Raw genomic sequence first — 57671 nt, 5'->3', positions numbered from 1 at the left:
AGCGAGGAGTAGCCGGAGCCGACGTCGTCGATGGCCAGGCGCATCCCGCGGGCGCGCAGCGGCGCCAGCACGGCGTGCAGGGCGTCGTAGTCCTCGACCGGGTCGTGCTCGGAGAGCTCGAGCACGACGCGGCTCAGCGGCATCGCGCTCAGGGCGTCTTGACATTCCCCGGTCATCAGCGTGGCCGGCGAGACGTTCATCGCGACATAGCCGGAGACCCGGTCCAGGTGGGCCGCGGCCGAGCGCAGGGCCTGGATCTCGAGCCGGTCCCGCTCGCCGATCAGCCCGGCGTCGGCGAAGCTTTCGTCCGGCGGCTCGTTCCAGTGCTGCGGGAAGCGGCTCAGCGCCTCCGCGCCCACCCGGCGGCCGGTGGCCAGGTCGATGATCGGCTGGAGCAGGACGGCCGGGCCGCCGGCCTCGATCAGGGGCCGGTAGCGCTCTTCGAGCTCGGCGTTGCGGCGGCGCTTGTGCACGTCGGGCTCGATGATGACCGCGGCGGCGTGGGCGAGCACCGACATCAGCGCCTCGTCGCGGTCGGAGAGCTTGGCGTCGGCGGTGAACCCGCCGGCGCAGAACGTGCCGTAGACGCTGCCGTCGCTGAGCACCACCGGCACCGAGATGAAGCTGCGGATCCGCGGCATGCGGGCCGCGGGCAGCTTCATCGCCTCGGGGAAGTCCTTGACGTTCGGCATGACCGCGGGCAGGCGCCCGTCCCGGATCGCCTGGCAGAACGACGTGTCCTGGGCGCGCTCGAGGCCGTCGAGGACGAATGAGGGAAGCGGGGTGTCCACCACCTCGAGGTGCTGGGTGGTGCCGTCCATGCGGCTCAGGAAGGCGAAGTTGAGCCCCAGCGACCGCCGCGCGGTGCGCAGGAGGTCGGCCACCTGCTCTGCCGCCAGGTCACGCTGTCTCATCACGCGCTGTCTCATCGGCTCCGGGCCGGGCGACCTGAGCGGACGTGTCGTCCCGCACAACGAATCGATCGTCTTCATGTTGTCGGCTGCGCCAAAGACAAGGGGGCCGGGTGATCGGCAGTCTTTCGGCACACGCAGCACGTGGAGGCACTATGAAGGCTTTGCGATGCGCGGCCGCGGCCGGGGCTGTGGTGCTCCTGGCCGCCTGCGGTGATGACGGCGGCGGGGCGAGCGGGGGCCGGCCGGTCGACGGCAAGACGTTCACGATGGCGGTGCCGGGTGACCCCGGCAACCTCGATCCGCATTTCACTTCCCTGTCGGTCACCGGGCAGGTCGACCGGTTCCTCTACGACTCGCTGCTCGGCTTCGAACCGGACGGCAAGACCCGCCCGGGGCTGGCCGCGACGTGGGAGTCGACCGGCACGACCGCCAAGTTCACCCTTCGCAAGGACATCACCTGCGCCGACGGGACGCCGCTGACCGCGACCACGGTGGCCGCGAACATCGCGTTCGTGGGCGACCCCAAGAACTCGTCGACCCGGATCGGCCTCTACGTGCCGGCCGGGGTCAAGGCCACCGCCGACGACGCGGCCGGCACGGTCAGCGTCACCTCGCCCACCGCGGACGCCTTCCTCGATCGCAACCTCGGCGCCCTGCCGATCGTCTGCGCCAAGGGGATGGCCGACCGCGCGAAGCTCAAGCAGTCCTCCGACGGCACCGGGCTCTACACGGTGAGCGAGGCCGTTCCCGACGACCACTACACGCTGGCCCGGCGCAAGGACGTGACCGGTCCCGTGGGCCTGCCGGAGAAGGTGGTCATCCGGGTCATCACCAACGAGACCACCACGGCCAACCTGGTGCTGTCGGGCGAGGTGAACGCGGCCCGCTTCACCGGCCCCGACAGCCAGCGGCTGCAGGGGGACGGATTCCTCAAGCGCGACGTGCTGGCGCCGACCGGTGAGCTCTGGTTCAACCAGAAGAAGGGCCTGCCCACGGCCGATCCGGCCGTCCGCACGGCGCTCGTGCAATCGCTCGACCTGAAGCAGATGCAGCAGGTCTTCACCAGCGGCCGCGGCGCCGCACCGACCGGCCTGGTCGCGCCGGCCAACACCCCGTGCAAGGGCGACAACGTGACCGGCAACGTGCCGGGCCTCGACGCGGCGGCGGGTAAGGCGGTGCTGTCTGCGAAGAGCCCGAAGCTCACCGTGGTGTGGGGCGCCACCGGCGGCGCGGGCGCGCAGGCCGCCGCCGAGCTGCTGCAGCAGCAGTGGCAGGCCGCGGGGGTGCGGGTCGAGCTGAAGTCGGTCACCACCACGCAGGTCGGCCAGATCGCGGCCGGGCAGCTCGCCTGGGACGTGGCGATGTTCCCGATCGGTGTGACGCTGCCGAGCCAGCTGGTGCCGTTCCTGTCCGGGCCGACCCCGCCGGACGGCGCCAACTTCGCGGCGTTCGACAACAAGGCGTACGCCGAAGCCGTGGCCGCCGCTCAGAAACTGACCGGGGACAGCGGCTGCCCGCAGTGGGACGCGGCCGAGAAGGCCGTCATCAAGAACCTGGATCTGGTGCCGTTCGCCAACTCCAACCTGCCGGTCGTCGCCCGCGGGGCCGAGCTGGAGCTGACCGAGGGCGACATCGACCCGGCGTCGATCCGCATGCTGGGCTGAGCCCGTGGACGCCACGTGGGTGCGATTCGGCGTACGCCGGACGGGGCGGCTGGTCCTGTCGGTCTGGGTGCTGGTGACCGCGGCCTTCCTGATGATCCACGTGCTGCCGGGCGATCCGGTGCGCGCCTCGCTCGGCCCCACCGCCCCGCTCTCGCTGATCGAGCAGCGGCGCGCGGCGATGGGGCTCGACGACCCGCTGTGGCTGCAGTACGTGCACTATCTGGGCCACCTGGTCACCGGCGACCTGGGCGTGTCGATGACGTCCGGTCTGCCGGTGGACGAGGTGATCTCGTCGCGGCTCGGCTCCACGGTCGAGATGGCTCTGCTGGCCTTCGCGGTGGCCGTGTTGATCTCGGTGCCGCTCGGCACGATCATGGCCGTTCTGGCCCGGAGCAACAAAAACCGCGACTGGGCCCTCACCTCGGCCGGCGTCGTGGTCGCGACCATCCCCGAGTTCCTGATGGCGGTCGGGCTGGTCTTCGTCTTCAGCGTCCAACTCGGATGGACGCCGGTCGCCGGGCGGTCGGGCCCGTCGTCGTACATCCTGCCGGTCCTGGCCCTGGCCATCGGCCCCGCCTTCATGCTGGCCCGCATCATCCGGGTGGAACTGCTTTCGGTGCTTCAAGCCGATTACATCCGTACGGCGAGAGCCAAGCGCCTGCGGCCGGCGGCCGTCTACCTGCGGCACGCGCTGCCGAACGCTCTGACGGCCACCCTGACCGTCGGCGGCCTCCTGCTCGGCGCGCTGGTCGCCGGCACCGTGCTGATCGAGAACATCTTCGCCTGGCCCGGACTGGGCGGCACGATCGTCCAGTCGATCCTGGCCAAGGACTATCCGACGGTCCAGGGCGTGGTGCTGGTGTACGGGGCCGGCGTGCTCCTGATCAACCTGGTGGTGGACGTGGCTCTGGCCGTGCTCGATCCGCGCTCGGCGATCCGGGAGAGCTGATGGCGTATCTGAAGAGGCCCCTGGGCATCAGCGCCGCGGTGCTGCTGGTCCTGGTGCTGGGGCTGGCCCTGGTGGCGCCGTTGCTGTGGCAGGAGCGGGCTGACGCCGTACACCCGAATGAGATCTTGCTTGGTCCCTCTTCCGCGCACCCGGTCGGCACCGATCTGCTGGGGCGCGACATCCTGGCCCGGGTGCTGGTCGCGACGCGGCTGTCGGTGGGGCTGGCGCTGCTGGCGACCGCGATCGGGGTGGGCGTGGGGCTGCTGCTCGGGACCGCGCCGACGCTGCTCGGGCGTCGGGTGGGGCGGTGGATCACGGCGGTCATCAACATCGCGGTGGCCTTTCCGACGCTGCTGCTGGCGCTCTTCTTCGCGGTGATCTTCGGGGTGGGCGCGAAGGGGGCGGTGCTGGCGATCGGCTTCGCGACGGCGCCGGCGTTCGCCCGGCTGACGCAGACGCTGGCCGCGACCATCTCGGGACGGGACTTCATCGCGGCGGCCCGGGTGGCCGGAGTCGGTCGCATGCGCATTCTGCTGCGGCACGTGCTGCCCAACATCGCCGAGCCGCTCGTGGTGTCGGCGACGATGGCGGCCGGGAGCGCCCTGCTGGCCTTTGCGAGCCTGTCGTTCCTCGGCCTCGGTGTTCAGGCGCCCGGTTACGACTGGGGGCGGTTGCTCGGCGAGGGCTTGGCGCAGATCTACATTCATCCGGCGGGGGCGCTGGCCGCTGGGGTGGCCGTCATCGTCGCGGCCATGGCGTTCAACCTGACCGGCGAGGCAGTGGCGCGCGGTCTTGTCATGATAAATCCTGACAAACCACGCAGCGCGCTTGTCGGTAAGGCGGAGCCGCTGCCCGGCGGGGGCCTGCTCCACGTGGAGAACCTGCGGGTGAGCTACGGCGACGTGACGCCGGTCCGCGGGGTGAGCTTGACCGTGGGCGCGGGCGAGGCGGTCGGTATCGTCGGCGAATCCGGCTCGGGCAAGAGCCTGACCGCCCTGGCCATCGCCCAACTGATCGAATCGCCGGGCCGGGTCGACGCCGACCGGATCGAGTTCCTCGGCGAGGACCTGCGCCACGGCGACCACCGCAAGCTGCTCGGCACGTCGCTGGCCATGGTCTTCCAGGATCCGATGACCTCGCTCAACCCCACCCACAAAGTGGGCCGCCAGCTGGCCGAGGTGGCCCGCGAACACCAGGGGGCCACCCGGCGCGCCGCCTGGCGCCGGGCCGTCGATCGGCTGGCGGCCGTACGGATCCCGGACGCCGAGCGCCGCGCCCGTCAGCTGCCGCACGAGTTCTCCGGCGGCATGCGGCAGCGGGCCATGATCGGCATGGGCGTGATGGCCAGTCCGCGACTGATCATCGCCGACGAGCCGACCACCGCCCTCGACGTGACCGTGCAGCGCCGGGTGCTGGAGCTGCTGGCCGACGTCCGCGCCGCCGAGGGGGCCGCGCTGCTGTTCATCAGCCACGACGTGACCGTGGTGGGCCAGGTCTGCGACCGGGTGCTCGTCATGTACGCCGGGCGGGTGGTCGAGGACCTGCCCACGGCCTCGCTCGCCGGGGGCGCGCTCCATCCGTACACCCAAGCCCTGGTCTCTGCCGTTCCCTCCATGACCACCGACCGGGACCGTCCGCTCGCGGTGATCCCCGGGCGCCCGCCGGATCCGCACGCGTTGCCGGCCGGATGCGCCTACGCCCCGCGCTGCCCCCTCGCGACCGAGCGGTGTCTCGACGAGGACCCCACCTTGACCGTTCATGACGACGGCCGCCGCGTCGCCTGCTGGCACGCCGAAGCCCATCTGGAAGGAGCAGCATCGTGACACAGTGGACCGAGCGTCTGGCCGAGCTCGCCTCGCGCCACGACGTGCCGGGCGCGACCCTCGGCATTTCTCAGGGCGACGAGCAGATCGAGGCCGCGTACGGGGTTCTCAACCTCCGCACCGGCGTGGAGGTGACCACCGAGTCGCTGTTCCAGATCGGCTCGATCACCAAGGTCTGGACGGCCACCCTGGTCATGCAGCTGGTCGAGGAAGGCAAGATCCAGCTGGACGCCCCGCTCGTCGAGGTGATGCCCGAGCTGCGCCTGCGCGATCCCAAGGTGACCATGCGCCACCTGCTGACCCACACCAGCGGCATCGACGGCGACGTCTTCACCGACACCGGGCGCGGCGACGACTGCCTGGAGAAGTACGCGGCCGGGCTCTCCGAGGCGGCGCAGAACCACCCGCTGGACGCGACGTGGTCGTACTGCAACTCGGGTTTCTCCCTGGCCGGCCGGGTCGTCGAGAAGCTGACCGGCGGCACCTGGGACGCGGCCCTGCGCGAGCGGATCATCACGCCGCTCGGGCTCGAGCACACCGTGACCCTGCCCGAGGAGGCGCTGATGCACCGCGCCGCCGTCGGCCACGTCACCGACGACGGGAAGCAGGTGCTGGCGCCGGTCTGGGGCATTCCGCGCTCGGCCGGACCGGCCGGCGCGATCGTCTCCACCGTGGGTGACGTGCTGCGGTTCGCGCTGTCCGGGATGCACCCCGAGATGGCCGAGCATCAGGTCGACCTGCCGGACACGCACCTGCTGGGCGACTCGTGGGGCCTCGGGTGGGAGCGCCTGAACTGGGGCGGCCACCGCCTGATCGGGCACGACGGCAACACCATCGGGCAGGCGTCGTTCCTGCGCGTCCTGCCCTCACAGGGCCTCGCGGTCACGTTGCTGACCAACGGCGGCAACGGGGCCAAACTGTACGAGGAGCTGTTCCGGGAGATCTTCGACGAGTTGGCCGGGGTGCCGGTGCCGCATCCGCTCGGACCGCCCGCGACGCCCGTCGAGGTGGACATCGCGCCCTATGTGGGGGTCTACGAGCGGGCCAGCATCCGCCAGGAGGTGCTGCCCGAAGGCGTACTGCGGGTGAGTGTGACCGGGCCGATGGCCGAAGTGCTCCAGGAAAAGCCGGTCGACTACCGGATGGTCGCCGTGGAGCCGGACCTGTTCGTCTGCCAGGACCCGGAGACCGGCAACTGGATCCCGGCCACCTTCTACGAGCTGCCCACCGGCGAGCCGTACATGCACTTCGGCGCCCGGGCCACCCCGCGATGCGTTCGCTGACCTTCGAGGAGGTGACCGTCCGTTTCGGCTCCCGCCGGCACGGCACGGTCGCCGTCGACCGCGTCGACCTGGCGGTGCCGGCCGGCCAGGTCGTCGGCCTGGTCGGCGAATCCGGCTCGGGCAAGTCGACGCTGGCCCGGGCCGCGGTCGGGCTCGTCCCGCTCACCAGCGGGCGGATCCATCCGCACCCGCGCGGAGGCGGGCCGGTGCAGATGGTCTTCCAGGACCCGTACTCGGCGCTCGACCCCCGCATGACCATCGGGGCCTCGATCGCCGAGGTCGCCCGGGGCCGTACGGACGTCGCTCAGTTCCTCGAAATGGTCGGCCTCCCGGCGGAACGGGCCGGCGTCCGGCCCGGCGCGCTCTCCGGCGGTCAACGGCAGCGGGTGGCGCTGGCCCGCGCCCTGGCCGGCCGCCCCGAGGTGATCGTGGCCGACGAGATCACGTCGGCCCTCGACGTCTCCATTCAGGGCGCCGTCCTCAACATGGTCCGCGACCTGCAACGGCGGATGGGCCTCACGATGCTGTTCATCTCGCACAACCTGGCCGTGGTCCGCTACGTCAGCGACATCGTCGCCGTCATGCGCCAGGGCAAAATCGTCGAGTACGGCCCGGTCTCGCTGCTGGACGAGCCTCAGCACGAATACACGCGAGAGCTGCTGGATGCTGTCCCCCGCCCCTAGGCTGGCCGGCATGAGCCAGCTGCCGCGCGCCAGCCTGGGCCGGGTCCTCGACGACCTCGGCGCCACGCTGCTCGACCTGGTGCACGGCGACGTGAGCTCACCCGAGCCGATCGCCGGCATCGCCATCCACGACCCGTTCGACGAGCCGCATCTGCCCACGCCGGCGCTGGTGCTGGGGGTGGGCCTGCACTCCTCCGAACAGATCGCGGCTCTCCTGCGCTCCCTGGGTGGTCACGCCGCTTTGGTCGTACGGGCCCCGGTCGCGGCCACCGACGAGGTCCGCGCCGCCGCCGACGAGTCCGGGGTGGCACTGCTGGCCCTGACCCGCGGCGCTTCCTGGGCGCAGTTGGCGGCTCTGCTGCGCTCGATGCTCAGCCAGGGCGACGTGGGCGGCCCGGAAACCCTCGGCGGCCTGCCCTCGGGTGATCTGTTCGCCCTGGCCAACGCGGTGGCCGCCCTGGTCGACGCCCCGGTGACGATCGAAGACCCCGACTCGCGGGTGCTGGCCTTCTCGGGCCGCCAGGAGGAAGCCGACGAGTCCCGGGTGGAGACCATCCTGGGCCGCCAGGTCCCGGAACGTTTCGCCCGCCTGCTCACCGTCGCCGGCGTACACCGGGATCTGCACCGAAGCTCAGAACCGGTTTACGTGACCCCGCCGTCCAGCGGCGCCGATGACTTCTCGGTGCCCCGGGCCGCCGTGGCCGTCCGAGCGGGCGACGAGTTCCTGGGCTCGATCTGGGCGGCGGTGCGCGAGCCGCTGACCCCCGACCGCGCGCGGGCGTTCAGCGACGCCGCCAAACTGGTCGCCCTGCACCTGCTGCGCCTGCGGGCGGGCGCGGACGTCGAGCGCCGCCTGCGCACAGAACTGGTGGGCACGGCGCTGGAAGGCGGATCCGGCGCCCGGGAATCCCTGGCCCGCCTGGGCCTGGCCGACCAGCCGTTGGTGGTGCTGGCGCTGGCCCCGGCCGCGGTGGAGTCGGCCGCCGACCGTTCCGGCCTGGCCGCCGACCGCCAGCGCCTGACCGACGCGCTGGCCATGCACTTGAGCGCGGTCCACGCGGGAAGCGCGGTGGCCCTGCTCGGCGACGTGGCGTACGGCCTGCTGCCGGCGGTGACGGAGGAGCGCGCGGTCCGGGTGGCCACCGAGTTCCTGGACCGGGTCGGCGACCGGGTGCCGGCCCTGGTCGGCGTGAGCCCATCGGCCGCAACCGTGGCTACGCTTTCCGCGGCTCGGGCCAGTGCTGACCGCGCTCTGCGGGTGCTGCACTCCGGTTGCGGCCGCCGGGTGGCCCGCCTGAGCGACGTCTACACGGCAGCGATAGTCCTGGAGATGCGCGACTCGGTAGCCGCCCGAGGCGACACCCCGAGCGGCCCCCTGGCCAAGCTGATGGCGTACGACGCCGAACACAACGCCGACCTGGTAGAAACGCTGGCCGCCTGGCTGAACGCCTTCGGCGACGCGGTGGCCGCCGCAGCCGCCCTGCACGTACACCCGAACACGTTCCGCTACCGCTTGCGCCGCCTCTCCGAGGTAGGCGACCTGGACTTGACCGACCCGGAGTCCCGCTTCGGCGCCATGCTCCAGCTACGCCTGTTCCCCAGCTGAGGGCGGTCGAGCTTGATCAGGGTCGATAGCATCCCCGCATGTCCGACTACCGGGACGCGCGAGTCGCCTATACCTCGGAACGCGATGCCCTGAACGGTTTTCTCGATTCTCAGCGCAAGATGCTGATCGAGACGCTCGACGGTCTCGACGATGCCGCGGCCCGGACGGCGCCGAGCGCCAGCTCGTTGTCGCTGCTGGGGCTGATCAAGCACGCGGCCACCTGGGAGCGCCGCTGGTTTCAGGTCGTCATGGCCGGGCGCGACCTCCCCGAGAATTGGCCGGCCGTCATGCCCGACCCCTACGACGCCGACATGCAGGTCGACGAGAGCGACACCGTGGACCACTGGGTCGCGTACTACCGCGAGCAGATCGAGGAGTCCCGGGCCATCGTCGCGTCGATGGACCTCGACAGCCCGTGCGCGCGGAAAGACATCATCGACTGCAACGTGCGCTACGTCCTCTTTCACATGATCGAGGAGACCGCCCGCCACGGCGGCCACGCCGACATCATCCGCGAATCCCTCGACGGCACCCGCCAAGGCTGAGCAGCCGATTCTTTGCTCAGCCCCGCTGACCGGGGGAGCCGACCTCCTGCTCAGTCCATTCCAGATGCCCGGCCGCGTCCACCGTCGCCCGACATGTCGAGGCGTCCACCGTGTGACCGGCGAAGTGCTGTAAGCGACGTTCGGCGTAGGCCACGAGGGCCGGCCGGCCATGAACGAGCGCGTCGCGGACGTCGGTGAGCATGTCGGTGAGGCTCTCCCAGTAGACGCCGTCGTCCCACGCCGATTCGTGGTCATCCCGTCCGCCAGCTGCCACCATCGCCGCAGATCGGCCGGAAGGGGCCTTCCCAACGCGGCGGCGAGCGACGACAGCGACTCGTCGGTGGCCGGTGGGCGGAGGTGAGCCGCGGTTGCCGGCGCATGGCCGCGAAGCCAATCGACGATGGTGTGCCAAAGGTCCTCAACCTCGTCAACCATGATTCCATCCTGCCTTCGCGACCAGCCTGACGTCCGGTGAAGCGCGCGGAGTGCCGGCGGTGACGCGGGGGTGACGCTCGGGCCGCGCCGGTGCGACGGTGATGGTGGGATTGTGGGCTTCGGATGCCTGCTCCTGTGAAGGTTCGCGCGCCACGGCCGGCGGTTGCCCCGGCCGTGCAGTCGGCGCTGGACAACGGCCGGGCGCCGAGTGGGCGGGAAGGGACCACCGCGGATGTCGTCCAGGCCCGGGCGCTCGCCGGTAACGCGGCCGTGTCGGTGGCGATGGGCGGTGGGGCGCCGGTTCCGGGGAGCTGGCCGGGGCAGATGCTGCTGGCCGCCCAGAACCTGATCGGTAACCAGGCCGTGGCAACGCACGGCGGCACACTGCCCGCGACAAACGCGCCCGCGGCAGGCACTCCTGCGACGGGCGGTCAGGCGGCGGGCATTCCTGGGACGGGAAAGGTGGCGCCGCGGCCTGTGGTCAAGGCGGTTCCGCCGGCCGCGGCCAAGCCGGAGCAGAAGGACCAAGGAGCGGTCTCGGCCGAAGGGCCGGACAAGGGTGCGGCGAAGAAAGAGGCGGCCGGTCCGCGTACGCCCGGGAGCGATCCGAAATTCCAGGTGCTGCGCAAAGACGTACGGGCGAAGAAGCGCCGTATCGCCTCCAGCCATCCGCCGCCGAAGGCCGAGGCGGGGGCGGCTCAGGCCGCCTCGGTGCCGCCCAGTGACGATCGGGAGGCCCGCGGCAAAGCGGCGCACGCCGAGGACATGGACGCCGCTCAACCCAAAGAGTTCAACAAAGCCGATTTTGTACGGGCGGTGGAGGACGCCGTCGCGAAACGGGCCCCCAAGAACCTCGACGAGGCGGACAGCTTCGGCGAGTCCGGCAAGGCCGACGAGGTGAAGAAGGAGGTGCAGGGCAAGGTCGGCGAAGGTAAGGAGGCCTCGGCCAAGGAGATCGCCGACACGACCCACGCGACGCCCGCGCCGGCGCCGGACGAGAAGACGGTCGTGCCGCTGGCCGCGGACAAGGTGCCGGGGCGGCCGGGTACGCCCGATCCGGGCCTGGCCGCGCCGGATCCGCTGCCGGCCTCGGCGACCGACATGTCGGCCGGGCCGGCCCGGGTCGACCGGCAGATGGCCGACGCCAAGGTCACCGAGGAGCAGTTGTCGTTCGACAACGCCCGCGAACCCGGGTTCGACAAGGCGGTCCAGGACAAGAAGACGATGGAAGCCCATTCGGAGACGGCGCCGGGCCAACTCCGTACGGGAGAAGCCCAGGAAATCAAAGACGTCAAGAAGGTGGCGGCCAACCGCGGGGCCGCCGCGATGACCGCCATGCACGGCAGCCGGGTGACGACCGGGAAGAACGTCGGCGCGGGCAAGGTCGCCACCAAAGGCAGCGACGAGGAGAAGCGGATCCAGGTCACCGCGATCCTCCAGGACGTCTTCGACAAGACCAAGGACGACGTCGAGAAGATCCTCAAAGACCTGGACAAGACGGTGGACGACCAGTTCACGCGGGACGAGAAACGGGCCCGGGAACGGTTCACCGCCGAGCACGAGCGGGGGATGGAGGAGTACAAGGACCGGCGTTACTCGGGCGTGCGCGGCAAGGCCCGGTGGGTGAAGGACCTGTTCGCCGACCTGCCCGAAGAGGCGAACCGGATCTACGAGACGGCCAAGGCGCACTACCTGACCGCGATGCGCCAGGTGATCACCGACATCGCCGAGACGATCGAGCGGGAGCTGCGGCGGGCCAAGACCCGCATCGCCACCGGCCGCAAGGAGCTCAAGGCCGCGGTGGACAAGCTTCCGGCGGACCTCAAAGCGATCGGCCGTACGGCGGCGGCGGACTTCGAGGGCAAGTTCGACGAGCTGCGGGACACGGTCGACGACAAGGGCACCGAGCTGGTCGACACGCTGGCCACCAAGTACGCGGACGCGGTGAAGGCGGTCGACGACGAGATCGCGGCCGAGAAGGAGAAGAACAAGGGGCTCGTCTCGAAGGCGGCGGCCGCGATCGGCGGGGTCATCCGTACGATCAAAGAACTGGGAAGTCTGCTCCTCGGCGTCCTGCGCAAGGCGGCGTCCGCGGTGAGCGGGATCCTGAAGGACCCGATCGGTTTCCTGGGCAAGCTGGTCAGCGCGGTCGGCGGCGGTCTGAAGCTGTTCGCCAAGAACGCCGGCCGGCACCTGGAGCAGGGCGTGCTGGCGTGGCTGCTGGGCGTCGGCGGCACGGCCGGCCTGGTCCTGCCGCCGAGCTTCGACATCCTCGGCATCCTCATGATCATCGCGGCCCTGCTGGGCCTGTCCTGGATGAACATCAGGTCGCGGCTGGTCCGCAAGGTTCCCGAGCAGGCGGTGAGCGCGGCCGAGACGGCGGTGCCGCTGGTGGCGGACACGAAGAAGCACGGCGTAAAGGGAATGTGGTCCGACCTGAAGACCAGGGTCGGCGACCTCAAGAAGGACCTGATCAAAAACCTGGTCGGCTACTTGCTGCCGACGATCCTCATAGCGGGCGTCACGTGGATCGTGTCCCTGTTCAACCCGGCCTCGGCCTTCATCCGCGCCTGCAAGATGATCATCGACATCATCCGCTTCGTGGTGACTCAGGGCCGCCAGATCATCGAGTTCGTCAACGCGGTCCTGGACGCGGTCATAGCCATAGCAAAGGGCGGCGCGGGCGGCGTGGCGGCGCTGGTGGAGAACGCTTTGGCCCGCTCGATCCCGGTGCTGATAGGCGCGCTGGCCGCGATCCTGGGCATCGGCGGCATAGCCGGCAAGGTGCGAGAGGCCTTCCAGAAACTGGCCCGCCCGGTGAACCGAGCCATCGACTGGGTGATCGACAAGATCGTCGGCCTGGTGAAGAAGCTGTGGTCCAAGCTCAAGGCGGCGATGGACAAGCGCAAGCGGATGCCGAAGGACCGGGACCCGAAGGACCGGGACCCGAAGACCGGCCGGCCGTCGGAGAAGCGTGCCGAAGACGGAGCGGAGAAGATCAACTGGAAGCTCAGAACATTCCGGCCCAAGGTGATCAAGAAGGCGTTCGCCATGACCTCCGGCGAGACGCACACCCTCAGCGGTGACGCCGGCCGATCCGGCTTGGATTTCAAGCTCGCGAGCCGGTTCGCCGGAGAGGTCAGATCCGTCTATGCGAATCTTCAGCGTGAGGTCAATGAAATCGCCAACCCTGACGACAAGAACGCGGCTCGGACCGAGTTGGCGAAGTTGAAGGGAACTCTCGACGATCTGGAAGCGGCCGAGAAGCGCTGGAAGAGGGAAAAGGCGACGACCCTCAGCCGGGTCAAGGCCAGGGTGGAGAACCGCAAGAAGACGAAGAACGTGCGAAAGCGAGTCAAGACTCAGGCCGAGGCTGATCAGCTGAAGGAAATGTGGATGGCCGAAGCGGAACACCGTCTCTACCGAGACCTCGAGGAGACGCTTGCCACCCAGATCAAGGCATTGAGCAGGATGAAGGGCCTGGAGCAATTCTTCAAGAAGTCAGGTGTCCGTAGGATCCCGCGCGGCTTCGATGTGCGCGAAAGGCTGTACAACTACCGGAGCGGGTGGAAAGCCATGTCGACGAACTGGCGCGCGAAGGAGAAGAAGAGCCTGGTGGACAAGGTCCGTGCCATCCTCCTCAAGGGGTACACCCCGCAGGCCAAGAAAGAGATGGTGCCGCTCGACAAGGCCCGTCAGTTGCCGGAAAGCTGGGGTACGGAATTCGACCAGGGCACGCTGAAGGTCGATCATGTAGCGAAGATCAAGCATGTCGTCGATCATGAGGAGCCACTGGCCACCCATTGGCTCCGTGAAGGACGCGGCTCCGGAGACGACGCCCGCCGGGGCCATAATGTCGACATATCGGGCTGGCGTCTGGTCACGGAGAAGTTCAACACGAGCCGGAAGGCCGACGGCGATCAGTTCAGCGACAATCTCGAACTGAAAGACACGTTCAGCAGCGACATCGCGGACGGCGGCATCCCAAACGCCAAGCGTATCGACGGCAGGCCCCTCCTGGACGAGAACGGAAAGCCGATCATCTGATGAGACTGGGTGAAGATCCATTCGAGGTTCCGCTCACGAATCCCCGACATGTGCGACGTTTGTCGATCAGCCCTGGTGGGAGCGAGGTGGTGGTCGGGCAGAAAGCGTCCGGGCGGCATCGTGCGCTGAGCCGGTGGCAATTGCCTGCCTTCACGCGTCTTCCCGATCCCGATCCGTGCCCTCTGTCGGCCGACCAGGATGTCTGCAACCTGCTTGTACACGGCGACGATGACACCGTGGCGGTGGCCGGGCTGGCCGAGAAGCGCCTCAGCCTGATCGACCTCGGCGCGGGATCGGCTACCACCCCGATCGATGGAGAGGTGGAGTCGGTGGCCATGGCCGGCCGTCTGCTCGCCGTGACCGGGACCGAGGTCAAGATCGTAGATTGGCTGACGGGTGAGTCTGTCTGGCACCCGGACCAGCCAGATCGTCATGAGCCCGACTCACCCACGCCCCTCATCACCCTCCATCCCTCCGGAAAGTCGTTTGCCATCGGTGGATGGGGCAATGCCGTCGTCGAACTGTATTCCCTGAGCGCCGGTGAGGTCACGGCCAGCCTGGCCGGTTCCTCTCCGCGGCTTCGATGGCTAGGCTTCAGCCCTGATGGCCGATATCTACTGGCGATCACTCCCAAGACGGGCGCGGTGACGGTCTGGCGCACCGGTGAAACCGATCCCCACCTGCCCGAGGTCTTCGGATCGATGGACTACACCGCGGCGGCGTTCCACCCAGACGGAGAGCACTGCGCGATGGGAATGTGGTCGGGATACCTCGGCCTACACCGTCTGTCCGATGGCGTAGAGGTCGAGACCAAAGAAGCGCACAGTAGCGGACTGAACGCGCTGGGATTCACGCCCGACGGCAAGACTCTTTTCACCGGTGGTGACGACGGCAAGCTCCTGGCCTGGCAGGTCCTGGACTGAACTCGCGATCAGCGGTCTTGCTTGGGGACCGCAATGGGGATCGCGCGCATCGCGGCGCCGGCGATGGCGGCGTTGCCGACGCGGTCCTGGCCGGCGGTGAAGGTTGAGGCCAGATGTGATGGCAATGTTTTGGAGCTTGCGTCCATTGCTGTCTTGGCGGCCTGGGCGTTGCCGATCACGGCCGGGACCAGGACGAGGGACTTCTTGCCGTGGTCGGCGGCCGCGGCGGTGCGGAGTTCCTGGGCGGTGACCGGGACTGCGGGCCGCTGGCGTGGCGGTGTCAGCTCAAGCATCGGTCGTCCCGTTGTCGGTGAGGAGTGCGGCGTGGCGGCCCAGCTCTGACGGGCGGAACAGGCGTGCCTCTCGCTGGAACTGGCGTGAGACGCCGCGTACGACGTGATGCATGGTGATTGTCGGACTGTCCCTGTCGGCGGCCGTAAGCGCGGCTGTGCGGGCGGCCGCCGTTATGCCGGCACCGGTCATGTCAAGACGGCATAGAGCATCTACGTCCACGTCGGCGGCCAATGGAGCCTCCGGAGGGAATGCCTGTTGCCAGAGGCGGCGGCGCTCGGCGACGCCGGGACGGGGGAAATGGACAACGAAGTGGAAGCGGCGGGTGAACGCGTGGTCGATATTCTCCTTCAAGTTGCTGGTCAGGATGATGAGGCCCTCGCTGGCCTCCAGCCGCTGCAACAGGTAGCCCACCTCCAGGTTGGCGTAGCGGTCGGTTCCCTGCTTCACCTCGCCCCGCTTGCCGAACAGGGCGTCGGCCTCGTCGAACAGCAGGACCGCGTGGCTGTCCTCGGCCTGCTGGAAGACGACCTCCATGTTCTTCTCCGTCTCGCCCACCCACTTCGAGACGACCTGGGCCAGATCGACCTTCAGCAGTTCGAGGCCCAGCATGCCGGTGACGACCTCCGCCGACAGCGTCTTGCCCGTGCCAGGCTCGCCGGTGAACAGCGCCTTCACCCCGCCTGAGGTCGCACGGCGAGCGAAGCCCCAGGATTCGGCTATCCGGGGCCACGCGCGGAACGCGGAGACGATCTCGGTGATCTGATTCAGCTGCGCGTCCGGCAGCACCAGGTCGTCCATGGTTCGGCGCGGGGTGATCGACTGCACGGCGCCGCCGGTGCGGCCCCGGGTCACGATGGCTATCGCGGGCTCGACGTGTCTCCCGATGGGATGCCCGTTCCCGGACAGCCTCGCGTCCGCGCCGGCCACCGCCGCTACCGCGCGCAGCTCGCCGCCGCTCATGCGGTAGCGGACGGCCAGGTCCTCCAGCAGGCCGTGGTCGAGGGCGGGGAACGCGGCCGACCACATCGCCCGCCGTTCGGGGAAGCCGGGTGTGGGCACCGTCAGCTCGGCGTAGGCGCGGGCGGCGAGCAGTGCGGGTGGACGCCACGGTGACACGCCGGTCAGGCACACGGGCACCCGGGACCTCAGGAGGGCCGCGTCGACGGGCGGCACGTCGTCGGTCTCCAGCCACAGCATCGCGTTCAGGGCGGCCGCCGTGCGCAGGTCGGCTTCCACATCCGCCGTCCCGCGGCGCAACGGCAGACCGGCCGCGTGGGCGAGCGCCAGGGCGGCGTCCCTCTGGCTGTCCGGCGGGCAACCCCACACCCCGACCACGTCCACGGCACCCGCTCCAAGGGCATGGCCGAGCCTGGTGAGCCGCTCCGGCGGCGGATATCCCGGCTCTTTCGCCGGCCCGACCACCTCGCCGGGATCGTGGCCGAGCAGGCCCATGTCGCCGCCCCAGCCCAGCAGGAACTCGAACAGGCCGGGGGACAGGGTCAGCTCGACGGGGGCGTCGCCGTGTGGGCGCAGCAGGCCGTATCGGCGCAGGCGGCCGGCCGGTGCCAGGTCCTTCAGGAGGGCCAGCCGGGCCGGTGGTGTCTCCGCGAGCACCGCGACCAGCAGTTCCACGCTGGGCAGGCGGCGGTTCAGGTTGTCGACGATGTACGCGTAGACGCGCTCGTAGCCGGCGTCCAGTGCCGGTGCGGCCACGAGCAGCAGCGCGTCCTGTTCGGGCCGGGACAGGGTGAACCGTCTCGCCAGCATGTCCAAGGGGAGGGTCGCGCCCTCGGCGGCGGCCCGGCGGCGCAGGGCCAGTTCGGGCTCCGGGGCCGGGTGGGGTGGTGGGGGAGGCTCGGTCATCGCGCAGGTGAAGGCGTCGACGCGCTCGAGCAGGGTGGCCACCTGGTCGTCGGTGACGCAGAACGGGGTCAGGTCGGGGCGGGTCAGCGCGGCCGCGGCCTCGGCCTGTCGCCGCACGGCGGCGCGCAAGGCGTGGTGGAGCTCTGCCATGCGCAGGCGGAGGTGTTCCAGCGCGAGATCGGTCATCTCACCCTCCGGAGAAGGTCAAGGAACGACCACCAAGCCAGACCACATGGGGTACGTCGGTCAGCAATCCGTTGCGCCACAGGTCGGCGTGGCGGGGGCCGAGCGGAAGCCGGACCCGAACCACGCGGGGCTCGTAGCGGACTGTGGCCTCCAGGTCGGCGAACCTGGTGAGGGCCAGCACCGGATGTGGGGTCTCCCGGTCGCGCCACAGGGTCCACGCGATCAGGCCCAGGGCCAGCGACGCGGCCAGGGCGGTCGAGCGTTCCAGAGGACCGGCCCGCGCCCGGGGGACCGCGAGCCGGTCCACGAAGAGGGACCGCACCAGTTCGGCGGCGCGCTCGGCGTGGCCGGGGAACGCGGCGGCCAGGGCCGGTGCGGGTGTGCCGTGTGTCCACAGCGGGCTGCGCCACGGCAGGCGGGACAGCGGGTCGCCGCGCAGGGGGCGGGCGTCGGTCAGGACGTCGGCGCCGGCCGTGGCGAGGTCGCGCAGGCATGAGGCGGGGAGCGGGCCGTCGCACACCAGGACCGGCGGGCGGCCGCAGGCGGTCCAGTGGGGGAGCAGACCGGCCACGTCCGGCGCCCACCCGATCGGGAACATGCCCTGCGCGTCGACCAGCAGCAGGCCGCCGTCGACGCCGGTGACCAGTAGCGGGTCGGCCGGGTCGTGGCCCCGGCACAGCGACAGGGCGAGGACGCCGTCCAGGACCGGCAGCGCGGGCTCCACGCGGCCGGCGAATTCGGTCAGGTCCGGGGCTTCGGGCAGGCCGGCGAAGGCGGCGGCCGCGGCATGGTCCTGCGGGGGCCGGCGCCAGCCGCGTTCGGGGGCGCTGAGCACCTTGTAGGCCAGCGCCGCCGCGAACAGCGGTGTCTCGGCGGCCAGCGCGGGGCCGATCGCGTCGAGGTAGCCGGTGCGGGCCAGCGGGCCGGCCAGGAGGAACGGGAGCGCTGGGCCGGCACGGGTCTCGCCGGCGACGAGGGCGGCCACCGGGGCGGCGGCGCCAGGTGCCGCCGCCGGCGTGGCTCGGACGGGATCGGGCGGTGCCGGGGGAGTGCCGGGGACTGCGCTGAGCGCCGCCGTCAGCCCGGCCATGTCGCCGGCGGGCGGCGGTGTCAGGGACCATCGCCGGGTCCCCTCGGTGACCAGAGCGGTGACCACTGTGAGTGATGGTTCTTCACGCAGCGCCGTAAGGAAAGTCCGGAAGGTCTCGTCCGGGAGCAGGGCCAGCAGCGGTGCCAGCTCGTCGCGTACGGCCAATTCTTCGAAAAGCGTGGCCGGACCGGGCGGCAGTGGATCGTCCGTCCCGGACGTTGGTTCGGGCGCTGCCGGGGAAGAGACGGGCCGGGGGGCGGGGAGCGAGCCGGTCGCGGGCTCGATGACCAGGCCGGGCGACGATCCGAGCCGGGCCGTGAGGCGGACCGGCTCGGTGATCTCCAGGTCGGGGCCGTCGCCGGTGAGCGCCTCGCCGAAGTGCTCGGTCAGCAGGTCGGGCAGCGAGTCCAGCACCTGGCGGACCAGGCCCTGCGGGTCGGGGCCCCAGCTCCACCCGCCGCGCCGGACCACCCGCACCTCGCACCGCTGCACGGTGATCATTACTTGGTCACCGCTTCCAGGCGGCCCGCCCAGCCGGACACCAGGACCAGGACGCCGTGAGCGCCGTTCTCGACGGCGATCGGCAGCACCACGGTCGTCTCGCCGGCTTTGATGTCCCCGGAGGTCATTCGGGTGTCGGGCCCCTCCGTCACGAAGGCGACGACGTGGGTGGCGTTGACCTGGTCGAACGTCGGAATCGTGACGGACAGGCCCGCGTCGGTGAAGGACAGCGCGTTCGTCCAGGTGCGCAGGCGCACCAGAGCGGGCTTCGGGGGCTGCTCGACGCCGAACGCCAGCGGGTCGGTCAGGACGAGCGGTTCGTCGTCCGGGAGGTGGGCGGCCAGCTCTCGTACGGGTACCGACACCATCGCCGGCTCGCCGGCGCCGACGGCGACCCGCAACGGGAGCGCGGGGCCGACCAGCGGACCCGCGTCCGCCGCCACGGGCGCGCCGAGCGAGGAGAGCGCGCCCACGACGTGGCCGGTCTCCAGCGCGTACACCACGGAGAGGGTCATCGTCAGGCACCACCATTCGTCGCCAGCACCAGGTAGTCGACCGCGCCCGGCCGCTCGACGACTTCGGCCGGCGTCTCGATCGGGTCGTAGTACCGGATTCGGCACCGGACCCGGCGCTCACCGTCCACAGTGGCCTCGGCTGCGACCGCCAGCATCGTGGCGCTCCCGGCCGGCGCCGTCCTCGGGGTGACGTGCACGTGCAGCGACACCCGGCCGTCGGCCACCTCCTCCGGGCTGACGCCGGACGGCAGGGGCAGCAGCATGCCGTCGGTGGCCGTCCCGGACGTGACGAGCACGCTGCCGGCCGAGATCTGGCCGGAGAAGCTGCCGGCGACGGTCAGGTTGCCGTTGGCCGCCACCGTCATCAGTGGGCTGACCGTGCCGCTGCCCTGGTAGAGCCCGAAGACCAGGCTCGGCGGGTCGTCGCCGGACAGCACGAGCGCCGGCTTCCCCTCCTGGACCGTGCTCTGCGTCCGCAGCGCCAGGGTGCCCGAGCGGGCGGCGACGGTGTCGGCCCGCACACCGGCGTACCGCGGGCGAATGGTGCCCGACCTGGCGGTCACCGCGGCGAAGTGCCCGTCGGTCCAGCGGACGAAGCCCAGCAGCACCAGCCACCGGGCCGGCGGCTCGGCCGGAGCGGCGCCGACCGCGGGTGGCTGCTGCTCGGCGACCAGGCGCTCGTCGCCGAGCCGGCCGAACAGGATCTGGTAGCCCTCCTCGACCCGTGTGGAACCGGGCTGGTCGGCCGCGGTCAGGAAGACCGGGTACGGGTCGGCGGTCGGCTGGTCGGCCCCGTTGACCTCCTGGAACTCGGCCTCGGAGAGCACCACGGGCGCGGCCACGACGATCTCCCGGCCGGTGCCGTCGACGGCCAGGCCGGGTTGCACGCTGACCTCGACGAAGCGGGCGTTGCTGGCCGGGTCGGTCCGGTTCTCCGTGGTCAGGGTGAGCCCGTCGGCGATGCCCCACTCGTGCAGGTAGCGCTCGTGCCGGGCGGCGGCGCCCCGGGCGTACCCGACCGTCGCCGACAGGTCGGCGGCGGCCAGCACCTGGCCCTCGGTGAAGACGGGGCGCAGCGGGCCGGTCACGACGACTCACCCGGCTCGGTCTTGCGGGCCCGGCTGGACCGGCGTGCGGGCGCCGGCTTCTCCAACTCCGACAGCCGCTCGCCGAGACGATCAGGGAGTTCCTCCCGTACGTGCGAGACCTGTTCCCGCGCGGTGTCGAGCTGCGCCCGGAGGGCCTGCATCGCCTTGGTCAGCTCGCTGACCTGCGCCCGCAGCGCGCCCACCTCGTGCATGCTGTCGGTGACCTCGCTCGGCACGACGTACGTCTGCTCGTGCAGCGGCTTCGGGACGGTCTCGCCCGGCGCCGGCGTCAGCAGCAGGTTCCACATCTCCCAGAGCGGGCCGGTGCGCGGCCATTCGGCCAGGAGTCCGGCCACGTACGCCGCCGGCACGGGGCCGGTCTCCGGCACATCCGGCTTGTGCGGCAAGGGCACCGGCCGGCAGCAGATCTGCTGGGCGAGGTGCCGCAGCGGGGCAAGCTTGGAGAGCCATTCCCCGTACGCCGAACCGCCCGGCAGTACCTGCTCCCGGGTGGCCGAGCACACGCGTACGACGTCGCAGCCGTCCATCTCCAGATGCGCCAGCAGGACGTCGGTGTCGGTGCAGTCGGTGCCGGGCGGGTTCAGCGTCGCGCAGGCGGCGTCGGTGACGAACCGGCGCACGGCCGTCGTGAGCTCGGCCGCCGCCGACGAGATCCGGTCGAGGTCGGCGATCGACAGCCGCTGCGCGGGATCAGGCTCGGGCATGGGCAGCGGTTGCGGGATGTCCACCCGCCGGACGTCGCCGCGCAGCGTGCAGTCGGCGACGCCGGGCCCCCGGTCGAGGCGGCCCAGCAGCCACTCCCGGATCAGCGCGAGGTCGTTGCGGAACTCGGCCTGCAGCACGTTGCTGATCGGTGTGCCCTGGGCCAGCAGGCGCACCTCGAGCGGCGCGCCGGCGTCGGGGGTGACCACGCGGGCCCGGGTCTCGGCGACCACGGCGACGCCGATCGAGCGGTGCGCCTCGTCCGGCCACACCTGGGCCGGATCGGTCTCGGCCAGCCGGTCGCAGGCCGAGCCGAGCACCTGACGGGCCTGGCCGACGTCGCCGAGGTTGTGCTCCCGGCCGATCTGCGCCTGCCCGGTCTTGTCGTGGGTGTCGTAGCGGGCGATCGCGCTCGCCAGCGCCCGCACGTGCTCGGTCATCTGCCGGGCCAGCGGCGGGGACGGTACGCCCTCGCTGTTGTCGCGCAGCCAGGCCAGGCTCTCGGTGTAGCGGCCGGCGTCGGACGCGTCGAACCGGATCGGCCGGGCCGAGGCGGCCGAGGCGAGCAGCATCGGGTCCAGGTGGAGGCCGAGCCGCTCGGAGCGGGTCAGGACCGGATCGAACCGGCCGAGCGGGCCGATGCTCTCCAGCAGCCGCGTGCCGGGGTTGTACCGGTGGTCGTCGGCCGTGTCACAGGTGACGACGAACCGGAAGCTCTCCTCGACGCGGGAGGGTACGCCACCCGGCGCCGGGCAGGGCTCCTCGGTGGCGAACGGCGTGACCGGGTCGGCCGGGTTCTCCTCGTACCGCACGTACAGGGAGAAGTGCCGTTGACCGTCGTCGCACGGATCGCCGCACTCCACGCCGAGAGAGGAGACCCGGAGCTCCCGGACGAGGGCGGCCACGTCGACCCGTTCGGTGCACGACACCACGATGTCGTTGCCGCGGCAGTCCAGCGCGTGGCCGGGCCGCACGGCGACCGTTCCGCCGCCGCACGGGTCGCAGGTCACGGTGAGCCCGCAGACCACACCGGGGCCGGAGAACGAGCGGTTGTGCAGCCGGTTCTTCCCGGTGACATAGTCGACCAGCAGGGACAGGTCGTCCTCGGTGAGCAGCTGGCCCGCGAAGAATCTGGGCCGGGCGAACGTGGCCGGTGTGGCGGGCCCCCCGCCGCACCCACACCCGCAGCCCGGCTTCGTCATGGTCGTCGTCATCGATCGTCCTCCGCGATGAAGAACCAGCTCTCGAAGACGCCCGCCCCGCCGCCGGTGCCCGACGTCCACGGGCCGATGCCGGAGGGCGGAAGGACGCAGCCGGCGGCGGGCGTCTCCGTGCCGGTCGCTTCCGTCTCGGTTGCTTCCGTCTCGGTCGTCTCGTACGGGTCCGGCCAGTCGTCGGCGTCGCGCCCTCGGCGCAGGAACGGCACCTTGCCGCCGACGTGAGTGCCGTCGACCGGGCGGCAGCAGCGGTCGAGCAGGAACGGCGTGCGGACCGTGATCCGCAGCAGGTCGCCGCCCTGCAACGTCTCCCCGGTCTTCTGCCGGATCCGGAACTGCCGGGTGAACTCGCCGCCGGCCGGCTCCTTCAACTCCATGCCCATGAACCAGGTGCCGGCGTTGCGGCCGGCGCCGCCCTCGATCACCTGGACGTCGACCACGCCCGGATCGAGGCTGTCCACCCGGATGTCGCCGGAGAAGCGCACGACCAGGCCGCCGGACTCGTGGCGGGTGCCGAGCAGCCGCTTGGCCTCGTCGACGGTGTACGTGTGGCCGTGTATCCAGTTGACGCCGGTGATCGTGGTGGTCTCGTGCAGGCTGAACGGGCGGCGGACCTCCATGTGGATCTGGCCGTCGTGGACCGGGTGGTTCCAGTCCACGTCGTCGATCCGGGCCAGCCACAGCACCTTGTGCTCGCAGGGCGAGCAGCAGGTCTCGCAGCGCTCGTCGGCGGGCGGCGTCCGGGTGGTCACCCGGACCACGTAGCTCTCCTCGATGTAGCCGTGCTCGCAGTCCGAGGTGTCGGCACAGCTGGAGTTGAAGACGGTCCGGGTCGGCTCCACCGGCCGCTCGGCGTACTCGATGCCGATCCACACCGTGGTGTGGCCGCCGGTGCGCTCGTCGTCGGCGACCGCCTCGCGCAGGTCGATCTCGCAGCTGCCGTGCACGAGGAGCTCGTTGCCGTCGCAGTCCACGCCGAGCCCGGAGGTGAGATGCACCCGCGCCGAGCCGTGGGCCTCCTTGGAATCGGATGCCGGCTCCACATGAAGCCCGCACACGACTCCGTAGCCGAGCAGGCATCTCATCCGCAGCTTCAGCTTCTCGCGGTGGTACTCCTGCTCGCGCTGGAAGTCCCGGGCGGTGAGCATCTGGCCGTGGAAGTAGCGCAACCGGCGGAAGGGCTGCGTCGAAACTTCGGTCATTTTCCTTCCTGTCCTTTCAAGACACCTGCGTGTGGATTCCGACCGCGGAGACCTCGCCGATCCGCAGACCGTGGCGTGCTCCCCGTGGGCCGGGACGAAGGACTCCGTCGTGATTGAGGCGAAGCGGGTGGGCGCCGCCGAGCACGGGTGGCGGCAAGGGGACGAAGGCGGTGTCGACGCCGACCGTGGACCGGCTGCCGACCACGAATCCGGTCTCGCCGAGGCGGACCGATCCGCGCGTGTGCGCGGGCGCCTGCTGGTCGACCAGCCGCCGTACGGCGCCGAGCTCGGCCGTGCCGTTCGGCAGCAGCACGCGGAACCGGTGGGCGTGCTCGGTGAGGGGATCGGTCTCCGGGTCGCCGAACGATCGCAGCGGCGCCGCACCCAGCGCCGACCCGTCGAGCCGGAACCGGGACGAGGACCGGCTGAAAAGCCGGACCGCGCCGAGGCCGCGAGCGCCCGCGCCGACCTGGGCCCAGTGACGGTCGTCGGCCAGCTCGTCGATCACCGGGGTGACCCCGAAGACGAGCCGGATCGCCTCGGCCAAGGCCCACGGCGTGCCGCGGCGGCGGTAGAGCTCCGGCGCGGCGGCGATCAGGGCCCGCCTCAGGTCCGAGTCCCAGCCGGCCTCGAACGACAGGCCCAGCAGCCCGGCGAGCCAGGGCAGCGCCTGATCAGGAACCCCGGCCGGGTCGAGCAGGGCGGTGTACCGCTCGATGACCCGGTCGATCTCGCCGAGGCTCGCGTCGAACAGCGACAGGAAACGCTCGGTGAAGTCGTCCGCGGCCGGGTCCTGCCGGAAGGCCGCGGGCAGCAGGTCAGCGCTGGTCGCGCGGGGGAAGTCGAGGCGGATCCGGTGCAGTACCGGGGTGGCCGACGTGTCGCCGGACAGCCGCACCCGCACGGTGAGGTACCGCCCGGGCGGCTGGTCGACGAGGAAATCGGTGACGCCCGGCGGGGCGGTCTGCCAGTCGGTGTCGGCGAACCGGCCGTCCTCGGAGACCACTATCGACACCGACACGGCCGTGTCCGCCGGCAGTGTCACGTCGATCCGGACGCGATGCCAGCGGCAGCGGGAGATGCCGGAGTCGATGAGCGTGGTGGTGAACGTGCCCTCGGCGGCGTAGCGGCCGGTGGCCGGCGGTGGCTCCGGCCGTGGCTCGCCGGCCCAGGTCCAGCAGGTGGTCATGTCGCCGTCGGGGCCCGGCTCGAGCAGGCAGAAACCGGTGTCGTCGGCGCTGACGAGTGAGCTCGGCGGCAGCGCGGCGGCCAGCTCGGCCAGGTCGGCCGGCCGGAAACGGCGGCGGCCGCGGTAGATCCGGCACCGGCCCTGGTCCTCGGTGAGCAGCCAGATCAGAGCGCCGGGGCCCGTGCGTATGCCGATGATGGTGCCCTCGACGCCGGGCGAGATGGTCTCTTGAAGGCACCCGTCCGGGCCGTACCGCCGCAGTACGTCTCCGTCAGCCACGAGCACCTGGTCGTCGGCCGCGAGTGCGATGGCGACGCCCGGATCCGGGATCACCGCGATCAGCCGGTCGCCCTCGTTGCGCCAGACCAGGACCCGGCCGGAGTCAGCTACGGCGAGGCGGTGACCGCGCGCGGCTACCGCGGCCGGCGCCCGCAGCACTCGCGGGTCGCAGTGCTCCGGCCACACGGGCTGCCAGCCGCCGGCGCTCGCGTCACGAGGCAAAGGCCGGCCGCCGCTGCTCGTGTCGCGGCGCAGTAGGCGGTCGCCGGAGATGAGGTACCACGCGCAGGGCCGGCAGCCGGGGGCCAGGCGCGGGTCGGGGAACCACGGCAGCAGCTCGGCCCGGGTCGGCCCGTCCGGTGTGGTGCCGGTGTGGGCGAGCCGGACGCCCGCCGCGCCGGTGAAGCCGACCAGATCGGCCACCACGTCCTCGTCCCAGCCGACCAGGTCGTCGAGCAGGCGGAACGTCGGCACGGTGGTCACGCACGTCATGGCCGGGCTCCTTCCCCGGCCGGGATCAGCAGCGGGCGTTCCGGCCAGACCAGGTCGTCGCGCGGGATCGCGTGGTCGGTGCAGGCCGGCAGCCGGCGCCCGTCGACGGTCAGCGACAGGCCGGACACCGCGCGGACCCCGTCGACCGACAGGAGCCGGCGGACCAGCGGGGCGTGCCGCACCGCGCCGCCGAACGGCCAGCCGGCGCCGTTCTCGCCGCCCACGATCGGGTCCAGATAGGTGGTGACCGCGTCCGCGGCCCGGGCGAGCACCCCGGCCCGGTCCTGGCCCGGGTCGAGGGTGAGCCGGGCCTCCACCGCTATCCGCTGGAACCGGACCGGGCCGGTGACCACGGTGATCCCGGCCGGCGCGACCTCGCCGGTGAGGTGGTCGGCCACCGCCCGCAGGGTCTCGGAGGTGGGCACCGGCGGCTGTCCGGAGTCGTCGGCCGGTGGCACCACCAGCACTCCCACCACGCCGGGCAGGGGCCGGCCGCGCAGCTCGGGATGCAGGCCGGGAACGCCGTGGGCGCGGGCCACCGAGGCGCCCGGAGCGCGGAGCGCCAGCAGGCCGTAATCGGCCGGCGCCACCGCCCGGCCCCGCGAGCGCAGCTCGGCCACGCCCCGGCGCATCACGTCGCCGTCGGGTTCGGCGTCCGAGCCGCCGGTCGCCGGGAAGGGGTTGCTGACGCCGGTGACCGACGGCAGCGCGGTCACCACGGTCGTGATCGCGCCGGCCGGCACGGCGCCGGCGGTCCCGCCACCGACCCGGTACCGCTCGGCCCGCACGGTGCGGAAGCCCGGCGGCACGGCCACGCCGTTGACGCCGTCGCCGAACGTCAGCACACCGGTCGCGTGGTCCACCACGAACACCCGGTCGTCCGGGCCGTACCCGGCGAGGCTCTCCACTTCCCGCCACGGCTGGTCCGAGCCGGCGGCGGTGCCGAACAGGTCGGCCGCCGGGTCGTCGACGTCGATGACGAGGCTGCCGGCGAGGATCGGCACCTGGCTGAGCCGGAACCGGCGTCCGGTCGCCGGGTCGGCCGGGTCGTGCAGGGGTTCGGGCGGTTCGTCGAGGACGGTGCGGGCCGCCGTCGCGGACACCATGTTCAGCCGCAGTCCGGACACCAGCGGCGGCGCCGTGGCGAAGGTGCCCTGCACGACCAGCACCCGCAGCCAGCGCAGCGGCGGCCCGGACCGGGCGGCCGGCGCCCACGCCGGCGGCAGCCGCAGTTGCACGGTGCCGGTGCGGCGCAGCCCGCCGGTGTCGTCGCGCATCACCTCGGCCGGGACGAACCGGCCGCCGTCGAGCACGTCCCAGCGCAGCAGAGGCGCGGGCGGGAGCGGCAACGTGGTGGTGCCGCCCGAGGTGACCGGTGCCGGCGCCGGCGCGTCGATCACGAAGCCCAGGGACAGACAGGGGTACGGATTCGCGGTGCCGGCCAGGCCGAGCCACAGCGCGCTGCCCGGTTGCGGGTCGCGGCCGAAGGGCGGGAACGGGCGGCCGGGCGGGACTGTCTCCAGCGTTCCGGCCCGGGCCGTGGCGATCGTCCGCAGGGTGGCCGGTGTCGCGTACAGGTCGTGGTCGGTCTCGTAGATCACCTGGCCGTCGGGGGTGGACGCGGAGGTCTGTACGCCGGCCGCGAGGAGCACCGACGCGCCGTCGGCCCGGTTCACGGTGAACTCCAGCAGCGCGGTGGCCACGGTGGCCGGCCGCCGCCGCACACCCGCGGTGCTCAGGTGCTCGGCCAGGATCTTCTCCGGCAGCCGGTTGACCCGGGCGAGCACCGGCTCGGTCTGCGTGCCGAACAGGCGGACGAGCGCCACGCCGGCGTCCTGGCGGTCCGGATCGGTCCAGTCCGGGGTGTATCCGGGTACGCGATCGCGGACGGCGGCGCGGACCGCCTCCTGGGTCGCGTCGACCAGTTCGGGCTGCTCCCCGGTCGGCCCGGGGCCCGGAACCATCCGCCCCCGCTCGGGGGAGCCGGGCGCCCACCACACATCGCCGATGCGCTCGCTCATGTCAGTCCCTCTCCCGGTTCGGCCGCGGGCACGACGCGGATCCGGACCTCCCGCAGCGTGGGGAGGTCGCCGGCCTTCAGCGCCACGTCCCGGCAGGTCTCGGCCGGTTCGGCGCCGTCGAGGCCGATGGCGACGGCCGCGACGTCGGCCAGGTCGCCGAGCGCCTGCTGCACGGCCTGCAGCAGGGCGGAGGGGCGCAGCGCCTCGCCGAACGGCCATCCGGTCCCGTCGTCCCCGCCGGCCAGCGGGTCCAGATAGCGGTGCAGGGCCGCGCCGGCCAGGGCCGACACGCGGGCGCGGTCGGCCGGCCGCCCGGACACGTCGACCCGCAGCTTGACGGCCCGGTACGACGGGGCCTGGACGAACACCTCGGCCGTCAGCAGCCGCGCTACTTCGAGCCGGGCGGCGACCGCGCACAGCATTCCCGGGTCCGGTTGGGGCGCCGCGCCGAGGTCCGGGGGCACCGACGGAACGATGTGGACGGTGACGGCGCCGGGAACCGGTGTGCAGGGGAAGCCCGGGTGCTCGCCCACCGACGCGTAGGCCCGGCCGACGTCCACGCCCGGGGTGGTCGTGGCCAGGGTGACGTAGTCCTCGGCGGTGACCGCACGGGTCACCTCGCCGAGCGCTCCGGCCGCGCGTTCCCGCGCCTGAGCGACCGTCTCCGGGTCGGTCCCGCCCCGCGCCTCGACCAGATTCGCGCCCGTCAAAGCGCCTTCCTGCGGAAGTACCGGGCGCCAGTTGTCCGTCCGGCCGCCGTTGCCGTCCCGGCCGCCGCCGATCGTGTAGGACACCTCGACGTCGTCGGCCGGGCGCGGGACGCGGCCGGTGAGCCCGTCGCCGAACACCAGCGCCCCGTCCGCCCGGTCCAGCCGGAAGATCCGGTCGCGGGAGGCGCCGAAGGCGAAGTCGTTCACCGGCCGCCAGTCCTCGCCGGCGAGTGACAGCTTCGCGTCGAGCAGCCGGCCGGCCGCATCCGGCAGCACGAGCCGCTGGCCCGGCAGCCGGAGCCACTGCGCGATCTGCCCGGCCAGCTCGGTGCCGTCCGCCGCCCGCCGCTCCCGGTGGTGAGCGGTGGACACGTTGACCGCGATCCGGCGCAGCCGTGGCGGTGCCGCGAACGTCGCGGCCCGGGTGGAGATCAGCAGCCCGCGGTCGGCCGAGGACCAGTCCGCGGGCGGCCGCAGGCGCACCACCCCGGAGCGCCGCAGCCCGCCGGTCCCGTCCTCCACCTCCTCGAACGAGCCGGATCGGTCTTCCTCCGGCCGGAACCAGGACCAGGTCAGCTCGGCGGGCGGATCGACGCCGTCCACGGCGTCCGGCGACCACGACGGGGGCACCGCGGAGTCGAGCTCGACGAGCAGCGAGAGCCATCCCGGCGCCGCGAGGCTCCCGGCCAGCGGCAGCGTGAACCGGGCCGAGGCGGGACGTCCGTCGCTGCCCAGCACCGGCGCGCCCCGCAGGTCGGCGGCCTCGCCGTCCAGGGGGAACACCGCCACGTCGGAGTCGAGGCTGAACCGGATCGTGGCCGTCGGGTCGCGCGACAGCACGGTTCCGGCCGGTATCACCGGAACCGGCGTGCCCGGCCAGTCGGCGGTCAGCGCCAGCACGGTCGAGGCAGCCCGGGCCGGCCGCGGCGGGTCGAGCCCCAGCAGCCGCAGGATCGCCACGATCAGCTCGTCCGGCGCCTGGTCCAGCCAGTACAGCCGCTGCTCGAGCAGGTAGGCGAACAGTTCGAGCAGCGTGACGCCCGGGTCGACCGGTGCGTGCAGCGTCCACCGGCCGTCCGACTCGGCCGGGATGCGGCGGCGGATGGCCGTCATCATGTCGGCCCAGGTGAGGTCGTCCAGCTTCGGCGCGGGCAGGGTCATGGCGTGCTCCCGCTCAGGCCGAGGTAGAAGGGGAACACCAGGTTGGTCTTGGTGTTGGTGCGCCTGATCCGGTACGAGACCGTCACGGTCACCCGGGACTCGCCGGCCGGGTCGGCCTCGGCCCGGACGCCGTCGACCTCGACCCGCGGCTCGTACGTCCGCACCGCCTCGGCGATCGACTGCTCCAGGTCGCGCAGGTTCTGCAAGCTGCCGGGCGCGAACACCGACTCCTGGGCCCGGGTGCCGAAGTCGGGCCGCATCACGCGCTCGCCGGTCGCGGTGAGCAGCAGCGCCCGCAGGCAGTGCTCGATGCTCTGCTCACCCTCGGCGTAGCCGAGCCGGCCGGCCTCGTCGGGCAGGATCGGGAAGCGCCAGCCGGTGCCCAGGAAGTCGTCGATCATGACGTCCTCGACCTGGTGGAGAGCGCCGCCGAGCCCACCAGGGGCGGCACCGGCGTGGCCGAGGTGCCGGCCCCCGGCACCACATGGGTGTGTGCGTTGAACGCGGCGAGCAGGACGTCGCCGAACGGGACCGGGTGGCTCGCGCCGGCGCCGAGCTCGATGGCGCTCGCGTCGACGGTCACCTTGGCCGCCTTGAGCGTGATGCTGCCGTCGGCGGTGACGGTGACCGTGCCGCCGGTGGCCGCGGTGATCCGGATGGCGGTGCCCGAGTCGTCCATCTCCATCGTGTGCCCGGCCGCTGAGACGACCCGTACGGCGGCCTGATCCGTCTTGTCGTCGAAGAGGATCCGGTGACCTGTCCGCGTTCGGATGATCTTCTGGTCCTGCCCGTCGACCGGCGCCACCGGCGGCTTGTCCTTGCCGTTGTAGAGCCCGCCCAGGATGATCGGGAACCGCATGTCCCCGTGCACGAACGCGACCACCACCTCGTCGTCGATCTCCGGCACGAACAGCGAGCCGTAACCGTCGCCCGCGTAGAGCTGGCTGATCCGGCACCAGTCGGTGACCGAGCGGCCGTCCAGCCACGGGAACTTGACCTTGATGCGGCCCTCGTCGTCGCCGGTGTTCTCGACCACGAGCCCCTCGACCACGCCGTAGTAGCGGCGGTCGGTGGCCATCGCGCGCGGCATGTCCCTCACGACTCGTCGCCTCCCTGGAAGATCCGCCGTCCGGTGAAGGTGGTGAAGAAGCCGTTGCTGCCCAGCGTGTGCTCGACCCGTTTGACGTAGTAGGTGCCGGAGAACCGGCGGCCCAGCCCGAAGATCTCCAGGTTGTCGCCGGGCCGCAGCTCGGGCAGCCCGGCCACCCGGCCGGTGGCGGTGATGAACTCGTACGACCGCTCGGCCAGCAGCGCGATGGCCAGCCGCTGGGCCTCGTCGCGGCTCGTGACCGGCGCGTCGACCACCACTTCCTGCCGTCCGCCGGCCGCGGTCTCGGCCGCCTGCGGCCCGCTCTGCCCGTCGGCCGCGTTCTGCCCGGCCGGCAGGTTCTCGGCCGAGGCGGTGAACTCGATCGGCTCCTTGTTCCGCGGGTCCCAGCCGCGCACGGTGAGCTTGCTGACCTGCTTGGACACCGTCAGGGTGGGGGTGAAGTCGAGCAGGTTGGGCACCAGCCCGGCCGGGGTGTCGGTGGGCCCGGTGGTCAGACCGGGCTGATAGGCGAGGCGGAAGACCCGGATCGGCCGGCCGTCGCGGCCGTCGGTGGGTTTGACGAAGTAGAGGACCTCCTCGCCGGTCGACGGGTCGGGCAGGATGAAGCACTCGAAGTCGAGCCGCTTGGCCCGCTCCATCAGGAACTGCGCGTCGGCCTGGTTCTTCTGCACCACGCGGTCGTGGACCGGGCCCTCCTTGGTCGTCACGATCCGCAGCTTGTTGCGCTGGGCGATCCGCTCGGCGATCTCCCAGTCCCGCATGTTGAGGAAGACCTTGTCGCTTTCCGCGGTCGGCTTGCTGTCCTTGAGCCGCAGCATGCCGTCGACGCCGCTCACCGAGACGGTCGGCGAGGCGCCGTCGGGGAACTTGGGGGCCAGGGTGCTGATCGTGCCGGTGGCGACGGTCAGCAGCTGCTCGGCGTAGCCGATCCGCACGGACACCCGGGAGCCGAGGCCGAACTGCTTGGCGTCGCTGTGCTTGAACTTCAGGTGTACGTCGTCCCAGTTGTTCAGTTCGAGGTCGAAGCCGGACATCTCGTCGATGTCGCGGTGCACCTTGATGTCGAGGATGTCGTTCTTGGTGGTCGGGTCGGCCTCGAGCCCCTCGATGAACACGGCGAATTCCGGTGCGTACCGGTCCTCCTCGGCGATCACGGCAGCCTCGGCACGGTCAGGACCAGCCCGGGGCGCAGGTCGCGGGGATCGCTGATGCCGTTGGCCAGGGCCAGCTGCCGCCACACGTCGGCCCGGCGGTAGACGGCGAACGCGATGCCGGGCCAGGTGTCGCCGCGCCGCACCACGTAGCTCTTCTCGACCGTCGGCGAGGAGCGCGGGGTGTCGGCGACCTGCTGCGCGGCCGTGCGGTACTCCTTGAGCGTCAGGTCGAGCTGCGCGCGCAGCGGCACCCCGTCCTTGGTGAACAGCACGTAGTTGACGTCGAGCTTCTCGAGGACGCCGGTGAACACGGCCTCGTCCCAGACGAAGCGGACGATCGGCGGGGCGTGCTCCTTGCTGTCGGGCCGCATCAGGCCGCGTACGGCGTCCACATAGGTTGAACGAACGCTGGTCAGGGTGTCCGAGGTGTCCACGAGCGCCTGCACGGTCAACGTCTCGCTGCCGCCGCGCACGTATTGCAGGGGCGGCGCCTCCAGGCCGGGGATGGTGATCTCGGCGAAGGTGTTGCTCTTGCTGAGCTTGTAGTCGGTCGGGTTGAAGCGCAGCGGGATCCGCCGGGCCCGCTCGTCGGCGATCACCGGCCGGATGATCTCCAGCCGGGCCAGGGCGCCGTTGCTCGCGAACGACAACGGGGTGACGCTCACCAGCTGCCTCCCGCGTCCCCGAGCCGCCGGTCCTGCTCGGTCTTCTTGACCCGGGCGCACTCGGCCTCGTACAGCCGGGCCCAGGCCTGTATGTGTTTGTTGAACAGCTGCTGGAACACGCGGCCGTCGTCGCCGTCCACCTGGAACCGCACCTCGAGGTTGTGGATGATCAGGTTCTGGGGCACGTCGCCTCCTAGAGGACGTTGGTCAGGCCCTCGTGGGCGATCTCGAGGGATTCGATGGCGACCGCGTTCTGCTCGGCGTGCAGGTCGGGCCCGCTCCACTTGGCGGCGAGCCCGCCGTGGAAGGCCCACGCCATCCCCGGCTGGCCGGCCGGGTCGAGCAGGATGACCGCGCCGTCGCGGCGGGCGCCGAGCGAGTCGTTCAGCCCGGCCTGGTACCACGACCACAGCAGGCGGTCCCGCAGCATCCCGCGCTTGAGCGTGAGCCGGTTCCACGAGTGCCGCAGCGGCAGCTGGTGCACCGAGTCGTTGCGGCCGCCCTCGGCGTAGCCGACCACCTCGAGCTGCGCGCCGAGCCCGGTCACCTCCTGGAAGGCACCGGTGGCGACCAGCGGCAGCAGCAGCGCCTGCGCGGCCGGCAGATAGGCGTCACCCGGGTCGAGGGTCACGATGAACCGGTACTTCAGCAGCGGATCGGTCATGCCTCGATCACCTCGAGCCCGCGGTCCTGGCCGAGCACGAGGCGCAGCTCGATGAACTCCATGGGTACGGCCGGTGCGACCTCGATCGCGCAGACCAGCCGGCCCGGGTCCTGCTCGGGCGGGTTGTTCGTCTCGTCGCACACGATGCGGAAGGCCTGGTCGGGCCGGGCGCCGGCGAGGGCGCCGGTGCGGAACGTCTCCAGCAGCACCGAGGTGAGCGCCCGGACCAGGGTCAGCCGCAGCTCCGGCGTGTTCACGTCGAAGACCAGCGGGCTCGTGACCCGGCGGATGGCCCGGACGAGCAGGTGCAGCAGGCGCCGGTGCGCGATGAACCGGCGGTTCGGATCGGCCGCCAGGGTGCGCCCGCCCCACACCACGAGGCCACGGCCCCGCACGCACCGGACCAGGTTGACGCCGGCCTCGAAGAGCCGGACCTGTTGCGGCTCCGGATATCCGGCGTCCAGGTCGACCGCGTCCAGCAAGGTCGCGTTGGCCGGGGTGGAGGCGGCTCCGCGCTCGGCGTCGAGCCGGGCGATCAGCCCGGCGACGTGGCCCGAGGCGGGCACGGTCCGCAGCCCGGGCCCGGTCAGGGCGGGCGCGCGCAGCCGCGGGTGATAGACGGCGGCCGCCGCTTCGTCCGATCCGGCCAGCGTGCCCACCCACGCCGCGACGTCGTCCGCCGTGGACAGCACGGGCGGGACGTCGAGCAGGACGAGCCGGTCGAGCAGCGGGGCCACGGTCGCGAGCAGTTGGCGTACGGCATCGGTGTGCTCGTCGCCGGTGAGGTCGGCGCCCAGGTCCGGCAGCGCCACCAGCGCCGGCTCGGGCAGGTCGGCCTGCGCCGTCACGGCGCCGGCGTAGTCGCGCGGTCCGGGCGCGGTGTCCGATCCACCGGCGAGCGTCAGATCCCACGACATCGAGATCGGCGCGCCGGGCGGGATCGGCTCCTCCGGCTCCTCGGTCAGCGGCACGAGCCGGATCAGCCGCGACGACGCCAGCCGGGCGACCACCTCACCCGGCGCGGCGGCGAAGAACTCCGGCGGCTCGCCGGGCACCAGCACCCGCACGCTCACCGCCGGCGGCCCGGCGACGCTGCTGGCCTGATAACGCACCGCGACCCGGCCGCCGTTGGCCCAGGCGCCGGGGCTCGACGCCACCACGAGGAACCGGTCGGTCCAGGGCGCGGTCGCGGTCGCCGACACCCCGGCCACCCGGAGCACCCACGCCGTACGGCCGCCGTTCTCGAAGAAACCCCGCAGCGCGTACGGCATCGCGGCCGCGCCGTCCGGCGGCCCGAACACGGCGACGACGTCGTTCCAGCTCTCCACCCGGGCCGGCGTGGTGACCGGCCCGCGCCGGGCGCGGCCGATGAACGCGGCCACGTCGGTGCGCAGCGGCTCGGTTCCCGAGCCACTAGGCGGGAACGTCAGGGATACGCCGGGAAGGGTCATGCGTCGATCAGCAGGCTCTCGACCGCCAGCACGAGCGTCTCCATGGCGATCTCGTTCTTGGTGGCGTTGAACGACGGGCCGGTGTACTTCGTCGGCCAGGCCCGGTCGAAGTTCCAGCGCATCACCTCCTGGCGGTTCTCGTCGAGCATCACCACCGACCCGGACGTGCGGCGGACCCGGCCGTCGAGCGCCTCCTTGATCCAGTTCCAGAAGCCGACGTGCCCGGTGACACCCCGCTTGAAGGTCAGCGCGCTCGGGAACTTCTTCAGCCCGACGAGCTTGCGGACCGTGGTGTCGTCGGTGCCGTTGCGGTACTCGATGACCGGCAGCTCGATGTCGAATCCGCTGGCCTCGGTGAACGACCCGCTCACGGCGACACCGTCGTCGCTGACGTTGGTCACGATGACCATGAAGTTATATGCGGCGTACGGGTCGTCCCGCGTCACTGGTGGCATTGTCGTCGCCTCTCTATACCGGCCGGGTCTTCTGCTGGATCCGGAAGATCACGAACTCGGCCGGGAAGACCGGCGCGACGCCGATCACGCAGATGAGCCGGCCGTTGGCGATGTCGTCGTCGGTCATCGTGGTCCGGTCGCAGGTCACGAAGAACGCCTCGTCGGCGGTCGTGCCGGCGAGCGCGCCACCGCGCCAGACGGTGGTGAGGAAGTTCGACACCGTCTGCCGCACGAGCGCCCACAGCGACTCGTCGTTCGGCTCGAACACCACCCACTGGGTTCCCTCGTCGATGGACTCCTCGATGAACAGGAAGAGCCGCCGGACGTTGACGTACTTCCACTGGCTGTCCGAGGACAGGGTGCGGGCGCCCCAGACCCGCTGGCCGAGCCCGGGGAAGAACCGCAACGCGTTGATGCCCTTGGGGTTGAGCAGGTCCTGGTGCCGCTTGGTGACGTCCTGGGCGAGGCCGTCGGTGGCCCGGATGCCGCGGATGACGACGTTGGCCGGTGCCTTGTGCACGCCCCGCTCGGTGTCGACGCGGGCGTAGACGCCGGCCAGGTGCCCGGACGGCGGCGCCTCGACGAACTGGCCGGTGGACGGGTCTCTGACGACCAGCCACGGGTAGTAGAGGGCGGCGTAGCGCGTGTCGAAGGCGGCCCGGAAGCCCTGAATACCCTCGATGTCGAGCCCGTCCTGCGGGTCGAGGATCGCGAAGCGGTCCTTCAGCTGTTCGCAGTGGGTGATCAGGGCCGACTCGACGGTGCCGGCCCACACGCCCGGCACGGCGCACACGGCGATCTCGTCGATGTCCTCCAGGGCGACGATCCCGGTGCGCTTGCCGCTGCCACCGTCGGCGCCGACGAAGTCGTCGGTGGACAGCGTGTCGTAGCCGTCGGTGCCGTCCTCGGTCAGCGTCATCCAGGAGCCGGTGGCCGGGACCGGGAACGCCGCGGGATCGGCCGACAGGTCGGCCAGCGGCGTGGCGCCGACCAGTTTCGAGCGGGCGGCCAGGGTGGCCGCCACGCTGCCGGGGCCGGTGCCGGCCAGCCGCAGGCCGCCGAACGTCTCGGTGACCGGGCTGCCGCCGGGCTCGGTGAACCGGGTGTCCACGGTGGCCTCGACCAGGTTGAGCCGCGCGGTCTCGAAGACCAGGTCGGGGGTGTCGGCGTCGAAGGTGACGAGGTCGCCGGCGACGGAGACGACGTTCAGGGTGGTGTACGCGTCACCGGTGTCGAGCTGGGTGACCGCGCCCGGGTACAACTGGCCCGCACCGCCGATCCGCAGCTCCGATCCGGCGCCGGCGGTGGCGCGCCGCACCCGGCGCACACCGAGCCCGGCCTTCCACGGCGCGTGGACCGGGTCGGCCAGGGTCAGCTCGACCCGGCCGTCGGCGGGCGCGCCGACGGTCACCTTGAACCGCCGGTTGTTGATCAGCACCCACACGTCGGCCGGCAGGCCGTCCATGCCGGTCACCTCGTTGACCACGACCGTGGGACTGTTCTCGGCCGCGTCCTCGGCGAGGGCGGTGACGAACAGCGCGCCCTCGGCCGGATCGGGCAGCACCGGGAGCGCGGCGCTCACCGACGGCTGGATCCGCACCTGCACGGCCCGGCCCCACGAGCCGGGGCTGGACGCGAAGAACTCCAGGCTGGCCGCGTCCGACCGGTCGCCGACCTGGACGTAGTCGCCGCGGCCGGCCTTGACCGCCGAGGCGAGCGGGGTGTCGAGCACGATCCGCCGGGTGGCGGCGGTGTAGGCGGTGATCGCGGCCGCGCCGATCTCCACGTCGTCGCCGCCCCGGAAGATCCGGATCCGGTCGGTGCCGGTGAAGCCCACCAGGTGACCCAGCTCCAGCACCGTCGCCCCGGCCGCCGCGTCCCGCGCGACCGGGCTCACCAGCCCCTGCCCGAGGCGGCCCGACGCGGGCAGCGCGTCGCCGCTGACCACCCGCTTGACGTAGAGGCGCTGGCCGCCGTTGTCGAAGAAGCCCTTGACGGCCAGCGGGAACAGCCACCAGCGGCCGCCCTCGGCCGGATCGCCGGCCCAGCGGTCCCGGGTCGGCCGGTCCGGCTCGGGCACGAAACCGCCGAAGACGGTCTGGTATTCGAGGAAGTTCGTGACCAGCTTCGGCTTGCCGCCGGCCGGCCCGGAGCGGGTCACGCCGACCATGCCCGCGGTGCTGGTGCTCACCCCCGCGATCGGCCGTGGCCCGGCGTCGACCTCCTCGATGTAGACGCCTGGGCTCAGATATTCGGGCATGGCTCGGCTCCTTCGGTCCTAGGAGATCGCGATGAGGTGGCGGCGGTCGCGTTCGGCGGGCAGCCGGACGTCCAGCGACCCGGTGCGGCCCGGCCGCTCGGTGGCGTGCAGATGGAAGAGCTGTCCCGGCGCCGGGCCGTCCGGCTCACCCTCCCAGCGCAGGGAAAGACGGAATTGGCCGTACGCGTCGGCGAGCGTCCGCTCCTGCCACGGCGCTCCGTCCTTGCTCGTGGTGCCCTCGGCCTCGACCAGCGCGTTCGGGATCGGCTCCCGCGTGCCGGCGTCGACGACAGCGCCGTATACGGTGCGCACGCCCGGCCCGTACGGGAAGGCGACGCCCGGCAGGAGGCGGACGAGCCGCGGCTCGCTCAGCACCGCCGGCGGGTGGGTGTCGTCGTACGGCACCGCCTCGAACTCGATGCCCCGCACGGCCGCGTCGAACGGCTCGCCGTCGGCCGGATACAGCGGCTGGTAGCCCGCCGCCGAGAACAGCACCCGGAAGCGTTCCGGCCCGGCGCCGGCACCCCGCCGGCGGCCCAGCTCCGGATAGGCGATGGCGGCGCTCGGCGTACGGACCGCGGGCGTGTCCTGCCGGATCCAGTCGCCGCCGTCCGGGTCGAAGCGGAACAACTCGGTGGTCACCCCGGCCGATCGCACCCGGCGGGCGAACTCGTCGAACGGCACGAACCAGGCCGGGCTGACCAGCACCGACGTCTCCACAGGCTGGAAGAGGCTCATGGCCGCGCCGCCCCGGCGAACTTCCGGCTCCGCACCAGCTGCTGCTCGACGACGTCGAGCGAGTCGAGGTTGACCACCCGGACCTCGTAGTTCAGCGACAGCCGGTACGGCTTCTGGATCGCGTACCAGATCCACGACTTCTGATCGAGGGTGAGCGGGGTCAGCGTGAAGTGCAGGGCGTCGGTGCCCGCGGCCAGGCTGCCCGACAGGTCCTCGCCGGCCCAGATCGCGTCGTCGTAGAAGACCTGCAGCGCCCGGCCGATCATGCGGTGCTGGGTCTCCTGGTCACCGCCCCACGGCGTGATCAGATAGCGCAGCAGCAGAGCCATCGGCGGTTTGCGGCTGGCCGGCGGGTCCGGTGGCAGGGACCGGACCGGCGGCCGGTTGCGTGAGGTCGGGTCCTCGGCGACCTCGTACAGGAACACGGTCAGCTTGGCCGGTGGCGTCTGCACCGGGTCGGAGAGGTCGTTGAGCTCGGCGATCGGCGGCTCGTCGCCGCCCAGACCGCTCAACGCCGTCGTCAGCCGGTCCTCGATGATCGTCGAGACGTCGGCCACGACGCCGAAATCGCCCATGTGATGCCTCCCCGTAGACACCGGGCAGGATGGCAAAGGCCCCGTGTCGGGCTCGCGATCCCGCCGTCACCACCGCGTCACGGCGACGTTCCGCCGGCGTGCGTTGACGATCTGGCACACACGCCGATGACGCTCCGGTGACTCCGCCCGGTGCATCGTTCGGTGCGTGGAGCCACCCGAGCAGCGCGCCGGCATCATGGTCCTGCGTGCCTGGCTGGAGGGCGGACGGGCCGACGACCTCCGGGTCCGGATCCTCGCCACCATCGGCCCGGACCTGACGGCATCGACGGCCGTGAGCGCGCCCGAGGCGGTCCACGAAGCCGTGCGAATCTGGCTGGAAGAGCTTCGAAACAGCCCAAATGACGAATCAACGACACCGTAGTGACGGCGATCCGTCCAGAATTCCGGTAGTCTCCGGCGCTTCACAGCCGGACGAATCAGCGCAGCCGTACGGGGGAGACGATGCGCACTCAGACACCGGAAGCCGTGACATTGCAGTTGCTGAAGGGCTTCGCGCTGCTCGTGGGCGAGCAGCGGGTCGCCCTGTCGTCGGGCGCGCAGCGCCTGGTCGCCTTTCTGGCGCTCCAGGAGCAGCCGAGGACCAGGAGCTACGTCGCGAGTACATTGTGGCCGGAGACGACGGCCGAGCGGGCCAACGCCAACCTGCGCTCGTCGCTGTGGCGGGCCCTGCGCACCGGCCATCGCGTGATCGACGCCTCCAGCCAGGAGATGGCGCTGGCCGGCAACGTCGACGTCGACCTGCGCGACGCCGTCGACCACGCCTACCAGCTGCTCGACGGGGCGTGCCGGTGCGACGACATCCTGACCCGCCAGACGCGCGACGAGCTCTCGGCCGACCTGCTGCCCGAGTGGTCGGACAACGAGTGGGTGCTGATGGAGCAGGAGCAGTACCGCCAGCTGAGGCTCTACGCGCTGGAGGCGATGGTCGAGCGCCTCACGGCGGCCGGCCGCCACGGCGAGGCGGTGACCGCCGGCCTGGCCGTGGTGCGGGCCGAGCCGCTGCGCGAGAGCGCCTACCGGGTCCTCATCCACGCCCACCTGGCCGCCGGCAACCGAGGCTCGGCGGCCCACCAGTACGAGCAGTGCCGCCGGGTCCTGCTCGACGAGCTGGGCCTGGAGCCCTCCGAGTCACTCCGGCAGTTGCTGCCCTGAGCGGTGCCCCGGCGCGAAGGGCGGGGTCGCGCTTCGATGTCCGCCTCACCGTGGGTGGTGCCTGGCGCTTCTGCTTCCCACGGTGCGGGGGTGTGGCGTCGCGCTTCGGAGCCCGCCTCGCCCTCGGGGGCGCCTTGCGCTCTGCCTCCCACGGTGCGGGCGGCGTCGCGCTTCGGAGCCCGCCTCACCCTCGGGGGCGCCTTGCGCTCTGCCTCCCACGGTGCGGAGTGCGCCGTTCGGGCTGCGCTTTGTCAGCTCTGACTCTTATTCCCCCCCGTTCTGACGCTTCTTGCTTGGCCTTTTTCTTTGATTTGATTCACGTAATAGCGGCGACATTCTGGGCTGAGATTGGCATGATCAAGAATGAATTACGGATGGCCTTGCCTGGCTGCTTGCGGGATAATTGGTCATGCGATACCAGCAGATCGGCCTCTTCTCTCGCCAGCAGATGTCCGCGATGAGTGATCGCACGCTTTCCCGCAAATGGTCACCCGGAAATGATGCGGAGCGGCGTGAGCTCGATCGGCGCCGAAAATGGGGTCTCGCGCAGCGCCACGGCTTCAAGCTCTTCCGTTTACGCATGGAGGAGGGCCGCCGCCTGGCCCAGCAGGCGGTTGAAACGCGGCGGCAGGCCACGGCACCACCACCACGGCCGCCTGCACCGGCCCTGGATCCGCAAGCACAAGCCCCGGATCGACGAGCAACAACCTCGGATCGGCAAGCGCCAGCTCCAAATGCACAAGCGCCAGCTCTAAATACGCTAGCGCCAGCTCTAAATACGCTAGCGCCGGCTTCAAATATGCAAGCGCCGGCGTTGGATCTGCGTGCGCCGACTCCGAATCCACTGGCAAAGGCGTTGGATCTGCGTGCGCCGACTCCGAATCCACTGGCAAAGGCTTTGGATCTGCGTGCGCCGACTCCGAATCCACTGGCAAAGGCTTTGGATCTGCGTGCGCCGAGTCCGACTCCACCGGCGAAGGCTTTTGATCCGCAAGTGACGACACCCGTCCCGCAGTCGCCGATCACGACGTCCGCGCTTCAGGCGCCGGCAGCGGTTCTGGCTTCACGACCGCCGGTGGCGAAGGCCGCTGCACATCCGCAGACCGTGACCGCGCAGGAGTCGCGGGGCGCCAATGTCATTCCGCGACCGCGGATGACCATATCCACCCGGAAGTCGCCGGCTTGGGCCGGATCGCCGGGGCGGACATCTGACGACGTCGGCGCAGAACGGGGAGCGCCTCGGTGTAGCGGACGAGTTGGAGGGCCCTGTCTCGTCGTCGCGCACCAAGACATCAGGGTCGTTCGGCGGGCAGGCTTCGCGCAGGGAGCCGCTAGCCGAAGGGGATGACTGTGACGCGTCGTGCGCTGATCGAGGATCTGCTGTCGCTGACTGTGCCGGAGCAGCCGGCGCTGAGCCCGGACGGCCGCCGTGTCGCCTATGTGCTGCGGGGTGCCGACCGTGACGGTGACCGGGTCACCCGCGAGATCTGGGTGGGCACCCGGCGGTTCACCCGCGGGCCGGGGGACACGGCGCCGGCCTGGTCGCCCGACGGGCGGTGGCTGGCGTTCCTGCGCTCGGGTGACGGTGCCGCGCAGGTGTGGCTGCTGCCCGCCGACGGTGGCGAGGCCGAGCCGCTCACCGGCCTGCCGCTCGGCGCGGGCGCGCCCCGGTGGAGCCCGGACGGCACGAAGATCGCCTTTGCGGCGGTGGTCGCCATCGACGATGCGGCCGAGACCGCGCCGATCGTCACCCAGCGTCTCGACTACCAGGCCGACGGGGCCGGGTTGCTGCGTGACCGGCGCAAGCATCTGTTCGTGCTCGACGTCGCCACGCGTGACTGCCGGCAGGTGACCGAGGGTGACTGGCACGCGGGTGATCCCGAGTGGTCGCCGGACTCGACCCGGCTCGCCTTCCCCGCGGCCACGGCCGAAGACGCCGACCTGACGCTGCGGGCGCCGGTGCACGTCCTGGACGTCACCGACCCCAAGGCGCGGCCGCGGGTGGCCGGGCTGGCCGAGGGCCACGCCGGGCCGGCCGTCTGGACTCCGGCGGGCGATGCGCTGCTGGTCGTCGGCTATGAGGCTGAGCCGATCGGGCATGCCCGGCTGCTCCACGTGCCGCTCGACGGCGGTCCGGTGCGCGATCTCGCCGGCCGCCTCGACCGGAACGTCATGCCGGGCGGGCCGGCCTATCCGGGCGCGGTGCCACGGTTCACGGCCGACGGGCGGACGGTTCTTTTCTGCGTACGGGACGAAGGGTGTTCCCATCTTTATGCCGTCTCCCTCGACGGCGGGGAGCCCAGGCCGATCGTCGCCGGCGCCGGGCGGGTCGTCTCCGGGTTGTCGACGGCGGGGGACACCGCCGCGATCGTGCTGGCCACCCCGGAGTCGTACGGCGAAATCGTCACGGTCGACGTGGTCTCGGGCACGGAGACCGTACGCACCACGCATGGCAAAGAAGTTGATCTCTTCCCGCGGGTGGAGCGCGAGTTCAGGATCTCCGACGGCACGGTCGTGCACGGCTGGCTGATCCGCGACCCCGGGGCGGAGGGGCCGCGGCCGCTGCTGCTCGACATCCACGGTGGCCCGCACAACGCCTGGAACGGCGCCGCCGACGACGTCCACCTCTACCACCAGGAACTGGTCGCCGACGGCTGGAACGTGCTGCTGCTCAATCCGCGCGGCAGCGACGGCTACGGCGAGCGGTTCTTCACCGCCGCCCTCGGCGCGTGGGGTGAGGCCGACGCCCGCGACTTTCTCGAGCCGCTCGACCAGCTCGTCGCCGACGGGACGGCCGATCCGCGGCAGCTGGCCGTGGCCGGATACAGCTACGGCGGCTACATGACCTGCTATCTCACCGCGATCGACGGGCGGTTCGCGAGCGCGGTCGCCGGTGGCGTCGTCAGCGACCTGACCAGCATGGCCGGCAGCTCGGACGACGGGCACCTGCTGGCCGCGGTCGAGCTCGGCGGGCGGCCGTGGGAGCAGCCGGAGCGCTACGCGGCCATGTCGCCGCTGACCCGGGTCGCCCAGGTCACCACCCCGACCCTGATCATCCAGGGTGACGCCGATCTGCGCTGCCCGGTCGGGCAGGCCCAGCAGTGGCACACCGCGCTGCGCGAGCGGGGCGTCCCGTCCGAGCTGGTGCTCTACCCGGGCGGTTCGCACCTGCTGATCGTCGAGGGACCGCCGTCGCAGCGCATCGACTTCAACACCCGGATCGCCGATTGGGTACGCCGTTCCCAGCCGTCCCTCAAGAAAGATCACTGGCAGCGGCGCCTGAACGTGCTTGCCGCGCGCCACGGCCTTCCGGGCGCTGTCCTCGGCATTTCCCGGGGCGAGGAGCAGATCGAGGTCGCGTACGGAGTGGTGAACGCCGACACCGGTGTCGAGACCACCACCGACTCGGTCTTCCAGATCGGGTCGATCAGCAAGGTGTGGACGGCCACCCTGGTCCAGCAGCTCGCCGACGAGGGCAAGCTCGAACTGGACGCCCCGATCGTCGACGTGCTGCCCGAGCTGGCCCTGGCCGACCCCGGCGTCACGGCCAAACTCACCATGCGGCACCTGCTCACCCACACCAGCGGCATCGACGGCGACGTCTTCACCGACACCGGGCGCGGCGACGACTGCCTGGAGAAATACGTGACCGGGCTGCGCGACGTGGCGCAGAACCACCCGCTCGGCGCCACCTGGTCGTACTGCAACTCCGGTTTCTCGCTGGCCGGCCGGGTCGTCGAGAAGCTCACCGGCGGCACCTGGGACCAGGCCGTCCAGGAGCGCATCATCAAGCCGTTGGGCCTGCGCCGCACCGGCACCCTGCCCGAGGAGGCGCTGCTGCACCGGGCCGCCGCCGGCCACGTGCCCGGCCCGAAGGTCGCGCCGGTGTGGACCCTGCCCCGCGCGCTCGGCCCGGCCGGCCTGATCACCTCGACCGCGGCCGACCTGCTGGCCTTCGCCCGCCTGCACCTGGCCGGCGGGCTCGCCCCGGACGGCACCCGTCTGATCAGCGAGGCCGGCGCCGCGGCGATGGCGGCCGAGCAGGTCGAGCTGCCCGAGAAGCACACGCTGGGCGACTCGTGGGGGCTGGGCTGGATCCGGTTCGGGTGGGACGGGCACCGGCTGATCGGGCACGACGGCAACACCATCGGCCAGTCGGCGTTCCTGCGGCTGCTCCCCGAACAAGGACTGGCGGTCACGCTGCTGACCAACGGTGAGGGCGCCCGCGACCTCTACCAGGACCTGTTCTCCGAGATCCTGGCCGAGGTGGCCGGCGTGGCGATGCCGGAGCCGCTCACCCCGCCCGAGCCGCCGGTGGAGGCCGACATCACGCCGCACGTGGGCACGTACGAGCGGGCCAGCGCCCGGCTCGAGGTCCTCCCGACGAAGACGCTGCGGATGACCACGACCGGGCCGATCGCCGAACTCAGCCCGGAACCGGTGCACGAGCTGCCGATGGTGGCGGTGAACGACGACCTTTATCTGGTGCGCCTGCCGGAGAGCGTGTCGTGGATCCCGGCCTTCTTCTACCGGCTGCCGACCGGGGAGCGCTATCTGCACCTGGGTGTGCGGGCCACCCCGAAGGTGGCCTGATGCTCGACGACATGCTTTCCGACATCGCCGAACTGGTGAACTGCGAGTCGCCGTCCGACGACAAGGCCGCCGTCGCCCGCTGCGCCGAGGTGCTCGCCGGCATCGGCGAGCGGCGGCTCGGCGTGCCGCCCGAGCGGATCGTCCTGGACGGCCGCACCCACCTGCGCTGGCGTTTCGGCGACGGGCCGGGCCGGGTGCTGGTGCTGGGACACCACGACACGGTGTGGCCGATCGGGACGCTGGCCCACCATCCGTACGAGACAAGCGGTGAGATCCTGCGTGGCCCCGGCTGTTTCGACATGAAGGCGGGGGTCGTGCAGGCCCTGCACGCGATAGCGGCGCTGCCCGGCCGGTCGGGCGTGACGCTGCTCGTCACCGGCGACGAGGAGCTGGGTTCGCCGTCCTCCCGCGAGCTCATCGAGCAGGAGGCGAGGGGATGTGCGGCCGCCCTGGTCCTGGAGGGGGCGGCCGACGGGGGTGCTCTCAAGACGGAGCGCAAAGGCGTTTCCCTCTATCGCGTACGGATAACCGGCCGCGCCGCCCACGCGGGCCTGGCTCCCTGGGCGGGCGTGAACTCCACCGTGGAGCTGGCGCACCAGGTGCTCGCGGTTCAAGCCCTGGGTGATGCGGAGCTCGGCACGACCGTGGTGCCGACCCGGATGACCGCGGGCACGACCACCAACACGGTGCCGGCGTCGGGGGAGTTCGCGGTCGACGTCCGCTGCCGGACCACGGCCGAGCAGTTGCGCGTGGATGCCGCGCTGCGTGCGCTCACTCCGGTGCTGCCGGGCGCTGCGTTGACGATCGAGGGCGGCCCCAACCGTCCGCCGTTGGAGGCTTCGGACGAGCTTTTCGTACGGGCGTCGGCGGTGGCCGGGCGACTGGGAATGCCGGCGCTGGAGCGGGCGGCGGTAGGAGGCGCCTCGGACGGCAACTTCACCGCCGGAGTGGGCACACCGACGCTGGACGGGCTGGGCGCGGTCGGAGGCGGCGCCCACGCGGCCGACGAACACGTCGTCATCGCCGAGTTGCCGCGGCGGGCCGCTCTGGTCGCGGCCCTGTGCGAGACGGTTCTCGCTTCGGTGACGGCCGGCGCGACGGCTCGGCTGCGATGAGTGACCTGCTCACGCCCGCGTCGGCGGCGGATCTGGCGGCCGGGGCGGCCGGTGTGCGGATCCGGCTGCTCACCGAGCTGGCCGATCTGGACGACGTGTACCGGCTCTTCGAGAGCATCTGGCATTCCGGGACGGCCCACGCGCCGGTCAGCCGGGAGATGCTGCGCGCGATGAGCAAGGCCGGCAATTATGTGGCCGGCGCCTACGACGGCACCGGCATGGTCGGGGCCTGCGTGGGCTTCTTCGCCGCGCCGGAACGCCATGAGGTGCACAGCCACGTCGCCGGGGTGGTGCCGTCGGCTCGCGGCCGCGACGTGGGCAGGGCTCTGAAGCTGCACCAGCGGGCCTGGGCGCTGGGTCACGGCGTCACCCGGATCAGCTGGACGTTCGACCCGCTGGTCGGCCGCAACGCGTACTTCAACGTGATGAAGCTGGGCGCCGACCCCGCGCAGTACCTGCCGGACTTCTACGGCCCGATGGGCGACGCCATCAACGGCGACGACGACACCGACCGGCTGCTGCTGCACTGGGACCTGACCGCGCCGTACGTCGACCGGGCCGCCCGCGGCGAGCGGCGCCCCGGCTGCGACGTGCGCGCGCTGCGTGCGTCGGGCGCGGTCACGGCGCTCGGCCGCACCCCGGGAAACGAACCGATTCCGGGGAGCGCGCAGGGCCGCACGGTGCTGATCGCCGTTCCCGATGACATCGAGGCGCTGCGCAAGACCGATCCGGCGTGTGCGCGGCGCTGGCGGGTGGCGGTGCGTGAAGTGCTGGCGCCGCTCATCGACGACGGGGCTCGCGTGCGGGGATTCAACCGGGCGGGCTGGTACGTGCTGGACAGGGAGAGCCGATGAAACTCACCGGGATCGAGATGCGCCGGATCCGGATGCCGCTGGTGGCGCCGTTCCGCACCTCGTTCGGCACCGAGACCGAGCGCGACGTCCTGCTGCTGCGGGCGGTCACCGACGAGGCCGAGGGCTGGGGGGAGTGCGTCGCCATGAGCGATCCGCTCTACTCCAGCGAATACGTGGAGGCGGCGGCCGACGTGCTGCGCCGCTACCTGGTGCCGGCGCTCGCGGCCCGGCCGCCGGCCGCGGCCACCGCTGTGGCGCCGGCCCTGCAGAGGTTCAAGGGGCATCGGATGGCCAAGGCGGCGCTGGAGACGGCCGTGCTCGACGCCGAGCTGCGGGGCTCGGGCCGCAGCTTCGCCCGGGAGCTGGGCGCGACCCGCGAGCGGGTGCCGTGCGGGGTGTCGGTGGGCATCATGGACTCGGTCCCGGCGCTGCTGGACGCGGTCGGCGGCTACCTCGCGCAGGGCTATGTCCGGATCAAGCTGAAGATCGAGCCGGGCTGGGACGTGGCGCCGGTACGGGCGGTCCGCGAGCGTTTCGGCGACGAGGTGCTGCTCCAGGTGGACGCCAACACGGCGTACACCGTGGGGGACGCGCCGCTGCTGGCGGCGCTGGACCCGTTCGGGCTGCTGCTGATCGAGCAGCCGCTCGACGAGGAGGACGTGCTCGGGCACGTGGAGCTGTCCCGGCGGGTGCGCACACCCATCTGCCTGGACGAGTCGATCGTCTCGGCCCGGGCCGCGGCGGATGCCATCCGGCTGGGCGCGTGCAGCATCATCAACGTCAAGCCGGGCCGCGTCGGCGGCTACCTGGAGGCCCGCCGCATCCACGACGTGTGCGCGGCCAACGGGATTCCGGTGTGGTGCGGCGGCATGCTCGAGACGGGCCTGGGCCGCGCCGCCAACGTCGCGCTGGCCGCACTGCCCGGCTTCACCTTGCCGGGGGACACTTCGGCTTCGGACCGCTATTTCCGTACGGACGTGACGGCACCCTTCGTCCTGGAGGACGGCCACCTGCCCGTGCCGGCCGGGCCCGGCCTCGGTGTCGAGCCGATTCCGGAGATCCTCGCCGAGATCACCACGGCCTCGGAGTGGTTGCCCCTGTAGAGTGCCATCCACGTACGTCAATGGATGGAGGTTGGATTGTGAAACGTTTCATGGGTGCGATGGCGACGGCGTTGCTGATGGTCGCGGCGACGGGTGTTCCCGCGCTCGCCGCCGCACCGACGGTGACGCCGGTGGGGACGACGGTGCTGACGACGAATGGGCGCACGGCCTTGACGTACACCGGATATATGAATGGTGAATCGTTCCAGCAAGACGGGATCGTCACCTTCGGCGGACGGCAGTACGCGGCCTTCTGGGACCAGAGCGGCTACGTCAACATCTCGCGGCGGCAGCTGCCCTCCGGCGCCTGGGCCAACCTGCGGCTGACCGACTACCAGACCACCTCCACCGACTCGCACAACGTCATCAGCATCGGGATCGCCCCGTCCGACGGCACGATCCACCTGGCCTTCGACACCCACTCCTCGGCCTTGCGCTACCGCAAGTCGATCGCCGGGCTGGCCACCTCGGGCACATGGGCGGCGTCGAGCTTCGGCGCCGTGCAGACGAGCCTGACCAGCACCAGCATGGCCGTCGTGACGTACCCCCAATTCTTCGCCCATCCCGACGGCACACTCCAGATGGCCATCCGCACCGGCGTCAGCGGCACCGGCGACGAGGTCCTCTACGAATACCGCGCGGGCGCGTGGACCTACCTCGGTGAGTTCATCGACGGCACGACCTACAACAACAACGCCTACCTGTTCGGCATCGAGTACGACAACACCGACCCGGCGGTGCCTCTGCTCCATGTCACCTGGACCGTGCGGGAGACCTCGGACGCCAGCACGAACCATGACCTCTACTACGCGTACAGCAAGGACAAGGGCCGCACCTGGCGCAACAACGCCGGCACCGTCGTGGCCACCACCGGCAGCACCCCGCTGGCCGCCAACGCCGCCGGCCTCAAGGTGTGGAGCATCGCCCAGAACCGCGGCCTGATCAACCAGGAGTCGCAGGTGGTCGACGCCGCCGGCATCGTGCACGTGCTGGCCTCCCACCTGCCCGCCGCGGCCCCGAGCAACACCAACTTCACCGCCGCCCGCGAGGCCGCGGTGCTCGTCCACTATTGGCGCGACAAGGCCAGCAAGGCCTGGCACCAGACGTACACCCCGTTCCTGGAACGCTCGTCCCGAGGCGACATAGCGGTCGACGCCAAGGACAATCTGTACGTGGCGAGCGGCGACTCCAGCACGAAGAAGCTCCACATCGAGACCGCCTCGAAGGCTTCCGGCTGGACCGACTGGACGATCCGCTACACGTCCGGCGCCGTCTACTACTCGGACCCGCTGATCGACCACCCGCGGCTGAAGTCCCAGGGCGTGATGAGCATCTTCACCCCGCGCTACGGCGGCAGCCAGATCGACGTCCAGGACTGGCAGGTCACCGGTTAAGGCACGATCAGCCATTTGCCGAGCGCCGGCTTCGGTCAGTGGGACGCGGCCGGCGATCACCGGGTGCAGGTCGCCGCGGATGACGTGCTCGGTGAGCTGGGCCAGGGCGGCGTGGGCCGGGGCGGCGCTGAACGAGCGGATCCGGCGGGGACCGTGCACGGCCGAGGTGGCGATCGTGAGCACGGTGGGGATCGAACCCCAGGCGATGGTGACGGTGCGGCCGGCGCGGCGGCGGTAGGCGGGCAAGTCGGTGCCGGCGGCGTCCAGGACGACGTCGAAATGCTCCAAGCCGGCCGGGTCGACGGTGGCACGGTCCAGGGCGGCGTCGGCGCCCAAGGCGCGTAAGGCCGGCAGGTGGCGGGCGGAGGCCAGGGCGGTCACCCGAGCGCCGATGGCGTGGGCCAGCTGGACCGCGGTGGTGCCGAAGCCGCCGGCCGCGCCCCGGATCAGGACGGTCTGGCCGGGGCGGAGCTGGCCGTCATGCGGATCGACGCCGAGGAGAACCGGGTTCGGATGATCGCGGCGGCCCGGGTCCTGATCGCGGAGGCCGGGCCGGAGGTGCCGATGGCGCGGGTGGCGCGGCGGGCCGGAGTCGGTGTGGCGACGAGCCCTACGGAGATCCCCGCTGATCCGGCGCTCGGAGGCCGTCAGGCGGCCGAGCGGGCGGTGATTCTCGCGAAGCGTTCGGCGAGGTGGGTGAAGGCACTGGTCAGCTCGGGCGGTCCGATGACCTCGACATCGGCGTCGAAGCGGGCGATGGCGGCGGCCAGGGCGGGCCACGACCAGGAGCCGGTGGTGAGGCGGCAGCGGTCGGGGCCGGCCTCCTCGACGAGGCCGTCGCGGGTGTAGAGGGCCACGGTGGCGGCGGGCAGGTCGAGGATGACCGTGCCCTGGCAGGGCCAGTTGCCGGAGGTGCCGCCGCGGAACTTGCCGGTCACGTACGTCGCGACATCGCCGCCGGGGAGTTCGCGCGGGGTGAAGCGGGGGCCGTTGGGGGTCCGCAGGGTGATGCGGTCGGCGCGGAAGGTGCGCCAGTCGTGGCGGTCGAGGTCCCAGGCGATGAGATACCAGCGGCCGTCCCAGGTGACGACGTGATGGGGCTCGGCCCGGCGCACCCCGGAGCCGTAGTCGAAGCGCAGCACCTCGGTCGCGTGGACGGCCGCGCTGATCGCCAGCAGCAGGCCGGGGTCGACCGGCGCCGCCGGCCGGGCGGTGGGCCGTTCGACGGCGGTGACCCGCAGGGCGTCGACGCGGTGACGGAGCCGCGCGGGCAGGACCTGCCGGATGGTCGTGAGCGCCCGGGCGGCCGCCTCGGCCAGGCTGTCGGTGGAGGGCTCGGCCAAGCTGGCGGAGGCGGCGGCAGTGGCGGACCTGGTGGCGGCGACCTGCAGAGCGATGGTGAGCGCGACCGCCTGCTCGTCGTCGAACAGCAGCGGTGGCAACTGCGTGCCCGCGCCGAGCCGGTAGCCGCCGTCGGGGCCCTTGATCGCGGCGATGGGGTAGCCGAGCTCGCGGAGCCGGTCGACGTCGCGGCGCACTGTTCGCAGGCTGACGTCGAGGCGGTCGGCCAGCAGCGTGCCCGGCCAGTCCCGGCGTGACTGGAGCAGCGACAGCAGGGCGAGCAGTCGCGCGGAGGTCGTCGGCATGACGCCGATTCTGCCGGAAGTAGGTGACACAAACTGGCACCTACTGCTGTCAGCCTTGGCGCATGGCAATCACCACCACCACACACCTGAACTTCCGCGGCGACGCCCGGGCGGCCCTGGAGTTCTACCAGTCGGTCTTCGGCGGCCACCTCACCGTCGTCGCCTACCGCGACTTCGGCATGCCGGACGGGCTGCCCGACGCCGACAAGGTCGTCTTCGGTCAGGTCACGGCGGACAACGGCTTCAGCGTCATGGCCTACGACGTGCCGAGCCAGGCCGCCCCGGCCGCCCCGCTGGGCGCCACGACCCGTGAGAACGGCGTGACGCTGACCGGCGAGCGCTTCTTCGTCGCCGTCACCGGCGACACCCCCGAGGAGGTCGGCGCGCTGTGGGACAAGCTGGCCGACGGAGCCGGGATCGTCGAGAAGTACGGCCCGTCACCGTTCAGCCCGGGCTTCGGCATGCTCACCGACCGTTTCGGCGTGACCTGGATCCTCCAGGCCCGCCGTGACCGGTGACGGGCGGAACCCTTTGACGGTCAGGTAGACGCCCAAGGAGAACTCCCACACCGCGATCGGCAGCGAGAGCAGACCCGACGTGGTGGACACCTGGTCCCACGCGCCGAACAACGTGGCCACGGCCGAGACGGTCAGCAGCGGCGCCCTGATGAAACCGATCACGGGCAGGGCGCGGGGGACCAGGCGGGAGCGGTAGAGCAGGGAGCCGATCAGCAGCGCGTTGACGGCCGGCAGGAAGCCCTGCCCGAGCAGGAACGTCCACTCCCGCAGCGCGACCAGCGTCTGGCCCGCGGCCAATGGGTCCGTTCCCTCCTGGCGGAGGGTCACCAGCGCCATCACCAGCACGACGCCGGCGACGATGGTGGCCGCCTCCAGGACCCGTACACCGGCGAAGCCCAGAGCCGCCGCCTCATCCTGCCGCCTGACCACCGGGTAGAGGATGACGGCGGTGGCGATGCAGGCCAGGGCGACGACCATCTCCAGGACCCCGCCCCAGATGACACCTGTGGCGGGGCCGTCGCCGAGCACGAACTGGGCGTCGCGCACGGGCTCGTAGAGGCCGAGGGTCGGTATCGAGACGAAAGTCAGCAGGTAGGCCACGCCGCCGGCCAGGGCGGTCTTCCGCAGCGGGGTCACACCGGCCAGGCTCCTCCCATGGAAGATCGCCTACATCGGCCGATCGGTCTCAGGTGGCGGACCGGTTCAGGTGGCGGCGGTGAAGCGCTGGACCTGGTCGAGCGGTCCGGCCACGATCAGCTCGGCGCCGTCGGGGACCACGGTGTCCGGCGCGGCGTACAGCAGATCGGCGCCGTGGGTCTTGAAACCGATCACCGTGACGCCGTATTTCGTGCGCAAGCCCAGATCGGCCAAGGTGCGGCCGGTGGCGTCGCGCGGAGCCCGGGTGCGGGCCACCGCGAAACCGTCGTCGAACTCGATGACGTCGAGCATCCGGCCGGCGATCAGGTGGGCCACCCGGTCGCCCATCGTCGCCTCGGGATAGATGACGTGGTGGGCGCCGACCGAGCGCAGGATCTTGCCGTGCTTCACCGAGACCGCCTTGGCCCAGATGTCGCCCAGGCCCAGCTCGCTGAGCGTCAGCACGGTCAGCACGCTGGCCTCGATGTCGCTGCCGATGCCGACGACGGCTCGCGTGAACTCCTTGACGCCGACCTGCTCCATGGCCTCGCCGTCGGTCGAGTCGGCCTGCACCACGTGGGTGAGCCGGTCCGACCACTGCTGCACGAGCTCGTCGTCCTCGTCGACGCCGAGCACCTCGTGACCGAGCTTGATCAGCGACTCGGCCACCTGGCCGCCGAAGCGGCCGAGGCCGACCACGACGACGTTCTCCACCTGGTTGTCAGCCAACGATGGGACGCTCCTCCGGATAGCGGTACTTCCGATGACGGGTGTTGAGGGCCAGCGCCGAGGCGACGGCGACCGTGCCGACGCGGCCGATGAACATCATCACACTGAGGATCAGCTGGCGTGACTCGGACAGCTCGGCGGTGAGCCCGTTGGTCAGCCCGGCCGTGCTGAACGCCGACATGACCTCGAACAGCGCCCGGTCGAACGGCACCCCGCCGGTCACGGCGAGCAGGGTGAGGGTGCCGCCGGCCACGGTGGCCACGCCGAGCAGGGCGACCGCGGTGGCCTGGCGCTGGGTCGACTCGGCGATCCGGCGGCGGCCGATCACCACGTCGCGCTCGCCGCGGACCTCGGTCCAGATGACGTACGCCAGCAGGAAGAACGTGGTCACCTTGATGCCGCCGGCGGTGCTCGCGCTGCCACCGCCGATGAACATCAGGCCGACGACGATGGCCGAGGTGTCCTCGTTCATGGCGCCGTAGTCGACCGTGTTGAAGCCGCCCGAGCGGGGGATCGTGCCCTGCACGAACGAGGCCAGGAGCTTGCCCGGCACCCCGAGCGGCCCGAGCGTGCCCGGGTTGCGCCACTCGAGCGCCAGCACCGCGGCGAAGCCCACCGCCAGCAGCACCAGTGAGCCCCACACGGTGAGCCGGGTGTGTGTGGACCACGCGGAGGGGCCGCGCCGCTGGCGGCCGATCTCGTAGAGCACGGGCACGCCGATGCCGCCGGCGATGACGCCGAGGGTCAGCGGGACGCACATCCACCAGTCGCCGGCGAAGGCGGTCAGCCCGTCGCTGCGCAGCGAGAAGCCGCAGTTGTTGAAGGCCTGCACGGCGTTGAAGGCGCCCTCGGCCAGGGCCGGGCCGAACGCGACGTCGTACGTCAAATGGAGCCGGGCCGTGACGATGACGGTGATCACGGTCTCGCAGGCGAACATCACCGCCGCGGCCAGGATGAGCACCCGGCGGAAGTCGCCGTGGGCCAGGCCGGTGCTGGTCTCGACCCCGGCCATCATCCGGCCGCGCAGCCCGAGCCGCTGCGAGACGAGCAGGCCGAGCAGGGTCGCGAACGTGGTGATGCCGAAGCCGCCGGCCTGGGTCAGCACGGCGAGCAGCACGTGGCCGAAGCCGGACCAGTAGGTGGCGGTGTCGACCGTCGTCATGCCCGACGTGGTGATGGCCGAGGTCGAGGTGAACAGCGCGGTCGTGAACGGGGCCGAGCCGTCACCGGCCCGCGAGACGGGCAACATCAGAAGCGCGGCTCCGGTCGCGACAGCAGCCAGGAACGCCACCGTCACGGTCCGCGCCGGGTGCGGGCGGGCCGGGCGCATCAGAAATTTATACCGCACCGGCCGGCGCCGCTTGTTATCAGCCGCCGGCAATTCTGAGAATGTTCTCGGAATAGTCGAAGGGCTCGGACAGGAAACAGAAAGTTTTCCGCCAGGGACCGCGGCGTGATAATCATGGGGCATGCGGGTGCTACTGGTCGAGGACGACGATTCGATCGCGATTCCTCTCGTGCAGGGTCTGGCCCGTTTCGGCATCGAGGCCGAGCATGTCGCCACCGGTTCGGCCGCCCTGGCGGCGCCGCCGGCCGATCTCGTGCTGCTCGACCTGGGCCTGCCCGACATCGACGGGGTCGACGTCTGCTGGGCGCTGAGCCGGTCACAGGGCGTCCCGATCATCATGCTGACCTCGCGCCGCACCGAGGCCGACCTGGTCCGTGGCCTCGAGGGCGGCGCCGACGACTACCTGTCCAAGCCGTTCAGCCTGCGCGAGCTGGTGGCGCGCATCCGGGCCGTCGACCGGCGGTCCCGGGCCACTCGCGCGGTGCCACAGGAGCCCGACACGCGCGTCGTCGGGCCACTGGTCATCGACCGTACGGCCAGGGAAGTGACCCTCGACGGCGCGCCGGTCGCGCTCGCGCCGAAGGAGTTCGACCTGCTGGACATGCTGGCGGCCCGGCCCGGCACCATGATCCTGCGGCAGAAGCTGCTGGAGGGCATCTGGGCGACCGCCGACGCGCGCAGCAAGACCCTCGACTTCCACGTCGCGGCCCTGCGCCGCAAGCTCGGCGACCCGTCCTGGATCGAGACGCGCCGCGGCGTCGGTTTTCGGCTGGTCATCCCGTGACCCGGCGCCTGGTCATCACGTACCTGTCACTCGTCCTGGCCGTTCTGACCGGTCTGGCCGTGCCCTTGGGCTATCTTTACCAGCGCAGCGAGCAGGAACAGACGTTCCGGCAGCTGGAGCGCGAGGCCGAGATCGTCGCCGCCTACGTCGACGCCGAGCTCGGCGAGGACGACGGCGACCAGGTCGCGGACATCGCCTCGGCCGTGGCCCGCCGCTGGAACGGGCGGATCGCCGTCTTCGACGCCGGCGACCGGCTGACCTACAGCACGGTGCCCGAGACCGGCCCCGTGACCGACGGGATCCACCACGGTTTCGTGCACGTCGACGGCGTACGGATGATGGCGGTCTCGGTGTCTCTGCCCGCCTCGACCTCAGTGCGCCTGACGGTTCCGACGGCTGCGGTCGATGACCAGGTGCACCGGGTCTGGGCCCTGCTCGCGGGCGCCTGCCTGCTCGTGCTGGCCGTCGGCGCCGCGGTCGCCCTGGCGCTGGCCCGCTGGATCGTCCGGCCGGTGAAGGCACTGGAGGAGGCCACGCATCAGCTGGCCGAGGATCAAGGGCCTTCGCCGGTACGGATCAGCGGGGGGCCGCCGGAGCTGCGGCGCCTCGCCGAGACGTTCAACCGGACCGCTGAGCGACTGCACGGCGTCCTGTCCGCCCGCGGCTCGTTCGCCGACCACGCCTCACACCAGCTCAAGGGGCCGCTGGCCGCCCTGCGGCTGCGGCTGGAGAACCTGGAACCCGACGTCGGCCCGGACGGCATGGAAAGCCTGGACGCCGCGATCGGCGAGACCGAACGCCTGGACAAGCTGGTCAACACCCTGCTCGACCTCACCCTCATCGAGCGGCGGGACGAGACTCCCGAGGCCGTCGACGTCGCCGCCGAAGTGGCCGAGCGGGCGGAGATCTGGCAGCCCCTGGCGGCCGAGCGGGGAATCACGCTGCGGGCCGGGGCCGGCGGTCCGTCGCGGGCGATGGCGATGCCCGGGGCGATCGAGCAGATCCTCGACAACCTGATCTCCAACGCACTGAACGCCGCCCCGGACGGCAGCGTCATCACGCTGACCGCGTCCAGGACGGCATCCTCCGTCGAGGTGCACGTCATCGACGCCGGCCCGGGCCTCCCGGCCGACCAGCGGGAGAAGGCCCTGGAACCGTTCTGGCGCGCGCCGGGCGCGCCTCGCGGGGGCACCGGCCTCGGCCTCGCGCTGGTGGCGAAGCTGGCCGAGGCCGGTGGCGGCAGCGTCCGGCTGGACGCCGCGAACCCCACGGGTGTCGATGCCGTCGTTACTTTCAGCGCCGTCCACGCAGGCCGGCCACCAGGCTGACGCCGACCGCGGCCAGCACGACCTGGATGATCAGCTCGATCCAGTCGATGCCGCGGGTGTCGTCCACGCCGATCGCGGCGGCGATGAAGGTGCCGATGAGGGCGGCGACGATGCCGATCACGATCGTCAGCCAGATCGGAATGTTCTGCTTGCCGGGCACCACCAGCCGTCCCAGCGCGCCGACGATCAGGCCGATGATGATGGCGGTGATGATTCCGGAGATTTCCACAATCGCTCCTTGCTCGGGGGTGTCGACCCGGCAATTACCATCGGCGGCCATTCGTGAAACATTCATCGGCTACAGTCGGAGCCTCGATTCACATGATGGAGAAGGAGTGAGCCCGGCATGGGCGGCTACGGGTGGCAAATCATCCTCGTGGTGATTCTGGTTCTGCTGAACGCGGCGTTCTCGGGCAGCGAGATGGCCCTCATCTCGCTGCGCGACAGCCAGTTGCAGCGCCTCGAACGGCAGTCACGCACCGGCACGACACTGGCCAAGCTGGCACGCGACCCCAACCGGTTCCTGGCCACCATCCAGATCGGCATCACCCTGGCCGGCTTCCTGGCCTCGGCGTCGGCCGCGGTGTCACTGGCCAAGCCGCTGACCGGGCCGCTGAGCTTCCTCGGCGGCGCGGCCGAGCCGGTGTCGATCGTGCTGGTCACCATCGTGCTGACCTTCTTCACCCTCGTGGTGGGCGAGCTGGCCCCGAAAAGGATCGCCATGCAGCGGGCCGAGGGCTGGGCGCTGATGGTGGCCCGCCCGCTCGACGCGCTCTCGGCGCTGTCCCGCCCCGTGGTGTGGCTTCTGGGCAAGTCAACCGATCTTCTTGTACGGGCGAGCGGCAACGACCCGAACGCCGCCCGCGAGGAGGTCACCACCGAGGAGATCCGCGACCTGGTGACCCAGCAGCAGGAGTTCACCCCGGAGCAGCGGACCATCATCAGCGGGGCCTTCGAGATCGCCGACCGGGTGCTGCGCGAGATCCTGGTGCCGCGCCGCGACGTGCTGGTGGTCCCGGCCGACCTGCCGGCCCGCGAAGCCCTGGCCCGGCTGGCCGCGGGCGGGCACTCGCGGGCGCCGGTGACCGGTCCGATGGGTCTCGACGACGTGCTCGGCGTGGTGCACCTGCGCGACCTGATCGACGCGAGCGGCCCGGTGCGCGACCACATGTTCGACGCCCAGTTCCTGCCCGAGAGCCTGAAGGTCTCCGACGCGATGATGCAGATGCGCGGCCGCCGGCAGCAGCTGGCCCTGGTGGTGGACGAGCGCGGCGCCATCGACGGCATCGTCACGATGGAGGACCTGGTCGAGGAGGTCGTCGGCGAGATCTACGACGAGGCCGACCGCGACGTGCAGTCGGTGGTGCGCGAGCCCGACGGCGCGATGCTGCTGCCGGGCACGTTCCCGATCCACGACCTGCCCGACATCGGCGTCGACACCGAACACCTGGCCGACAACGACTACACGACGGTGGCCGGCCTGGTCCTGTCGAAGCTCGGCCACATCCCGACCGCCCCCGGCGAGATCGTCCAGGTCGACGGCCACACCGCCGAGGTCACCCAGGTCGCCGGCCGCGCCATCACCCAGATCCGCCTGCGCCCGGTCCACGACCCCGAGCCGGAGCCCGCACCGGCACCTTAGGCTCCGCCCGAACCCGCGCCGCTTGCCCTCGTCCTGGCGCGCGCCGCTTGGGCTCGTCTTGTCCTGGCGCGCGTCGCTTTGCCTGTCCCGCCGCGGCGCGCGCCGCTTGGGCTCGTCTCGTCCCGGCCCGCGCCGCTTGGCTCGTCCCGTCCTGGCCCGCGTCGCTTGGGCCTGTCCCGTCGCGGCCCGCCTCGCTTGCGTCCGTCTCGTCCACGCCCGCGTCGCTTGGACCCGTCCCGCCGTGGCCGGCGCCGCTCGGGCCTGTCCCGTTGCGGCCCGCGTCGCATGGGTCCGTCTCGTCCTGGCCCGCGCCGCCTGGGCTCGTCTCGTCC

At 71.6% G+C, this 57671-nt stretch carries 49 protein-coding genes (1 of these 49 running past the window's edge); 21 read left to right on the top strand and 28 right to left on the bottom strand.

Annotated features, from left to right (window positions below):
• Nucleotides 1-914, bottom strand: partial view of a sensor domain-containing phosphodiesterase gene (locus CRP55_RS15045; protein ID WP_097320514.1) — the 5' portion only. Its footprint begins 277 nt before the window's first position; 914 of the gene's 1191 nt are visible here — the first part of the coding sequence; its start codon is at nt 912-914; the stop codon falls past the left edge of the window.
• A gap of 152 nt (nt 915-1066) precedes the next feature.
• Between CRP55_RS15045 and CRP55_RS15040 the strand changes: the two genes are divergently transcribed.
• The 7 genes from CRP55_RS15040 to CRP55_RS15010 are packed head-to-tail and all read left to right on the top strand — an operon-like array spanning nt 1067 to nt 9467.
• Nucleotides 1067-2578, top strand: a complete 1512-nt coding sequence (locus tag CRP55_RS15040) for an ABC transporter substrate-binding protein (protein ID WP_097320513.1) — start codon at nt 1067-1069, stop codon at nt 2576-2578.
• Nucleotides 2579-2582: 4 nt separating this feature from the next.
• Nucleotides 2583-3527 carry an ABC transporter permease gene (locus CRP55_RS15035; protein ID WP_245923000.1) on the top strand — a complete coding sequence of 315 codons (945 nt, stop codon included), beginning with the start codon at nt 2583-2585 and terminating at the stop codon, nt 3525-3527.
• A complete protein-coding gene (locus CRP55_RS15030; protein ID WP_097320512.1) occupies nt 3527-5350 on the top strand; it encodes a dipeptide/oligopeptide/nickel ABC transporter permease/ATP-binding protein in 1824 nt (607 codons plus the stop codon). Before CRP55_RS15035 ends, CRP55_RS15030 begins: the two co-directional genes overlap by 1 nt.
• Nucleotides 5347-6633, top strand: a complete 1287-nt coding sequence (locus CRP55_RS15025) for a serine hydrolase domain-containing protein (protein WP_245922999.1) — start codon at nt 5347-5349, stop codon at nt 6631-6633. The genes CRP55_RS15030 and CRP55_RS15025 overlap by 4 nt, the downstream gene beginning before the upstream one ends.
• The gene (locus tag CRP55_RS15020) at nt 6621-7316 is read left to right on the top strand and encodes an ABC transporter ATP-binding protein (protein WP_097320510.1); all 696 of its coding nucleotides are present in this window, start codon (nt 6621-6623) and stop codon (nt 7314-7316) included. The genes CRP55_RS15025 and CRP55_RS15020 overlap by 13 nt, the downstream gene beginning before the upstream one ends.
• Before the next feature lie 10 nt (nt 7317-7326).
• The gene (locus tag CRP55_RS15015; RefSeq protein WP_097320739.1) at nt 7327-8922 is read left to right on the top strand and encodes a PucR family transcriptional regulator; all 1596 of its coding nucleotides are present in this window, start codon (nt 7327-7329) and stop codon (nt 8920-8922) included.
• Between the two features lie 38 nt (nt 8923-8960).
• Nucleotides 8961-9467 carry a DinB family protein gene (locus CRP55_RS15010; protein WP_097320509.1) on the top strand — a complete coding sequence of 169 codons (507 nt, stop codon included), beginning with the start codon at nt 8961-8963 and terminating at the stop codon, nt 9465-9467.
• 16 nt (nt 9468-9483) lie between these two features.
• Here CRP55_RS15010 and CRP55_RS15005 read toward each other — a convergent pair whose 3' ends face one another.
• Nucleotides 9484-9744 (bottom strand): hypothetical protein, encoded by a 261-nt coding sequence (locus tag CRP55_RS15005; protein WP_097320508.1) that lies wholly within the window; start codon nt 9742-9744, stop codon nt 9484-9486.
• A 281-nt stretch (nt 9745-10025) separates the two neighbouring features.
• On the opposite strand from CRP55_RS15005, the gene CRP55_RS15000 reads away from it, so the two are divergent.
• Both CRP55_RS15000 and CRP55_RS14995 read left to right on the top strand, forming a co-directional pair.
• Nucleotides 10026-13949, top strand: coding sequence for a hypothetical protein (locus CRP55_RS15000; RefSeq protein ID WP_143234619.1), 3924 nt, complete (start codon nt 10026-10028; stop codon nt 13947-13949).
• 86 nt (nt 13950-14035) lie between these two features.
• Nucleotides 14036-14872, top strand: a complete 837-nt coding sequence (locus tag CRP55_RS14995; RefSeq protein WP_143234618.1) for a WD40 repeat domain-containing protein — start codon at nt 14036-14038, stop codon at nt 14870-14872.
• A gap of 8 nt (nt 14873-14880) precedes the next feature.
• On the opposite strand, the gene CRP55_RS14990 is transcribed toward CRP55_RS14995, so the two are convergent.
• From CRP55_RS14990 to CRP55_RS14890, 21 genes are read right to left on the bottom strand one after another with little or no spacing between them, the layout of a single operon-like run.
• Nucleotides 14881-15165 (bottom strand): hypothetical protein, encoded by a 285-nt coding sequence (locus CRP55_RS14990; protein WP_097320505.1) that lies wholly within the window; start codon nt 15163-15165, stop codon nt 14881-14883.
• Nucleotides 15158-17215, bottom strand: a complete 2058-nt coding sequence (locus CRP55_RS14985; RefSeq protein ID WP_097320504.1) for an ATP-binding protein — start codon at nt 17213-17215, stop codon at nt 15158-15160. The genes CRP55_RS14990 and CRP55_RS14985 overlap by 8 nt, the downstream gene beginning before the upstream one ends.
• 1 nt (nt 17216) lies before the next feature.
• Entirely contained in the window at nt 17217-18806 is a 1590-nt protein-coding gene (locus tag CRP55_RS14980) for a hypothetical protein (RefSeq protein WP_097320503.1), read from the bottom strand.
• Nucleotides 18806-19321, bottom strand: coding sequence for a hypothetical protein (locus CRP55_RS14975; protein ID WP_097320502.1), 516 nt, complete (start codon nt 19319-19321; stop codon nt 18806-18808). Before CRP55_RS14975 ends, CRP55_RS14980 begins: the two co-directional genes overlap by 1 nt.
• Nucleotides 19322-19323: 2 nt before the next feature.
• Nucleotides 19324-20409 carry a hypothetical protein gene (locus CRP55_RS14970; RefSeq protein WP_097320501.1) on the bottom strand — a complete coding sequence of 362 codons (1086 nt, stop codon included), beginning with the start codon at nt 20407-20409 and terminating at the stop codon, nt 19324-19326.
• On the bottom strand, nt 20406-22346 hold the full coding sequence (locus CRP55_RS14965; protein WP_218854459.1) for a hypothetical protein: 1941 nt from the start codon (nt 22344-22346) through the stop codon (nt 20406-20408). Before CRP55_RS14965 ends, CRP55_RS14970 begins: the two co-directional genes overlap by 4 nt.
• Nucleotides 22343-23551 (bottom strand): hypothetical protein, encoded by a 1209-nt coding sequence (locus CRP55_RS14960; RefSeq protein WP_097320500.1) that lies wholly within the window; start codon nt 23549-23551, stop codon nt 22343-22345. Before CRP55_RS14960 ends, CRP55_RS14965 begins: the two co-directional genes overlap by 4 nt.
• A 16-nt stretch (nt 23552-23567) precedes the next feature.
• Entirely contained in the window at nt 23568-25511 is a 1944-nt protein-coding gene (locus CRP55_RS14955) for a phage tail protein (protein WP_097320499.1), read from the bottom strand.
• On the bottom strand, nt 25508-27532 hold the full coding sequence (locus CRP55_RS14950; protein ID WP_097320498.1) for a putative baseplate assembly protein: 2025 nt from the start codon (nt 27530-27532) through the stop codon (nt 25508-25510). Before CRP55_RS14950 ends, CRP55_RS14955 begins: the two co-directional genes overlap by 4 nt.
• Nucleotides 27529-29403, bottom strand: coding sequence for a baseplate J/gp47 family protein (locus tag CRP55_RS14945; RefSeq protein WP_097320497.1), 1875 nt, complete (start codon nt 29401-29403; stop codon nt 27529-27531). The genes CRP55_RS14950 and CRP55_RS14945 overlap by 4 nt, the downstream gene beginning before the upstream one ends.
• On the bottom strand, nt 29400-29804 hold the full coding sequence (locus CRP55_RS14940) for a GPW/gp25 family protein (protein WP_097320496.1): 405 nt from the start codon (nt 29802-29804) through the stop codon (nt 29400-29402). The genes CRP55_RS14945 and CRP55_RS14940 overlap by 4 nt, the downstream gene beginning before the upstream one ends.
• Nucleotides 29801-30493, bottom strand: a complete 693-nt coding sequence (locus tag CRP55_RS14935) for a phage baseplate assembly protein V (protein WP_097320495.1) — start codon at nt 30491-30493, stop codon at nt 29801-29803. The genes CRP55_RS14940 and CRP55_RS14935 overlap by 4 nt, the downstream gene beginning before the upstream one ends.
• Before the next feature lie 5 nt (nt 30494-30498).
• Complete coding sequence (locus tag CRP55_RS14930; protein WP_097320494.1) at nt 30499-31668, bottom strand: phage late control D family protein; 1170 nt, start codon at nt 31666-31668, stop codon at nt 30499-30501.
• The gene (locus tag CRP55_RS14925; protein ID WP_097320493.1) at nt 31665-32333 is read right to left on the bottom strand and encodes a CIS tube protein; all 669 of its coding nucleotides are present in this window, start codon (nt 32331-32333) and stop codon (nt 31665-31667) included. The genes CRP55_RS14930 and CRP55_RS14925 overlap by 4 nt, the downstream gene beginning before the upstream one ends.
• Nucleotides 32330-32518, bottom strand: coding sequence for a putative phage tail protein (locus tag CRP55_RS14920; protein ID WP_097320492.1), 189 nt, complete (start codon nt 32516-32518; stop codon nt 32330-32332). The genes CRP55_RS14925 and CRP55_RS14920 overlap by 4 nt, the downstream gene beginning before the upstream one ends.
• Nucleotides 32519-32526: 8 nt before the next feature.
• The gene (locus CRP55_RS14915; protein ID WP_097320491.1) at nt 32527-32997 is read right to left on the bottom strand and encodes a phage tail protein; all 471 of its coding nucleotides are present in this window, start codon (nt 32995-32997) and stop codon (nt 32527-32529) included.
• Entirely contained in the window at nt 32994-34448 is a 1455-nt protein-coding gene (locus tag CRP55_RS14910; RefSeq protein ID WP_097320490.1) for a phage tail sheath subtilisin-like domain-containing protein, read from the bottom strand. The genes CRP55_RS14915 and CRP55_RS14910 overlap by 4 nt, the downstream gene beginning before the upstream one ends.
• Nucleotides 34445-34894 carry a phage tail protein gene (locus tag CRP55_RS14905; protein ID WP_218854447.1) on the bottom strand — a complete coding sequence of 150 codons (450 nt, stop codon included), beginning with the start codon at nt 34892-34894 and terminating at the stop codon, nt 34445-34447. The genes CRP55_RS14910 and CRP55_RS14905 overlap by 4 nt, the downstream gene beginning before the upstream one ends.
• A gap of 22 nt (nt 34895-34916) precedes the next feature.
• Nucleotides 34917-37163: a phage tail sheath C-terminal domain-containing protein gene (locus tag CRP55_RS14900; RefSeq protein ID WP_097320488.1), complete on the bottom strand. Its 2247-nt coding sequence runs from the start codon at nt 37161-37163 to the stop codon at nt 34917-34919.
• Between the two features lie 18 nt (nt 37164-37181).
• A complete protein-coding gene (locus CRP55_RS14895; protein ID WP_097320487.1) occupies nt 37182-37901 on the bottom strand; it encodes a hypothetical protein in 720 nt (239 codons plus the stop codon).
• The gene (locus CRP55_RS14890; RefSeq protein ID WP_097320486.1) at nt 37898-38476 is read right to left on the bottom strand and encodes a Pvc16 family protein; all 579 of its coding nucleotides are present in this window, start codon (nt 38474-38476) and stop codon (nt 37898-37900) included. Before CRP55_RS14890 ends, CRP55_RS14895 begins: the two co-directional genes overlap by 4 nt.
• 166 nt (nt 38477-38642) lie before the next feature.
• Here CRP55_RS14890 and CRP55_RS14885 point away from each other — a divergent pair, with 166 nt between their 5' ends.
• The 8 genes from CRP55_RS14885 to CRP55_RS14850 all read left to right on the top strand — a co-directional run bounded on the left by CRP55_RS14885 (nt 38643) and on the right by CRP55_RS14850 (nt 49053).
• Nucleotides 38643-38858 (top strand): hypothetical protein, encoded by a 216-nt coding sequence (locus CRP55_RS14885; protein WP_097320485.1) that lies wholly within the window; start codon nt 38643-38645, stop codon nt 38856-38858.
• Between the two features lie 80 nt (nt 38859-38938).
• A complete protein-coding gene (locus CRP55_RS14880; protein ID WP_179855172.1) occupies nt 38939-39649 on the top strand; it encodes an AfsR/SARP family transcriptional regulator in 711 nt (236 codons plus the stop codon).
• Between the two features lie 1350 nt (nt 39650-40999).
• Entirely contained in the window at nt 41000-44242 is a 3243-nt protein-coding gene (locus CRP55_RS14875; protein ID WP_097320484.1) for a serine hydrolase, read from the top strand.
• Nucleotides 44242-45357: a M20 family metallopeptidase gene (locus CRP55_RS14870; RefSeq protein WP_245922998.1), complete on the top strand. Its 1116-nt coding sequence runs from the start codon at nt 44242-44244 to the stop codon at nt 45355-45357. Before CRP55_RS14875 ends, CRP55_RS14870 begins: the two co-directional genes overlap by 1 nt.
• Nucleotides 45354-46211 carry a GNAT family N-acetyltransferase gene (locus tag CRP55_RS14865; RefSeq protein ID WP_097320732.1) on the top strand — a complete coding sequence of 286 codons (858 nt, stop codon included), beginning with the start codon at nt 45354-45356 and terminating at the stop codon, nt 46209-46211. The genes CRP55_RS14870 and CRP55_RS14865 overlap by 4 nt, the downstream gene beginning before the upstream one ends.
• A complete protein-coding gene (menC, locus tag CRP55_RS14860; RefSeq protein ID WP_097320483.1) occupies nt 46208-47314 on the top strand; it encodes an o-succinylbenzoate synthase in 1107 nt (368 codons plus the stop codon). Before CRP55_RS14865 ends, menC begins: the two co-directional genes overlap by 4 nt.
• 59 nt (nt 47315-47373) lie before the next feature.
• Entirely contained in the window at nt 47374-48708 is a 1335-nt protein-coding gene (locus tag CRP55_RS14855) for a BNR repeat-containing protein (RefSeq protein WP_179855171.1), read from the top strand.
• A gap of 15 nt (nt 48709-48723) precedes the next feature.
• The gene (locus tag CRP55_RS14850; RefSeq protein WP_097320481.1) at nt 48724-49053 is read left to right on the top strand and encodes a hypothetical protein; all 330 of its coding nucleotides are present in this window, start codon (nt 48724-48726) and stop codon (nt 49051-49053) included.
• 302 nt (nt 49054-49355) lie between these two features.
• Here CRP55_RS14850 and CRP55_RS14845 read toward each other — a convergent pair whose 3' ends face one another.
• Nucleotides 49356-50354, bottom strand: a complete 999-nt coding sequence (locus CRP55_RS14845) for a helix-turn-helix transcriptional regulator (RefSeq protein ID WP_097320480.1) — start codon at nt 50352-50354, stop codon at nt 49356-49358.
• A 62-nt stretch (nt 50355-50416) separates the two neighbouring features.
• On the opposite strand from CRP55_RS14845, the gene CRP55_RS14840 reads away from it, so the two are divergent.
• On the top strand, nt 50417-50872 hold the full coding sequence (locus CRP55_RS14840; RefSeq protein WP_097320479.1) for a VOC family protein: 456 nt from the start codon (nt 50417-50419) through the stop codon (nt 50870-50872).
• On the opposite strand, the gene CRP55_RS14835 is transcribed toward CRP55_RS14840, so the two are convergent.
• The 3 genes from CRP55_RS14835 to CRP55_RS14825 all read right to left on the bottom strand — a co-directional run bounded on the left by CRP55_RS14835 (nt 50792) and on the right by CRP55_RS14825 (nt 53567).
• Entirely contained in the window at nt 50792-51508 is a 717-nt protein-coding gene (locus CRP55_RS14835) for a DUF4386 domain-containing protein (protein ID WP_097320478.1), read from the bottom strand. The two genes, CRP55_RS14840 and CRP55_RS14835, sit on opposite strands and share 81 nt — an antisense overlap.
• A 66-nt stretch (nt 51509-51574) precedes the next feature.
• Entirely contained in the window at nt 51575-52237 is a 663-nt protein-coding gene (locus CRP55_RS14830; RefSeq protein ID WP_097320477.1) for a potassium channel family protein, read from the bottom strand.
• Nucleotides 52230-53567, bottom strand: a complete 1338-nt coding sequence (locus tag CRP55_RS14825) for a TrkH family potassium uptake protein (RefSeq protein ID WP_097320476.1) — start codon at nt 53565-53567, stop codon at nt 52230-52232. The genes CRP55_RS14830 and CRP55_RS14825 overlap by 8 nt, the downstream gene beginning before the upstream one ends.
• 139 nt (nt 53568-53706) lie before the next feature.
• Here CRP55_RS14825 and CRP55_RS14820 point away from each other — a divergent pair, with 139 nt between their 5' ends.
• Both CRP55_RS14820 and CRP55_RS14815 read left to right on the top strand, forming a co-directional pair.
• The gene (locus tag CRP55_RS14820; RefSeq protein ID WP_097320475.1) at nt 53707-54369 is read left to right on the top strand and encodes a response regulator transcription factor; all 663 of its coding nucleotides are present in this window, start codon (nt 53707-53709) and stop codon (nt 54367-54369) included.
• Nucleotides 54366-55697, top strand: a complete 1332-nt coding sequence (locus tag CRP55_RS14815) for a sensor histidine kinase (RefSeq protein ID WP_097320474.1) — start codon at nt 54366-54368, stop codon at nt 55695-55697. The genes CRP55_RS14820 and CRP55_RS14815 overlap by 4 nt, the downstream gene beginning before the upstream one ends.
• On the opposite strand, the gene CRP55_RS14810 is transcribed toward CRP55_RS14815, so the two are convergent.
• Nucleotides 55663-55926 (bottom strand): GlsB/YeaQ/YmgE family stress response membrane protein, encoded by a 264-nt coding sequence (locus CRP55_RS14810; protein WP_097320473.1) that lies wholly within the window; start codon nt 55924-55926, stop codon nt 55663-55665. The two genes, CRP55_RS14815 and CRP55_RS14810, sit on opposite strands and share 35 nt — an antisense overlap.
• A 117-nt stretch (nt 55927-56043) precedes the next feature.
• On the opposite strand from CRP55_RS14810, the gene CRP55_RS14805 reads away from it, so the two are divergent.
• On the top strand, nt 56044-57339 hold the full coding sequence (locus tag CRP55_RS14805) for a hemolysin family protein (protein WP_097320472.1): 1296 nt from the start codon (nt 56044-56046) through the stop codon (nt 57337-57339).
• Nucleotides 57340-57671: the final 332 nt, after the last annotated feature.

This window comes from Paractinoplanes atraurantiacus (genome assembly GCF_900215205.1).
Lineage (GTDB): Bacteria > Actinomycetota > Actinomycetes > Mycobacteriales > Micromonosporaceae > Actinoplanes > Actinoplanes atraurantiacus.
Note: the sequence above shows the minus strand (reverse complement) of the source record. Positions and strands in the feature narration are given on the sequence as shown.

Coding starts and splice junctions, on each gene's coding strand:
- CRP55_RS15040 (WP_097320513.1), top strand. CDS start 1,067: ATGAAGGCTTTGCGATGCGCGGCCGCGGCCGGGGCTGTGGTGCTCCTG.
- CRP55_RS15030 (WP_097320512.1), top strand. CDS start 3,527: ATGGCGTATCTGAAGAGGCCCCTGGGCATCAGCGCCGCGGTGCTGCTG.
- CRP55_RS15020 (WP_097320510.1), top strand. CDS start 6,621: ATGCGTTCGCTGACCTTCGAGGAGGTGACCGTCCGTTTCGGCTCCCGC.
- CRP55_RS15015 (WP_097320739.1), top strand. CDS start 7,327: ATGAGCCAGCTGCCGCGCGCCAGCCTGGGCCGGGTCCTCGACGACCTC.
- CRP55_RS15010 (WP_097320509.1), top strand. CDS start 8,961: ATGTCCGACTACCGGGACGCGCGAGTCGCCTATACCTCGGAACGCGAT.
- CRP55_RS15005 (WP_097320508.1), bottom strand. CDS start 9,744: ATGGTGGCAGCTGGCGGACGGGATGACCACGAATCGGCGTGGGACGAC.
- CRP55_RS15000 (WP_143234619.1), top strand. CDS start 10,026: ATGCCTGCTCCTGTGAAGGTTCGCGCGCCACGGCCGGCGGTTGCCCCG.
- CRP55_RS14990 (WP_097320505.1), bottom strand. CDS start 15,165: ATGCTTGAGCTGACACCGCCACGCCAGCGGCCCGCAGTCCCGGTCACC.
- CRP55_RS14985 (WP_097320504.1), bottom strand. CDS start 17,215: ATGACCGATCTCGCGCTGGAACACCTCCGCCTGCGCATGGCAGAGCTC.
- CRP55_RS14980 (WP_097320503.1), bottom strand. CDS start 18,806: ATGATCACCGTGCAGCGGTGCGAGGTGCGGGTGGTCCGGCGCGGCGGG.
- CRP55_RS14975 (WP_097320502.1), bottom strand. CDS start 19,321: ATGACCCTCTCCGTGGTGTACGCGCTGGAGACCGGCCACGTCGTGGGC.
- CRP55_RS14965 (WP_218854459.1), bottom strand. CDS start 22,346: ATGACGACGACCATGACGAAGCCGGGCTGCGGGTGTGGGTGCGGCGGG.
- CRP55_RS14960 (WP_097320500.1), bottom strand. CDS start 23,551: ATGACCGAAGTTTCGACGCAGCCCTTCCGCCGGTTGCGCTACTTCCAC.
- CRP55_RS14955 (WP_097320499.1), bottom strand. CDS start 25,511: ATGACGTGCGTGACCACCGTGCCGACGTTCCGCCTGCTCGACGACCTG.
- CRP55_RS14950 (WP_097320498.1), bottom strand. CDS start 27,532: ATGAGCGAGCGCATCGGCGATGTGTGGTGGGCGCCCGGCTCCCCCGAG.
- CRP55_RS14945 (WP_097320497.1), bottom strand. CDS start 29,403: ATGACCCTGCCCGCGCCGAAGCTGGACGACCTCACCTGGGCCGACATG.
- CRP55_RS14940 (WP_097320496.1), bottom strand. CDS start 29,804: ATGATCGACGACTTCCTGGGCACCGGCTGGCGCTTCCCGATCCTGCCC.
- CRP55_RS14935 (WP_097320495.1), bottom strand. CDS start 30,493: ATGCCGCGCGCGATGGCCACCGACCGCCGCTACTACGGCGTGGTCGAG.
- CRP55_RS14915 (WP_097320491.1), bottom strand. CDS start 32,997: ATGACCGATCCGCTGCTGAAGTACCGGTTCATCGTGACCCTCGACCCG.
- CRP55_RS14910 (WP_097320490.1), bottom strand. CDS start 34,448: ATGACCCTTCCCGGCGTATCCCTGACGTTCCCGCCTAGTGGCTCGGGA.
- CRP55_RS14900 (WP_097320488.1), bottom strand. CDS start 37,163: ATGCCCGAATATCTGAGCCCAGGCGTCTACATCGAGGAGGTCGACGCC.
- CRP55_RS14895 (WP_097320487.1), bottom strand. CDS start 37,901: ATGAGCCTCTTCCAGCCTGTGGAGACGTCGGTGCTGGTCAGCCCGGCC.
- CRP55_RS14890 (WP_097320486.1), bottom strand. CDS start 38,476: ATGGGCGATTTCGGCGTCGTGGCCGACGTCTCGACGATCATCGAGGAC.
- CRP55_RS14880 (WP_179855172.1), top strand. CDS start 38,939: ATGCGCACTCAGACACCGGAAGCCGTGACATTGCAGTTGCTGAAGGGC.
- CRP55_RS14870 (WP_245922998.1), top strand. CDS start 44,242: ATGCTCGACGACATGCTTTCCGACATCGCCGAACTGGTGAACTGCGAG.
- CRP55_RS14865 (WP_097320732.1), top strand. CDS start 45,354: ATGAGTGACCTGCTCACGCCCGCGTCGGCGGCGGATCTGGCGGCCGGG.
- menC (WP_097320483.1), top strand. CDS start 46,208: ATGAAACTCACCGGGATCGAGATGCGCCGGATCCGGATGCCGCTGGTG.
- CRP55_RS14855 (WP_179855171.1), top strand. CDS start 47,374: ATGGCGACGGCGTTGCTGATGGTCGCGGCGACGGGTGTTCCCGCGCTC.
- CRP55_RS14845 (WP_097320480.1), bottom strand. CDS start 50,354: ATGCCGACGACCTCCGCGCGACTGCTCGCCCTGCTGTCGCTGCTCCAG.
- CRP55_RS14840 (WP_097320479.1), top strand. CDS start 50,417: ATGGCAATCACCACCACCACACACCTGAACTTCCGCGGCGACGCCCGG.
- CRP55_RS14825 (WP_097320476.1), bottom strand. CDS start 53,567: ATGCGCCCGGCCCGCCCGCACCCGGCGCGGACCGTGACGGTGGCGTTC.
- CRP55_RS14820 (WP_097320475.1), top strand. CDS start 53,707: ATGCGGGTGCTACTGGTCGAGGACGACGATTCGATCGCGATTCCTCTC.
- CRP55_RS14805 (WP_097320472.1), top strand. CDS start 56,044: ATGGGCGGCTACGGGTGGCAAATCATCCTCGTGGTGATTCTGGTTCTG.